This window comes from Coprococcus sp. RTP21204st1_G4_RTP21204_210225, assembly GCF_040915385.1.
In the GTDB taxonomy this organism is placed as follows: Bacteria; Bacillota; Clostridia; order Lachnospirales; family Lachnospiraceae; genus Allocoprococcus; species Allocoprococcus comes.
Window position 1 is genome coordinate 288,358 of record NZ_JBCPDP010000002.1, and the last position, 57,569, is coordinate 345,926.

The following is a 57,569-nucleotide window of genomic DNA, read 5'->3' on the forward strand; positions in this document are numbered from 1 at the left end:
TCCGTATGGCGATGTTATGCCTTGCAATGGCACCAAGGACAAAGAGGTCATGGGCAACCTGAACAACCAGACTTGGGACGAGCTGTGGAACAGCCCGGAAGCAGAGAAAGTTCGTGCAAAGGTTCGTTGCTGCGACCGTGACTGCTGGATGATCGGCAGCGTAAGTCCTGCGATGCACAAGTACATCTGGAAGCCGGCTACCTGGGTTCTTGTTCACAAGTTTAAGGCTCTGTTTACCAAGCATCCGTACAGCATGTATGAGCTGAAGATTTGCCGTGATTACCGCGACGGCAAAGTTACTAAAGAGGATTTGGATAAGTGCAGCACCTGCGATATGAACTGCGTGATCAACAACGGTCTGAGTGAAGCTTCTAAGGAACAGCTGAAGCATAAGACCGGTGAGGAAATCGTGGATGCTGATATCGCAGCACAGCAGATGGAGAATAAATAAGGAAAACAATAACTATGATGATAACAGTTTTAACCCCTACCTTTAATCGGAGGGCGATTACAAAGCCTCTGGGATTCACTGCAAAAGCAAACTGTAAAAGATTTTGAGTGGCTTGTAGTTGATGACGGAAGTACTTGATGGTACGAAAAATCTAATTACTCAGTTACAAGAAAATAGTGATTTTCCAATACGATATATCTATAAGAGTAATGGAGGAAAACACACGGCTTTAAATGTAGGAATACAGACCATTTGCAGCGAACTTACCTTTATAGTTGATTCAGATGACTATGTGACAGATGATGCAGTTGAGTCGATACTGAAGATTCACAAGAAATACAGGTCACAAAACAATATCTGTGGATATGCATTTCTCAGAGCGTTCCCTGATGGTAAAGTCAATGGCAAGAAGTTTGATGTCAATGAAAAAATAGGTTCCTATATCGATGTGCACGTAAACGGTGATGACACTGGCGCAGATAAGGCAGAGGTGTTCAAAACACATTGCTTGAAGGAATTCCCTTTTCCCGAATATCCGAATGAAAAATTCCTTGGGGAAGATCTTGTTTGGGTTAGAATGGCTAGAAAATATGAGATGGTACATATTAATAAAGCCATTTACGTCGGAAATTATCTTGAAGATGGATTAACCAATAATCGGCGTAAGTATAATATTGCTTCGCCAGTTGGGTGTATGCATCGAGCAGAGGAATTCATGGAGTCCGACTTAAAGACAAGATATAGAATCAAGGGTGGACTACAGTATATTGTATATGGGAGATTTGCTGGAGTCAAGATTTGCGACTTGATTCGCAAATCAAGACATAAAGTTCTTGCAACAGCGTGCATACCGGGTGGATTGTTTTTGCATTCACGATGGAGTAAAGCACAGTAATTCGATTGATTAAGTAACTAAATGTCTTCTGTCAGTAGATGATAGGAGATATTTAATGAAAGTACTTGTTATTAATCCGATTATGTACACATCGGAAACAAAAAATATAAAAAGAGCTGCATCAATAAAAGACACAATGATGTATGATTTTTGCTTGGCTTTCCATGAAATGGGTCATTCTGTAACGCTGGTTGGAGGAGAGCCGTTCAAACCGACAAAAAGCGAAACATATCCATTTGAGGTACTGTGGTGGGAGTGTAAGTGCCAAAAAGTCTGCATGTCGCACTGCTTGCCGTTTATGCCAGAGACGTATCAGTATGTAAAACAACATCGTACAGAATACGATTTGATTATTACAAGCGAAGTATTCTCGCTGAATTCGTTGATGGCATATCGAGCAGCACCAGACAAGACAATTATCTGGCATGAACTTGCAAAGCATAATGCCATTATGAAGAAAATTCCTTCAAAGATATGGTATGGAGTTATAGCAAGACTCTTCATGCGAAACGCAAAGGTTGTTGCGCGTTCAGTTGAGGCAAGGAACTTTGTGAAGAAATACTGCATGAACACGGATGTAAATGTAATCGATCATGGTGTCAACCTCGATAAGTTTAAAGCATCTACAGAGAAAGATAACAGTTTTGTGGTTTGTTCGCAACTGATTGAGCGAAAGAAAATCGATGGAATCCTTGAAAAGTTTGCCAAGTATCTGGATCAGTACAATTCCACATGCCAGTTATTCATTATAGGCGAAGGGGAGTTGAAAGAAAAACTTCAGAGGATGGCACAGACTTTGGGAATTGCTCCGAATGTAATTTTCACAGGAAAGATGACACACGATGAACTACTCCCGATTTTGTCTAAGTCAAAGGCGTTGCTCGTTAATACGGTGAAAGACAACAATATGATTTCCATCGTAGAAGCGATTGCTGTTGGAACGCCTATTGTCACAACAGACGTTCCGCTAAATTCTACCTATATCAAAGATTATCAACTTGGCATTGCGAAGAAGCAGTGGGATGAATCCGATTTGAATGATGTGGTTTCTAACAGTGAAATGTATATTGAAAACTGCATGAAATACAGATACAAACTTTCTACAAAACAAAGGGTAGAACAATTTTTGGAGATAGAAAGAGAAAGGCTTGACGATGGAAAAAAGTAAAAAACAATATTTTAATGAAATAAATATAATGCGTGGAATGGCTGTGCTTTGCGTCGTCATTGGACATTCTTTTAATCCGACAGAAACACCGACTATTTTGGGCTTTATAAAAAGTTTTGTTTATTGTTTTCATATGCCAGCTTTTTTCTTTATTAGTGGATTTCTTGAAGGCGAGAAAAGACGTAGCATTAGCGAAAAGAAACAAGCAATTGTAAAAAAAGCTAAGCGGCTGATGGTGCCGTATTTCTTTTTAACAGTTGTCACTGCATTGCTTAAGCTATTATTTGGAGCATTTGCAAGGAATCCACTTAATTATTCTACTCTTGCAGTAGATGTTTTAATTGGAAGAAACAATCCGAATGGTGGTCTTTGGTTTCTGTATGCTTTGTTTGTTATTTCTATTTTTGGAATTTTATTCGATAGCGTGAGTCGTACAGTTTTAGCGGGTGTTATGTTTGTAGTATATGTGTTAAACACAGTTGTCTTCAAACAATCTGGCTATATCGTGGGATTTTTCTTCAGCTATGCATGGATTTATTTTGCAGGAAGTATTGCAAGAAAATACCTTTATGAAAAAATAAAGAATTCCGAACTTCTGATGTCAGTAAAAGGAATAGTGATGATAGCGGTTGTTTCCGCAGGGTATATGATGCTTGCGTTTGTTAGAATCTATAGGTTTCAGTATTGGATTTTGGCAACCGCAGTAACCGTTATTGGTGTATTTCTGCTTTTTGTTATTGCCGTGCAGATTGAACATTACCATTGTGGAGAAAAGTTATGGATGCTGCTAGGTGATTATGGAATGGATATATATATGATTGGGTATTATGTGCAGCAAGCGATTTTTGTTGTATGTGGCAAAATCTTAGGATTTGATTATTTAGTATATGCTTGGATGATGCTGATTTTTGGATTGATTGCTCCAATTTTTCTGTCTAAATATGTCGTTAGAAAAAATCATATGCTTTCAACACTGATTCTTGGGAGGTGAAATGATGAATTATCTTATTTCTGCATATAGCGTGAATCCTTATAAGGGATCTGAGGATAGTATTGGCTGGAATTGGGTTTTACAGTATGAGAAAAACTATAAAAAAGGCGATAGAATAATCCTTCTTACCAAGAAATTCAATGAGAAGGACACGAGAAGAGGTCTCAAAGAATTTAATATACAACATGTTGAATTGGTTATTGTAGATGTTCCTGACGCACTTAACTGGTTCAGAGAAAAGCATTCCGCTTTTCATCATATGTATTATATTTTATGGCAGCATTGGGCATGGCTTTGGGTTAAACATTCAGGAATCCGTTTTGATGTAATCCATCATGTTACTATGAATGATTACAGGATTCCAAGTGAGATGTATAAGGCTAAAGGTGCAAAGGTGATTTGGGGACCAATGGGTGGTGCACAGGTCACACCTAAGTCATTGAAGGTCTATGAAAAAAATCAATTTGCTGCTGCATTTAGAGAATTTGTTAATAAAAGCTGTTCATGGAATCCATTTTATAGAAATGCCATCAAACAGTATAAGGCTATTTACTGTATTAATAAGGAAACACAAATTCAAATAGAAAAAATAGTTGGTAAAAGCGTAGAATTGCTGCCAGAATTGGCTCTGAGAGAAGAGTATAGAAATATAGATTATTATAAACGGAATAATCAAACTTGCAAAATAGTTTTTGTCGGAAGGTTAATCGGAAAAAAAGGAATTGCATTTTTAGTCGATGCTTTAAGTTATATGCCAAATGATCTGTCTTGGGAATTGGATATATATGGAGATGGAGCAGATCGAGAAAGTATTGAAAAGAAAATAGAAAATAGTGCTGTGGCAAATTATATAAACCTATTGGGAAATAGACCTTTGAATCAAATTTCGGAAGCTTATAAGACAGCGGATATTTTTGTTCTTCCTAGCTTGAGAGAAACAAGTGGTAATGTATTACTGGAAGCAATGGCATATGCAGTTCCCATTGTAGCGTTTGATACTAGCTTTAGCTCTATGCTAAAGGAACATGATTGTGGTATTTTTATAGATACAAACCAAAATATAGAAGAAATAAAGCAAGACTTTTGTTGTGCATTAACTAGACTGATTAAAGATGCTGGGTTGAGAGAACGCCTCGGGTTGAATGGAAAGGACTTTGCAAATGCAAACTTGACTTGGGAACAAAAATTCAAACATATATATGCGAGATGAAACCAAGTAATAAAGGAGGGTGCGTATGAAAATATATAAAAGCACAGTTTTTCCATTAATAGTGATATTGTCTTTAATATCTGCTGTATTTTTAGTAGACTATGTTCCGATTTTGCAATACGCAGATGAGCTTGTGACAATTCTACTGTTGCCATATATGGTCTTAGGAACAATTAAAAGATGCGCATACATAGATAAGTGTATTCGAAATATAATTTTTCTTTTTGTATTAATAGGGCTGATCGGAATTGCTAGTACAGTCCTAAATAAAGTGCAGCCAGACAAGTTTGCAGTCTGTTTAGACATACTTACCTTGTCGAAAATTATTGTTTGCCCCATAGGAATGTATTTTTTATTGAATGAACACAATAGTGAAGAGATAATTAGAATATTAACACCTATGGCAAAGTTCTTCCTTTGGAGTGGACTGGCTTGTGCACTTGTTTCGCAATTTTTAAATATTGGAATGACAGAGTATGAGAGAAATGGCATCAAATCGTTTTACTTTATAGTTGGTTTTCAGCACTTGTTTTCAATTTTAGTTCTTTGCGCTTTGTTGATTATTTTGTCGAGAAAATATGATTTGAGGTACATTCTAATTGCAATAGTTCAAATGATACTCACCTTAAAAGGACCGTCAATTATTTGGTCAGTAACGATTCTGTTTATATTATACTATTTTAAAAGGGATCGAGAAAAGATTGGTAAATGGGTGTATGTTGTGCTACTGCTGTTTTGCATTATTTTCGGACAATTTCAGATACAAAACTATTTTCTAAATGACACAGCACCTAGACTTGTTCTTTTAAATTATGGATTAAAAACGGCGTTAGCGTATTTTCCATTGGGTAGTGGTTTTGCGACGTATGGAAGTCCTGTTGCAGCAAGTTACTACTCGCCGTTATATCAGCTCTATGGGTTTAATAATAAGTATGGAATGAGTAAAACTGATACCTCTTTTTTAAATGATAATTATTGGCCCACTATAATTGGACAGTTCGGTTTTTTGGGCTTGATTATAGCACTTATAATATTTGTGAACTTTTTTTATTTTGTAATGAAATCGAATTTAAGGAAAGAATTAAAAGCAGTAACAATTTCTTGTTTGTTATTTATTGCAATTCATTCTTTGGGGTCATCTATTTTTACAACAAATGCGACGCTTATATTATTTATAATTATGGTTGTAATAATCAAAATGTATGATACAGAGGTAGAGGAAGGAAGATAATGTCGAAATATTTATATTTAATAAAAAATATAGGTGTACTAACCTTAAGTAACTTGGGAAGTAAGATCCTGGCTTTCCTATTAATTCCTCTGTATACGAGTGTTTTGTCTACAGAGCAATACGGTGTATTCGATTTAGCTCAAACAACTGTATCGCTTTGTATACCTATCTTGTCTATCAATATCAGCAGTGCAGCTTTGAGGTTTGCGTTGGATAAGGATAAAGATAAAAAGGATGTATTTAGCGTTGGTATTCTGTACATATTATTTGCTATTATCATATTTTCGAGCGCCTTTATCTGCAATAAATATGTAGGCGCTCTAAATATATTTGTCGACTATACTGGAATTATTATTTTAATGTTTTCAAGTAACATCCTTTACGATTACTTGTCTCAGTATTGCAGAGGTATAGAAAAAATAACTGATATTGCGATTGCTGGCATTATAAGTTCTGTAACGTTATTGGGATCAAATATTATATTTCTTCTTCTCATCAAAGCAGGTTTAGAAGGATATATGTTTGCATATTGCTTGTCTAATATAATTCCATCCTTCTATTTGATTTTAAAACTGAAATTATGGAGTTATTGGAGAAAGCCAAATAATAAAAGAAATCTTCAGAAGGAAATGACAGATTACAGTAAACCTCTAGTTGTTGATACGATTTCTTGGTGGATTAATAATGCTTCAGATAGATATATTGTAATGGCATTTTGTGGAGCATCGATAACTGGTATTTATTCTGTTTCATATAAAATACCTTCCGTACTAAATCTTTTTCAAAATATATTTAATCAAGCGTGGTTATTGTCAGCAGTAAAAGAGAATGATGAAACTAAGACTACAGATTTTTATGAAAATGTATATAAAATTTACAATACAGGTATGACTGTTGTTTGTTCAGGGTTACTTGTTTTTAATAAATTGATTGCGAAGATATTGTTTGCAAATGATTTTTATAATGCCTGGAAGTTTGCTCCATTTCTAATGATTTCTGTGGTGTTCGGTGGAATGTGTGGTCTACTGGGGGGGATGTTTGCAGCAGTGAAGCAATCTAGAATTAATGCGATGTCTTCATTTTCAGGGGCATGTATCAATATTATGCTGAATATTCCACTAACATTTTTCTTTAATGCATTGGGCGCTTCATTTGCTACGCTAATGTCTTATTTTACAGTTTGGCTTATTAGACTTTATAAATCCTATAAACTGTTTGAATTTACTGTTGAAATAAAAAAAGACGCTCTCAACTATTTTGTACTATTACTGCAAGCGGTAGTGCAAATTGCTGGGCTAAGCTTGTTGAGAGAGACTTTCATTGAAATTATATTATTTGTATTAGTGTTATATTTTTCTAGGAATAATTTTATGTTACTGTTAAATAAATTGCTTAAAAGGTAAAATGAGGTGTAGGTGTGGACAGTCAAAAAATAAAGAGAGCTCTACAGGAAGGAAATCTGAAATATAGGATAGTTACGGAAATTCTTAATTTATTCGGGTATTCTAACAGAAACATTGCAGGACTTGAAATAAAAAATAAGGTCTATCAATATTTAGATAAGAACTATAGTCGTAAGATAGGTGAATTCTTATATAAAAAAGCGGAAGAATGTGACGCTAGTGGAGATAAATATATTTGGATCTGCTGGTTTCAAGGAATGGAAAATGCTCCGGAATTAGTTAAAAGATGTTATGCGTCGGTTAAACGGAATATGCCGGATAAAGAGATAATTGTCATCACAAAGGAAAACATGGATCAGTATGTTGACTTCCCGGAACATATTCTAAAAAAATGGAAGAGGGGATTAATTACTGATACGAAAATGTCGGATTTTCTTAGGATGGAGTTGCTGATTCGCTACGGCGGTCTTTGGATGGATAGCACCATTTTTCTATCTGGGCCAATTCCTGATTGGGTCTATGAAAAAGATATTTTCATGTATGCTATTGATGATTCTGAGGATATAACTAGAGTTTATAATAATTATTTTATATATTCCAAAAGAGATTATCCGATTCTTAAAACTTTGAGGGACATTAATTATTACTATTGGGAAAAAGAAAATAAAGTAAGAGACTATTTCCAATGGCACTTATTTACAACACTGGTAATTCCGTACTATAAAGATTTGTTTGAAGACATAGTGTTTATGCCAGATGCAATTTCGCACATGCTTGGAAAAGTCTTCTTTAAAAAATATGAAAAGGGCTATTGGGAAACACTGAAAAAAATAACTCCAATCCATAAGTTATCAAATAAATACCTTATTCCAAAAGATTATTCACAAACATATTATGAGATGTTTAAGAAGGGGAAATTATAATGGAAGGGGGGAAAATAAATAATCGTAATTCTAATATAGATATGATTAGAATTGTTGCAATGTTGCTGGTAGTTGCATTACATTGCATGGATTACGGCGGTTTTATAAAATTGAGCGAAGCCAATCTGTTTCTTTCTCTATTTGTGTCACTTAATCATACAATTTCGATTTGTGCTGTTAATTGTTTTGCCTTGATTTCGGGCTACCTATTAACAGATGGTAAAAAGCGTTGGAATAAATTAGCAGGCTTGTGGGTGGAAGTTTGCTTTTATTCCGCTTTCTTTGCAGTGCTGTTCAATATTGTATTCCCCCAAAAAGTTACATTACTATCTGTGTGCAAAAGCTTCTTTCCGATATCAACAAACCAATATTGGTATTTCACGGCTTATGTGGGGCTATTCTTTTTAATGCCTACTCTCAATGCAATTGTTACATCTTGTTCTGAACAGGAATTTAAAAAGGATATATTTAATGTTGTTTTGTTGTTTTCGCTTTATGCTTTTTTTATAAAGGATGATATTTTTTTCTTGAATCGAGGCTTTTCAGTATGGTGGCTTGCGATAGTATATATACTTGGTGCTGGAATCAAGAAATATAGAATGGAAGAAAGATTTAGTAGACAGACGTTACAGCTCCTTTTGATTAGTGATGTATTGATTACATCTGTGCTAAAACTACTGATGCAGAAATATGGGATAAATATATGGGGACGATTGTACTCTTATAATGCACCGAATATCATTTTTATGGCAGTTGTTCTTTTTATGTTGTTTCTGAAAATTGATTTTAAAAATTTTTTGCTTAAGGAAAAGGAACTTAGAATACTTTCATCTGCGACATTTGGTGTTTATTTAATCCATAATAATAACTACTTTAACGACTTGGTATTTAAAAATATATTCATTAATGTTCCGACTGACAATGTAATAATATTTATTTTATGCTTTTATTTTTCTATTGCTTCTGTTTACGCTACGTGTACAGTGATAGAATTACTAAGAATTAGATTTTTCTGTGCTATAAAAGGATGCTTCGTTTTGGCTTCCAAGACAAAGAGCAATTTGCTGGATAATTAAGGCGAATTTATCGTGATTGTTAGCATATAGTGCTCAAACCTAACTTTGGTCAATTTACCGGTATTAAAAATCGGTCGTATCGAGAAATAATCATCAAAAATTAATTGAAATTAGAGTAAAAATGTGAAAACAAGAAAAGAGGAAGAAATTATGAACACAACATTACTTATCATGGCGGCCGGAATCGGTAGCCGATTTGGAACAGGAATAAAACAGTTGGAACCAGTCGATGATGCAAACCATATCATCATGGACTACTCAATCCATGATGCGATTGAGGCTGGCTTCAACCATGTGGTATTTATTATCCGTAAGGATATCGAGAAGGAGTTCAAGGAGGTTATTGGTGATCGAATTGCCGCTATTTGCTCCTTTCACAATGTAACTGTAGATTACGCTTTTCAGGATATCAACGATATTCCGGGAGAAATTCCGGCAGGCCGGACAAAGCCGTGGGGAACCGGTCAGGCTGTGCTTGCAGCGAAGGACGTGATTAAAACTCCGTTTATTGTGATCAATGCAGATGATTACTATGGCAAGGAAGGCTTCAAGGCTGTTCATGAGTATCTGGTGAATGGCGGCAAGTCCTGCATGGCTGGTTTCGTTCTGAAGAACACGCTGTCTGATAATGGCGGTGTGACTCGCGGTATCTGCAAGATGGATGAGGATAACAACTTGACTGAGGTTGTGGAGACCAAGAACATTGTAAAGACTGCAAATGGAGCAGAGGCAGACGGTGTGGTTGTTGATGTGAATTCTCTGGTATCCATGAATATGTGGGGCTTGACTCCTGATTTTCTGGATGTTCTGGAGGAAGGCTTCAAAGAGTTCTTTGAGAAAGAAGTTCCGGGCAATCCGCTGAAAGCAGAGTATCTGATCCCTATCTTCATCGGCGAACTGCTGGAGCAGGGAAAGATGTCAGTGAAGGTTCTGAAAACCAATGATACATGGTATGGTATGACCTACCATGAAGATGTCGCAGCAGTAAAGGGCAGTTTCAAGGAGATGTTGGAGAACGGTGTGTACAAGGCTGACCTGTTCAGTGATCTGTAAACAGCGGTGAAAGAAACGATTGATTTACTCGGAAAGATCCTCACAAACATCCTGACTGCTCTCTATGAGCCATTTGGATTTTCACTCCTGCTTTCCTTCCTTGCCATGTTTTTCTACCTGTATGCGTATGAACCTTCCGCAGCAGGTAAAGGATGGAAGAGTGCCATAGTGACATGGTATCAGAAATTCAAAGAGAGTGTATTCTTTCGGAAGCTGTTTCTATTGGCGTTCGTGACTTCACTTATTCTATTCCGAACTCTGTTAAATCGCGATTTGTGGATGAATCCATTATCCAAAGTCATGGGCGGTTGGGGGATCTGGGAGACCGTGAATGGTGAACAGCAACTGACCACCGAGTGCATCGAGAACGTAATTATGATGGTGCCATTTTCAGCAGTAGTTGCGTGGACATTCGGGGAGAAGATAGAAAACGGCTGGAAGAAGATACTGTGGCAAAGCGGTAAGATAGCATTTGTCTTTTCTGTAAGTATTGAGACGCTACAATTATTGCTTCGCTTGGGTACATTCCAGCTATCAGACATCTTCTATAACACAGTCGGCGGAGCGTTAGGCGGCGTGTGTTACTGTGGAATCATGAAGGTAAGAAAGCGTCTGTAAAACTGAATGAAATTGTGATATACAGGGAGCGGAAACTCCCTGTGCTGCTCGAATGAATCACACACCTCTTTGTGGTGAGCAGCAGGCAACGATCTTATGATCGGCGAAGATGTGAAAGGGAAAATTTGGGAGGTGCAAGCAATGTGTCAAAATGATAGCACCTATAGGGGAACGGCCGAAAGACAGGATTTCTATTTTAAATCCCCACTCGCAAAGCTTGAAGAAAATGAAGATGAGTATTCGAGATGTTGGGTATACCTGTCTGATAATTTCAAGAATAAATTAAGGAGTTTCTTGGAGCACTTGAATGATGATCAGGGTTTTAAGTTGCCACAGGAGGACGAATTAACGTCGTATGACAATCCGGAATATCTTTGGCTGGCATATGAACTTGAACATATACGGCACGCTTATAATTCGGCTATGGTTAATCCGTACACTGGGGAATTATTAGCGGGATGTAAAAAAATTCCTTATGTCCAATTACGCTTAAAGTTAGAGGCCTTTTCAATAGAAAGCCTTTATCCCAAGACGACAGTAAATAGTTATGATAGGCAGTTTAACTCCAAATATGTGATTGAATTTGACGTGGCATTCTTAAAGGCCTTTATGAATTTTATAGTTACTGTGTTTGATGACAATCCTCAAACATATATTGAATTGGACGGGTATAAGTACATCACACATCAGTATAGAGCACCTATATACCGTATGCCTCCATTTAAACAGAAATTTGACACGAGACATGATATTCCTGGCATGATTTTTAGTGAGGCAATCCAAATGCTCTTATATCATGAATTGGCACACATTGGGGGTGGGCATTTGGATTTAAAGGTGGCAGATCCAGAATATGGAAACAATCCAGATGTTCAGATTACAGAGGAAGATGAGGCTGATAATCAGGCTATTTGTTGGTTACTAGGTATTCGTTTCCTAGAATCACCTTCGAATATTTTAGAGATAGGTGCTGATGATTTAAAAGAAGAACTTGCAATGTCTATTTTTGCGGTTTATTTACTATATACTTGGAACTATTCCGGAATGGAACGAATGTGGAATAAAAATACAATTTCAGATTATGGACATAAATCGCATTTGCCTTATCAGCTAAGAGCATATAGAATGCTATCAGTGGCTTTGAGTCGCTTACAAAATCTTGGCATATGGTGTGAAGATGACCAAGTTTGTTCGGCTGATGGGGAAAAAATAAAAAAGGAATTTTTTGAAGAAGTAAAAAAATTGGCATTTCAAATGATAAATTCCTTTGAAACTTCTTTGTCAATGTTTTTTGCTAAGACGGAAAATATTTACGAGCTTGCACAAAGTGAAAGACTGCAGGAACTTTATGAGATGGTGATAAAGGAACAAGATGAATTGATTCCAGAAATTTCAAAAGAAAAAGTTCCGTGGCTTCTTGGATATACACCAGAAGGACAAGCCGAAATGAAGAGAGTCCATGATTTATGGAAGGATGTAAGAGAACATCTGGAAAAAAACGGGACATACTGCAGACTTAGAAAATTTGAGGAATGGGTTCCATTAGGATGATATTCCCCTCACTCAAAGACACTGTAATACTTAAACCAAAAAGGGAAGAGGTTATCACCACGCCCGGAACGAAAGGCAGCAAAAACCGTCCCAAAACCAATATCACCAAAGACTACGCATCCCAGATCGCGGAGAAAAAGACTGCTCTGAAGAAGGCCGAAAAAGAAGTGGCAACGCTGGAAGCGAAGAAGGCAAAGGCAGATGCGAAGACCGCTGAGGAGGCTAAGAAGACCGAGGCAGAGGCTGTGCTGAAGAAGTTGCTGGCAAGTGGCATGAGCGCGGACGAGATTCTGGAAAAGCTGAAATAAACAAGTAAACCAATAACAAAAATAAATGCTGTGTGGACAAACTGAACTCCAGGAGTGCGCACGGTATTTTTTGAAGGCTGCCGTATAGTTTATAACGAAAATAAAAGAAGAACAAAATTTAAAGAAATGGAGCGTGAGAAAATGAACTTATCTAAAATACATCATATTGCAATTATCGTATCTGACTACGAAGCTGCTAAGGATTTCTATGTGAACAAACTGGGATTCTCTGTTATCAGAGAGAACTATCGCCCGGAGCGCAAAGACTGGAAGCTGGATCTTCGTGTCAATGAATACACAGAGCTGGAGATTTTCGCTGAGGAAAACCCGCCGAAGCGTGTGAACCGCCCGGAAGCATGTGGGCTGCGTCATCTTGCTTTCTGTGTAGAGAGTGTGGAGCAGACGGTGAATGAGCTGGCAGAGGTAGGTATTGAATGTGAGCCGATTCGTGTTGACGATTATACCGGCAAGAAGATGACTTTCTTCCATGATCCGGATGGTCTGCCGCTGGAGCTGCACGAATAAGCATGGGAAAGAAAAGAGAGTATAAATCTCGGAAGTCCGGTGGAGGCCGAAAGAAGCTGAAGCCAGAGTACGATGCCGGGAAAAATCTGAAAGAGCAGATGGAAAGTGCTGTGGCACTTTATGATTCTGAGATGTCCTTGCAGGCCATCGGCGAAGAACTGGGATTAAATCCAATCAAAGTAAGAAAGCTGCTCATCACGGCCGGTGTGTATGAATCTGAAGTGGCGGAGAAGGTGCAAGCTACCTTTCAAGAATACCGTGAAACACAAGACTACAAAACCTCCATACTCTCAACTGCAAACACCCTGAAACTTTCCAAAGCCTCCGTCACCTCGTACCTGCCATATCGGAAAGGTGTGTACTTCACAAGCACAGCAGAAAAAGGGAAGATCAGTGTCGGAGCAGAGCGGCAGCGGAGATATAGAGCAATGAAGCGGTGGAGGGATGAGCCAACAGAAGAAAACTTCTGGGGTGTGGTTCTGGCCTATACTGGAGTAAAATTTAAGACCTACTCCGGGTTGCCATTCTCTTACGAAATTAAAAAGGGCAGGAACGGCGAGTACACAAAAGAATTGTGGATCGACCGCCGGGAGAACAGTAAAAGCCTGGCATGGAGTTCAGTACTGCTGGCACTGAAGAACATTAAAGAAGAAGTAGTAGAGAGACCCAAAGCTCTGGGCGATATTCGAGGCGTGACCTACATATACGGAATGTTCTATCGGTTCGGGCTAATCGATGTGCCGGATGAAGTGAAGGAGAAGATGGGTCGTCCAAAAGACCGCAAAAAACAGGTTGCTATGTACAGAAGTGTGCAGTAATATGTGCCATAACTGAGGATGTGAATTTCAGTTGGGAAGGATGGCAGCCTTCCTATTGAGCTGAGTGAAATCGGCCAGTGGTGGGGGACAGACCCGAAGAAGAAAAAGCAGATACAGATTGATATCGTCGGAACTCCTGTTGAGGGCAAAGACTATATCATCGGTTCATGCAAATACCGGAATGAGAAAATCGGTGTGGATGAACTCGATTTGATTCGGGATTATGCCTCAGTTTTTGGAAAGGGCAACAACTATCACTACTATATCTTCTCGAAAGGCGGATTCACAGATGGACTTCTTCAGGCACAAGAGCGAGGTGAAGTTCGGCTGATAACGTTGGAAGACCTTTACAAGTAAAAATTCTAATCAACCCTGCTGATGAAAGCTGGCAGGGTATTTTTATATCCATTTTTAGTCTGTCTGCTCGGTGCAGATGGGCTTTTCTTATGCCTGCGAGGAGGTGGTTACGCAAATAGCATCCAGAATCCAGGGCATTCTCTGGACTTAAATCCAATCAAAATAAGAAAACTGCTCATCACGACAGGTGTGTACTTCCTAAGTACAGCAGCCAAATTATTCTGCTGTTCAAGCAAAGGTAAACGAACTTTTACATTAGTAACCTGATAGAAACAAAAGAGTGACAAACACATCAGAAAGCCTTACAATATAGGAAACACAGTTATCTTGGAACTATCAAAACGGTAATTTGGATTATAAATTACAGTATAATTAAAGATTATGGAGAATAATAAACAGCTATGTCGATTAAAGAACGAGAGGAGCTTTTATTTCAAAAATTAAGAGAAAAAGATCCAGACATTGTAGTCGATGGAGTGATCTGTGAGCAGGAATTTTTAAATGCCAGATATAAGATCGTATATATCTTAAAAGAAGTAAATGGCGGAAAAAGCTGGGACCTGCGGGATTTTGTTTATGAGGGTGGAAGACCACAGACATGGGATAATATTGCACGCTGGACGGAAGGAATTCTGTCCTGGGAAAAAGAATTTCCGTGGTCTGAGATGGAGACGGACAATGAACAGAGACGCTTGAGGGAGTTGAAGAAAATAGCAGCGGTCAATTTGAAGAAAACTTCTGGTGGACATACTTCAAATAATGGTGAAATTTACAGAGCAGCAGTTGATCATCATGACATTATCAAGGAGCAGATTGATTTGTATAAAGCAGACTTTATTATTTGCTGTGGTACGGAGTATGCTTTTATGGATGCATGTTATAAGGACAGAGAGGTTGACTGGAAAATGACTTCAAGGGGAATCTGGTATTTCAGAGATGACAAATCTGTTGTCATCTCATTTTCGCATCCGGAAGCAAGAGTGAAAGATGCGTATTTGTTTTATGCACTGACGGATGCGGTGAAGGAAATCATGCGTTGTGAAAAGTTTGAAGAACAACTATAGGGATTATAGTTATAAAGATCATAAGGAAAAAAGTTTTGCAAAACCACAGGTAAAGACAGAATATGATGCATTACAGCCAGAATATGACATCATACGAGCAATGATTGATGCTCGTTTAAGTCAAAATATAACACAGAAAGAACTGGCAGCGAGAACGGGGATTACACAGGCAGATATAAGTAGAATTGAAAATGGAACAAGAAATCCAAGTTTAAGTATGATGAAACGTTTGGCACAGGGATTAGGAATGCAACTGAAGTTAGAATTTATGACAATGCATGTGAAAAAGTAGAAAGAGTTATATGAAAAGTGGCAAGGATGAGATATCAAAAAAGACGTTACAAACTCTGCTTTCTGTAAGAAAATCATAGCAGAATTTTGTGGCGTCTTTTTGAATAGATACATCTCATGTTACGGTTTAATTAATAAAGCATAAATACATTTAAAAACAATAAATTGTTACAGATTTATAGATATAAGAAGAGTATAACATTTAGAAAGAAGAGTATGCAAGATTATTAAAATAATATCTTGTAAGAAATAAAAAATAGATGTATCATTATTATAAACTATATAAAGCATAAATACTGAATGATTATAAGGAGGTGTAAAATTGCAAAAGCAAATAACAGTATTTGAAATCAGACTAAAAGTATTTCTTCTAAAAGACATTCCACTATCCAAAATGCTAACAGCAGAAGCATATTTTATAGATTCTGTTCTAACTAAAGATCAGGAGTGGCTAACTTACCATGAAACGAATCAATACAAGTTATATTGTATGAATGGTTTATTCCCGCTGGAGAGGGATGGAATTTATAAGAAAGAACAGATCTACACGATCACGATCCGAACAGTAGAAGCAGAGCTTGCCAGATATTTTGCAAAAGAATTAAGCAATCATTCTTCGAATCAAATGAAAGGACTTATTGCGGAGCGTAGAATTGTTCCAAGGAAGATGATCAGTGAAATTTACACTCTGACACCAGTGATACAAAAGTGGGAGCAGGGGTACTGGAAAGTCCAGGCTTCGGTGGAAGAATATGAACGGCGGATTTTTGAAAATGCAATTAAAAAATATAAACAGTTCATTGGAAATGAGGAGATAGATGAAGAGTTTCAACTGTATACAGGGATTACTTTTTTGAACCGAAAACCGGTACCAGTGGAATATAAAGGAATCAGGTTGCTGGGTGATAAGCTGAATCTGAAAATTACAGATAATAAGCAGGCACAAGAACTAGCGTATTTTTTAACTGGTGTGGGAATCGGAGAGATTAATTCCAGAGGAATGGGATTTTGTAATTACCGATGGCTATAAAAAGGTGGTGATAAGATGCTGAAAGATTGCCTGGAGATATTTGAAGCAGAGCTTGAACGGACGAAAAAGCGTTTTGGGGATTCGGACAGATTAATTTTGGATGAATATATTTTGGCAGATGGAGATTATCTTGTGGTGGAAAAGAACGGTGAGATCAGACAGTGTTCAGTCAGGATGGATAAGAAAACCAGAACTGTTGAGAGAATCCCAGTGGATGATAAGCTATATGAAAGAATCTGTTTTTATGATTATCATAGCAGATTGGTGAGTATGGATAAGCCGCAGGATACAAAGAAAGTGATCCATTCTAACAGTTATCTGGCGTTCTGGGTGAAATGGGACAGCTTTGATAATGGAAAATTGAATGAAGAAGCAATTGATCGGTATTTTGATATTTTAAAAGATCCAAGAGAAAAGTACAAAAAATCACAAGACCGGAAGATGTATGATTATATTGCCAAAAAGATTGGAGAAGTAGACCAGAAAAAGCTGGAAAAAAACCGTGAATGGATCAAAGGACATATTTTTGGATTGGATGAATTGGATCTAAACCGTAAAAATTATCTGAAGATATTTTTCGCAGAAGAACCAAAATTATATGTTCAGGAAGAACAGAGATATGTAATGACCAAAATTTTTAACAAAAATGATTATAATGTAGAGATTGATGGTCAGATTTATGGGCTTTCAAATGACAATTTAGGATTGAATTCCAAGAAGCCATATCTTGAAAAGAAGACACGAAAAATGACGATTCCGTATCTGATTACGCCGGAAGAGGCAATCGGGCAGAGAAAGTTTTTTGATTACTTGATGAACAAGGCAAATGCAGGTGAGACGGATATTTTTTTTGATTATGATGAAAAGAAGATTATAAGTAAAAAAAGAGACCAGATGGTCGAGGGTGATTTTTCGGGATATTTTCTAAAAATTCAAAAAGGAAAAGAACTGGAGATTCATCATCAGGATACCATTGTGGATTATAAATATTTTCTGAAAAAGAAATTTTTGTATCGAAATGTGATAGGTGCAGAAGATAGGGAAGGCAAATACAAAGAGTATGTAAATCGTCAGGGATTACAGGAGATTGTAAATGAAGTGTTCTATTCAAAATGGCTGACAGGTAATTATTTTACACCAGAGGACGAAATGAGCATCAATGGTGAATTGAAGCGAATTCTGATATGGTCAAGGGAAGCGGTTTTTGCATGGCTATATAAAGGCAGAGAAGTTGGAATGGATAGAATTCTTCATACAGTAGCAAGGAACGTGATCAAAGAATCCATCAAAAATGGATATATGGGAAAAGTTGTACAGCAGTTTAATTTGATGTGTTCGTTTGATGAGTATTTTGGAGGATGTAATATGGCAGACAGATACAGTGAAATTAGAGAGAAATTAAGAGATAAGATCAATTGTCGGGGAGAACAGATAATTGAAAGCGATGAGGAATATTTCTATGCAGTAGGGCAGCTTGTCAGATATTATATTTCGCTGAGTAAAGCAAAAGAAAAGACACATTCGCTTGCAAATCCATTTTTTAATGCAACAAGTAATGAGGTGCTGCAAACCAGATTAAAACAATATTTTATGAAGTACAATCATGAGATCGCGACAAGAAGCAGCCGATTTAATTATATGTACGGAATGGTTCTGGGATATGAATTAGAAGGGAAAATAAGACAGGAACCAATTATTGCAGGGTATCTGAGCAACAGTCTGTTTTATGAATCTTCGAAAAAAGAAATGGAGGAAACGTAGTATGGAAAAAAGAATTTATGGTGTATTGGGAATTTCTTCGATTATGGCAAACTGGAATGCGGATTTTACGGGCTATCCGAAAAGTATGTCCGATGGAACAGTTTATGGAAGTGATAAAGCATTGAAGTATCCAATGAAAAAAATGTGGGATGATGAAGGAAAGAAGGTCCTTTACATTAAATCTATGAAATTCGGAGAAAATAATACGCTTATTCCAAAATCAATCAAAGAACGTTATGAAGATATTTTCCATGTGGATAAGTTAGAAGATGCCAAGGATGGGAAAGAAGTACTGACGAATCTTTTGTCTGCTGTCGATGTGAAGAATTTTGGCGCGACTTTTGCAGAACCGAAGGCGAAAGTGAATGTATCAATAACAGGAGCCGTTCAGTTTGGACAGGGATTTAACAAATATGAGGGGACAACTGCAGAGGAACAGCAGATTCTTTCCCCGTTTAGAGACGCAAAAGATGAGGAGAAAAAGGAAGAAGCGAAGAATTCAACTCTTGGCACAAAAATTACAAGCAACGAAGCACACTATTTTTATCCATTCGTGATCAATCCGATGACATACAAGGAATGGATAAAACTTGGTGTAACAGAAGGCTATACAGAAGAAGATTATCAAAATTTCAAAAGAACAGCGCTTGTAGCGACTACTTCTTATGCAACAAATGCGAAAGAAGGATGTGAAAATGAATTTGCTATTTTTGTAGAGACAGATCCAGATTTATATCTTCCAAATTTATCAGAATACATCACTTTCAAAAAAGAGGAAGAAATAAATGTGATTGATATCAGTGACTGCACAGAAATCTTAAGTGCTATGAAGGATAGAATAAAAAATGTTGAAGTGTATTATAACCCGTATACGACCAAGTTAGTGTCTGCAATTGAAGAGGCAAAAATTTATAATATAGTTACACAAAAAGAGGTGTAATGTATGAATGCTGTAAAATTTACACTGAGTGGCAAAAATGCCTTTTTTAAAAAACCGGAAGTAAATACTTACTACTATTTTACATTTGGGCAGATTCATAAAGTTGCGCTTCTAGGAATGTTTGGTGCAATCTTAGGTTATGATGGCTATGCACAGAAGAAGTGGACAAAGATAAAAAAGGGACAGAGTATTGTCAAAGAGTATCCGGAATTTTATGAGAAACTGAATAAGCTTCATATTTCAATCATTCCACAAAATGAACGGGGATATATTCCGAAAAAGGTACAGCTTTTTAACAATTCCGTAGGTTATGCATCGGGGGAGCAGGGAGGGAATCTGATTGTTAAAGAACAGTGGCTTGAAAATCCGAAATGGGATATTTATGTGCTGATTGATTGTGATAAGGCAGAGAAGCTTGCAGATAGTCTGAAACAGAAACGATGTGTATATATGCCATATCTTGGGAAAAATGATCATCCTGCAGACATAAAAAATGTGCAGATTGTTGAATTGGAAGAAACAACTTGTCAAGAACAGGAAATCTCCGGAATGTTCCCAAAACGAAAGGGAGAGCTGTGTCTGTTAGACGATGAGGATGATCTGGAAGTTTTCAAATATGAAGAGAATCTTCCAATCGCCTTAAATGGTTATACGAATTTGTATGAGTATGAAAAATTTTGTTACACAAATATGCCGGTGACAATAACGGAAGAAATCGTGTATAAAGAAGCAAACAGAAGATTGATTTTTTACTAAAACAGAAGGCCCTGCATAGTTTGCGGGGCTTTTCTTGTAAGAGGAATAGAAAATGGATATTGAAAAATTAATGTTGCCGATTGCTGAATTTACAGAGTATGGAGAAGTATGTTTCGCACATCTTTCAGAGAATGGCGAAAGAAAAGAAACACTGCGAGAACATACGGAACTCTGTCAGAAATATTGGAAAGAGATTGTGAAAAGGAAAAAAATTGATGATATTTTTCAGGAGTTTGAGAATGTTTACCTGGAGGAACTAAGTAAAGAATCAAGAAATCTATTTGAACTTATGACAGTAAATATTGTCAGTGTTCACGATCTTGGAAAAATTAATCCAAATTTTCAGAGTGATAAAATGCATCATAAGTGGCACGAAGAGGTAAAGCCGGATCCAAATATTGGCAGCAGACATTCGATTCTATCATCTGTATTTTATTTGGATTATTTTCTTGGAAAAATCAATGAAATGTGGGGATCAAAGCAGCTGATTAAAAAATCCGAGGCAGAAATTTTAAAAGATTTTGCATATATTTATTCTTATATTATTTCACGACATCATGGAGAATTAAAAGAATTTGAAACATATATGGCAAGTCTGACAGGGAAACAGATGGAAGGAGAGAATCTGGGGAAAAGGGCAAAATCTTGGTATATGATGTGGAAAGAGAATATTTTGCATGAGAGTGGGATATCTAAGATGCGGAAAGACTGGAAAAAGATGTTTGGGCGGATGCAGAAAGAAGATGTAAAGAAAACAGTCTATTTATACGGATTAACGAAGCTTTTGTATTCTCTTCTGGTGGTAGCCGATTATTATGCGACAACGGAATTCATGAATGGTGCCAGGATGCTGGATTTTGGAGAGATCGTCGATTATGAGGATATGATTGATATCTATGAAAGTGGGGATGTGCAGAAGAAAATCCGTGAATATGAAAAAGAGACATATCCGATGGAGAAGGAAAAACTTGAAAAAATTGATGAAATCAATATTCTGAGAACGGAGATGTTTCTGGATGCAGAACGGGTTCTGAAGCAAAATTCAGATCAGACATTCTATTATCTTGAAGCTCCGACTGGAAGTGGAAAAAGTAATACAGCGATGAATCTGGGATTTCGGCTTATCAGGGAAAATGAAAAATTAAATAAAATATTTTATATTTATCCGTTCAATACGCTGGTAGAGCAAAATATGGAATCTATCGGAAAGATTTTTGGTGAAAATGAAAGGGTGATGTCACAGGTAGCAGTTGTAAATTCACTCGTCCCAATGAAAGACAGAGACGAAGGAAATGACTGGAATCGGATTTTACTGGACAGACAGTTCCTGAATTATCCGATTGTTTTGTCAACCCATGTCATGCTTTTCAGAACAATGTTTGGACATGCGAAGGAGGATGTATTTGGATTTCACCAGTTGAGTCATTCGGTGATTATTTTAGATGAGATACAGAGTTATAAAAATGAATTATGGGGTGAAATTATTACATTTTTAAAAGGTTTTGCGGAACTTATGCAGATGAAAATTATTATTATGTCTGCAACGTTGCCGAATCTCGATATACTGACAGATAATCATTGCCAAACAATACGTCTGATTGAAAACAGAGAAAAATATTTTAATCATCCGAAATTTGCCAGAAGAGTTGTGGCGGATTACAGTCTGTTGGAACAGAAAATGACGATGGAATATCTGACGGATGAGATTGTAAAAAAAGCTGGGAAAAATAAAAAAGTTTTGATTGAATTTATCAGAAAGAGAAGTGCCGAAGAATGTTATCGAATCTTATGTGAAAAAAGTGAAATACCGGTATTTTTAATGACAGGTGACAGCAGCATTCTGGATCGAAAGAGAATGATTCGGAAAATAGAAGCATTAGATTCAGTTATACTGGTTGCAACGCAGGTAGTTGAAGCGGGTGTAGATATAGACATGGATATCGGCTATAAAGATATTTCCAGACTGGACAGTGAAGAACAGTTTATGGGAAGAATCAACCGGTCGGGAAGAAAGTCAGGCATTGTCTATTTCTTTGATTTGGATAATGCTGAGAAAATATACAGTGGGGACAAAAGAATTGAGAAGGATAAAACATTGGTGAATAAAGAAATGAGGGAGCTCCTGACTGCGAAAAACTTTCCTGCCTATTATGAAAATGGAATTCTTCCGCTGGTACTGGCGGAAAAAAAGAAATGTAATGATGAAAATATAGAAGATTTTTTCCAGAAAACAGTAGGAAATCTTGATATGCCGAAGGTGGATAAGCGGATGCAGTTAATCAATGATAACAGATTGATGAAATCTGTTTATCTGGGAAGGATTATCCAAGAAGAAAATGGAGAAGAAATTGATGGAAGGCTTGTGTGGGATGAATATAAACAGCTGATTGAAGAAACAGAGATGGAATATTCTGAGCGCAAAGTGAAGCTGCATAACGTTCGAAGTAAAATGAATGCATTCATTTATCAGTTCAGCTGCAAGGCAGAATTTATGGAGGATGAACAGATTGGTGAGCTTTATTATATTGAAAATGGAGAAGTGTATTTCGATGAAAACGATATTTTAAGGCGCGAGCTGTTTGAAGAGGGGAAGGACTTGTTTATTTAGGAAATGAGGTGAGCCTGTGAGAATAAATGGAACATTGATTAATTACTATTTTCACTGCAAAAGGCAGTGCTATCTGCATGGAAATCGTTTGAATCTGGAAGATAACAGTGAGCAGGTGAAGATTGGAAAAGCGATTCATGAGGAAAGAGCAGAAAATAGTACGAACTCAGAAATTGTAATTGAAAATATCTGTCTGGATAAGCTGACAAAAGAATATCTGGTTGAAGTGAAAAAGTCCGATGCTGATCCGGAATCAGCAAAATGGCAACTTTTATATTACCTAAGTGTTTTGAAGAAAAAAGGAATTCTGCGTAAAGGAAAGCTAGAATTTGTGGAGAAGAATAAGAAAGATAAAAGGATTATTTATCTGGAACTTACTGATGAAGTGGAAAAGCAGCTATTCGATTATATTCAGGAGATTGAAGCACTAATCGCAGAAGAGAAACCGCCAGAATGTATTCATAAAAATACATGCAAAAAATGTGCTTATTATGAATACTGCTATATTTAAAATTGGGAGGATGTAAATGGGAAGTACAAGATATATCATGTCCATTGGAGAACTGACCAGAAAGGATAATTCGCTTTGCTTTCGGAAAAATGGAAGGAATGTATATATTCCAGTGGAAAACACAAAAGAAATTTATTGCTTTAACGAAGTGGGTATTAACACAAAGTTGTTGGACTTTCTGTCACAGAATCATATTATCATTCACTTTTTCAATTATTATGGTGGATACAGTGGGACTTATTACCCAAAAGATCATTATCTGAGTGGAAAATTACTTGTAAAGCAAGCAGTGAAATATCAGAATGACAGAATGGATATAGCAAGGGCGATTGTAAAAGGAATTGGAGTAAATATTTATGAAGTCCTTTATCACTACTATAAACATGGGAAAAAGGAAGTAAAAAATACAATAGACTGGATAAAGAAATCATTTTTTCCACAGGTAGTACAAGCTGAAGATGTAAAAGAGTTGATGGTATATGAAGGAGAAGTATGGATGAGGTTTTATGGCGACTTTGTATATTTTCTTCCGGAAGATTTTGTTATGAATAAGCGAGTGAAAAGACCGCCGGATAACCCAATTAATGCGCTGATTTCTTTTGGAAATACACTGTTATATACGAAGACAATTGCTGCAATTTATCAGACACATCTGGATCAAAGGATCAGTTTTCTTCACGAACCATCAGAAGGAAGATTTTCTTTAAGCCTGGATCTCAGTGAAGTGTTTAAGCCGGTAATTGTATTTAAAACGATATTTGATTTGGTAAACAATCGCAGATTACAGGTAGAAAAACACTTTGATAAGCAGGTAAACTATTGTGTTTTAAATGAGGAAGGCAGAAAAATATTTATTGAGTCATTTGAAGAACGTCTGGAAAGTGTATTTATGCATCCCAAATTAAAACGAAAAGTTTCATATCGCACGGCATTGAAGCTGGATTGCTATAAGCTGATTAAAAATATACTGGAAGAGAAAGAATTTGTTCCATTTTCATTGAAAGAAGGGATGTAATGAAAAAGAAGAAAGAATTGAATTATAATTATGCATTTTTGTTTTATGATGTGAATGAAAAACGAGTTCAGAAAGTGTTTAAGATCTGTAAAAAGTATCTTTCACATTTTCAAAAGTCTGTATTTAGAGGAGAGATGACGCCATCAAAGTTTATACAATTGCGGAAGGATTTGAACCAGGTAATAGACAAGGATGAAGATTTTATTTGCATTATCAAGTTGATGAATGACAATGTGTTTGGAGAAGAAGTTTTGGGAAATGGAGGGGAGGTAACAGGAGAAAGTTTAATGATATAATTATAGGATTTTTACCAGGCGGAAAAAGAATGAAAAATCCAGGAAAGCTTGAAAAATTAAGAGATTTATGGGATGATAAGTAGGGCGGTCCAGGATAAGGGTGTTGGCTGGTAAAAAATGGAGAAATATAGAAAATATAAGGGGAAAAAGGGGAGGGGAGAAACTAAAAACGCGGAAATGCGAGGGATAAACAATAACATGAGATGTTTTGAAATGTGGTTTGATCTATACTGTAAGACCAACCTAAAATGATAAACAATAACATGAGATGTTTTGAAATATGATAATGAACTATTGTGGTTATTAAATGAAATCAGATAAACAATAACATGAGATGTTTTGAAATATGAGAAAAAGCCACGCTTTCGCATGACTTTTCCCGATAAACAATAACATGAGATGTTTTGAAATATATTAATCATGTTTTTTTCTCCTGATCTGTCTAAAAGATAAACAATAACATGAGATGTTTTGAAATTCAAGTACAACTGCTACGGCTGATAGGAAGAACCACAGATAAACAATAACATGAGATGTTTTGAAATTTTCTGGAATAGTAGAAGGTTTTAACAGCGTTGTAGGATAAACAATAACATGAGATGTTTTGAAATAATACAAACTATAATCACATACAGCATATCACCATGGATAAACAATAACATGAGATGTTTTGAAATCTTATCAATGCGGAAATTCTGAACAAGAGCAATTTAGATAAACAATAACATGAGATGTTTTGAAATGTAGAGAACAACCGCATAAAAGACCTGGAAGAGTGGATAAACAATAACATGAGATGTTTTGAAATTGTCCTTGAGCGAATCCTCTGTGTAGGCGATCGTCGATAAACAATAACATGAGATGTTTTGAAATCCAAATGAAGTAGTTTTCTTTGGGACGCAATTGCCGATAAACAATAACATGAGATGTTTTGAAATGTTGAAGAAAGTAGGAACTGTAGGACAAGAAAGCAAAGATAAACAATAACATGAGATGTTTTGAAATACAAATTTACCGCTGAAGATTCTTCCTCTAAATCGCGATAAACAATAACATGAGATGTTTTGAAATATACAGATTGCAAGACGGAAAAATCATTAAGCGGCAGATAAACAATAACATGAGATGTTTTGAAATCATAAGACTCGTTCTGCATATTTCCCAGAATTCCAGGATAAACAATAACATGAGATGTTTTGAAATGGTCTTTCTGAATCTGTTCTGGATCGATTCCGTCGATAAACAATAACATGAGATGTTTTGAAATTCTGTCAGATAGATATAAGCATAGATCCGGTAATTGATAAACAATAACATGAGATGTTTTGAAATGCATATCCATGTCCATTCCAGCCACGTGATAAGCTGATAAACAATAACATGAGATGTTTTGAAATAAAAAAATTGCACTTGCAGGTTTGAAGAGAAAAGAGATAAATAATAACCTTTTGTGGAGCAATACACAGTTTACATTTTAGAATCTGTGGAAAATATAACGAAGAAAAATGGAGAATAGATGAAAAAAGTAAGATGGATTATTTTCGGAATGTTAGTAGCTTTGCTTGCAGGATGTTCTGGAAAGAAAACAGCAGAAACTTCTGCGGATGCAAAAAATGCGGAAAGTACAGATGAGAAAAATACGCTTGATTTTGTAGATGCACACGGAGAGCGTTATACGGTGAAAATCAATGAAGCAGTTGCGAAGAATCCGTATGATAAAGCACTTTTTGTAAAAAATGAAAATAAGATCAGCTATGAGGATAAGAAATATACTTCAAGGCTGGGCGTAGATGTATCTGTTTTTCAGGGAGATATTGACTGGGAGCAGGTGAAAGCAGCAGGCTATGAGTTCGCAATTTTGCGGATCGGATATCGTGGCTATGGTGAAGAAGGTACGTTAAATGCAGACGAGAAGTTTGAACAGAATATGGAAAATGCCCGAAAAGCTGGAATAGATGTGGGCGTTTATTTTTTCTCGCAGGCGGTAAATGAAGAAGAGGCAAAGGAAGAGGCTGATTTTGTTCTGGAACATTTGAAAGGGCAGGAGCTTCAGATGCCGGTTGTGTACGATCCAGAGCATATTCTGGAAGACGAAGCACGGACGGATGGTGTAACGGGAGAACAATTTACCCAAAATGCGAAGGTATTTTGTAAAGAAATAGAAGAAGCGGGATATGATGCCATGATTTACAGCAATATGCTGTGGGAAGCGTATGAACTGGATCTGGAAAAGCTGTTGGATTATCCGGTCTGGTATGCAGATTATGAAGAACTTCCGCAGACGCCGTATAGGTTCAGTATGTGGCAGTATTCCAGTACAGGAAGTGTGTCGGGGATTGAAGGAAATGTGGATCTGAATATCCAACTGCTTAAAAAATAAAAAATTTATAGTTGTAATCTTGTGGTCGGCGAAAAAATATAGTATAATCGGAAAAAGAACATATGTTCTCTCAAAAAATGTTAGGAGGTGCAGCGAATGCCGGAGCAGACACGCAGTTATGTAGCAATTGATCTGAAATCTTTCTATGCTTCGGTGGAGTGCAAGGAACGGAATTTGGATCCGCTTACGACGAATCTGGTTGTAGCCGATCCGGAGAGGACAACGAAGACGATCTGTCTTGCGGTTTCTCCTGCACTGAAAGCATATGGGATTCCGGGAAGGGCAAGACTTTTTGAGGTTGTCCGGAAGGTGAAGGAGATTAACGACGAGCGAAAGCGGAAAAATGGAGGACATGAATTTACCGGGCAATCCTGTGACACCGGGGAATTAAAGGCAGACCGAAGCTTTGCACTGGATTATATCACGGCGGTTCCGAGGATGGCACTCTATATGAAGTACAGCACCCGGATTTATGACATTTACCTGAAGTATGTTGCACCGGAAGACATACATGTCTATTCAATCGATGAGGTTTTTATGGATGTTACCGATTATCTGCATACTTACCGGCTGACACCGGAAGAACTTGCAGGAAAGATAATGCGGGAAATCTATGAGCAGACCGGGATTACGGCGACAGCTGGAATTGGTACGAATCTGTATCTGGCGAAGATTGCGATGGATATCATGGCAAAGCATAGCGAACCGGATGAGAATGGTTTCCGGTTTGCAAGTCTGGATGAGATGAGTTATCGCAGATCTTTGTGGAACCACAGACCGCTTACGGATTTTTGGCGTGTGGGAAGAGGCTATGCGAAAAAGCTGGAACAATGTGGATTGTATACCATGGGAGATATTGCCAGATGTTCGGTTGGAAAAGAGAATGAATTTTATAACGAAGAGCTTTTGTATAAAATGTTCGGTGTGAATGCAGAACTTCTGATCGATCATGCCTGGGGGTGGGAACCGTGTACGATTGCAGATGTAAAAGCGTATCAGCCGGAGCATAACAGTGTTGGTGCAGGACAGGTACTACATTGCCCGTATGATGCCCAAAAGGCGAAAATTGTGGTTAAAGAGATGCTGGACCTTTTGACACTTGATCTTGTAGAAAAGCATCTGGTTACGGATCAGATCGTGCTGACTGTCGGATATGATATCGAGAATCTGAGAAATGGAAAAGGTTATACAGGGGAGGTGACAGTGGACCGGTATGGAAGAAAGATTCCAAAGCATGCACATGGAACAGCGAATCTACGAGAGTATACAGCTTCTGCGAGAATGATAACCGATGCAGTGATGGAACTGTATGACCGGATTTTGAATCCGCATTTGATGGTGCGGCGGATTTCGATGGCGGCGAATCACGTATTGGATGAAAAGAAAGCGGTAGATAAGACAGAATTTCGGCAACTGGATTTGTTTACTGATTTTACCGGAGGTAATGAAAAGAAGAAGCAGGATGAGAAGCTTGAACGGGAGAAGAAGATGCAGGAGGCAGTACTTTCGATTAAGAAGAAGTATGGGAAGAATGCAATTCTGAAGGGACTTAATTTTCAGGAAGGAGCCACTACCAAAGCGCGGAATGAGCAGATCGGAGGGCATAAGGCATGACAGGATACGAGGATATCATTCATTTACCGCATCATGTATCGGTCAGACATCCGCAGATGTCAAGGCAGGACAGAGCGGCGCAGTTTGCCCCGTTTGCAGCGCTGACCGGACATAAAGATGCAATCAGGGAGACCGAAAGACTGACCGAGCGGAAACGCAGACTCAGTGAGGATTGCAGACAGATACTGGATCTGTATTTACGGGAAGTATGCCAGAGTCAGGAACCACGGGAAGTGGATTTTGAATATTTTGTACCGGATCAGAAAAAGGAAGGTGGCTCCTACCAGAAAAAGTCCGGATGTATCCGGAGGATTGACACCTATCTGAATGAAATCGTACTGCAGAGCGGGGACCGGATTCCGCTTGATGAAATCGTAGACATTGATGGACTGATTGCCACGGCTGACGAAGTGTGATAGAATAAATTTTATAATTTCATGGACAAATGCCCATAAATTCAGAAAAGATACAGAAAACCAGGCAGGGAGAATATAGAAAATGAAACCAGTTTACGAAAGATTTATCGAGAATCCGGATTTTACAAAATCAGAATTTGTCGAATTGATAAAATGCGCAGAAGATCCGGAGGCAGTCCGGAGACTGAAAGAGGAAGCAGTCCGTATCCGGGAGATTTATTACGGGAAAAAGGTATTTACTAGAGGGCTGATCGAATATACCAATTATTGTAAGAATGACTGCTATTACTGCGGAATCCGCAAGAGTAATACGAATGCAAAGCGCTACCGTCTGACAGAGGATGAGATCATGGCATGCTGTGAGAATGGGTATGAGCTTGGATTCCGGACGTTTGTGCTACAGGGCGGAGAAGATGCTTATTATACGGATGACCGGATGGTGGCGATTATTAAAAAAATCAAGGAGGCATATCCGGAATGTGCACTGACTTTGTCTATCGGAGAGAAGTCTTATGAGAGTTATAAAAGATTCCGGGAAGCCGGAGCGGATCGTTACCTGCTTCGTCATGAGACAGCGAATGAGGAGCATTATCGGAAGCTACATCCGGAGAAGATGAGCCTTACCGTTCGTAAGAATTGTCTGTATGATTTGAAGAAGCTTGGTTATCAGGTGGGGGCTGGCATGATGGTTGGTTCACCTTATCAGACGACAGAAGATCTGGCAGAAGACCTGGTATTCTTGAAAGAATTGCAGCCGGAGATGGTGGGAATCGGACCGTTTATCCCACATCATGATACGCAGTTTGCAAAAGAACCGGCAGGAAGTGTGGAGATGACACTGTTTTTGCTCGCTGTGATCCGGATCCTGCTGCCGAAGGTACTTCTTCCGGCAACGACAGCACTTGGTACGATGGATCCGCTTGGAAGAGAGAAAGGGCTGCAGGCAGGAGCCAATGTCGTGATGCCGAACCTTTCTCCAGTGAAGAACCGGAAGCAGTATGAGCTTTATGACAACAAGATCTGTACCGGTGAAGAGGCAGCAGAATGTCGCGGATGTATGGGGAGACGAGTAGCAAGTGTTGGATATGAGCTGGTGACAGAGCGTGGGGATGCAGTGTAGAAACGAACGGATTTTCTGTGAAAAATCACTAAAATCCTGTTTCTGATTTTAAACAGATATTACAAAGAAGAAAATTTATTTTGAAAAATTAAAAGGAATTCGGAGAAAGAAAACATTTTTCGATACATTTCGGTGGATTTCGCAAGCTGTCAAACTGGTATTTTCAGTAGCAAAAGAATCTCCCTTTTTACCACTAGGAAAGTACACCGCAGATATGCTACTATATAGAAGTCGACAATACTTATACGCGTAAGAACAGGAGGAACTTGATTTAGCCGTTTCTAATAAAAGACCGCAAGCCTTTCTTGTAACATGCGGTATCAGAAATAGAATATTTTATTTTGAAGCATATGGAAATTGTATATAGATAACCATATATACAAACCGGACACCGGGGAATGGAACCGTAAAAGGTTTCGTTCCCCGGTGTTTTGTGTTGGAGAATGAAAGGTATCGTTTGAATTTATGGGTGAATTTTTGTTTCAGGCTTCTGTTTCAGGCTTCTGAATTTTATCCCTACCGAAATTTTCAGTTTTATGGTATGATGAAAAAGTATGTAATCATTGCAGAAAAAGTCGTTTATGATAAAAATATGAGGATTACATGAAAGAGGAAGCTAGCCTGGAAAAGGTCTTGTTTCCGATTCCAGATTTTGGGAGGAATAAAGTTTGAGTAAGAAAAATGAATATCAGGGACATCTGATCCGTGAGGTTTACCCGGATTCAATTGCCGAGGCGATGGAGATCGAGCCGGGAGATGTCCTTCTACGAATAAACAACCAGAAAATAGAGGACGTTTTTGATTATCGTTACATGATCAAGGATGAGTATGTAGAAGTGCTGATCCGCAAGCCGGACGGGGAAGAATGGCTTCTGGAGATCGAGAAAGAGTATGATGATGACCTTGGCGTAGAATTTGAAAATGGTCTGATGAGCGACTACCGTTCTTGCAGCAACAAGTGTATTTTCTGTTTTATCGACCAGATGCCGCCGGGAATGCGTGAGACCTTGTATTTTAAAGATGATGATTCCCGTCTGTCTTTCCTGCAGGGCAATTATATTACCCTGACGAATATGAAGCAGAAAGATGTGGACCGTATTATCGAGATGCAGCTTGCGCCGATCAATATTTCTGTGCAGACAACGAACCCGGAGCTGCGCTGCAAGATGCTCCACAATCGTTTCGCCGGAGAAAAGCTGAAATTCCTGGATGATCTGTATGCCGGACATGTGGAGATGAATGGGCAGATCGTACTGTGCAAGGGAGTTAATGATAAGGATGAGCTGAAGCGTTCTATCGAAGATCTGATGAAGTATCTGCCGTTTATGCGGAGTGTGTCAGTGGTTCCGGCAGGACTTTCCAAATACAGGGAGGGACTTTATCCACTGGAGCTTTTTGATAAAGAAGAAGCGGAAGAGGTCATTGATCTGATCGAGAGCTATCAGAAGAAGGCGTATGACGAGTTTGGACTTCATTTTATCCATGCAAGTGACGAGTGGTATATCCTTGCAGAGCGGGATTTCCCAGAGGAAGGACGTTATGACGGATATATCCAGCTGGAAAATGGTGTTGGCATGATGCGGCTTCTACGGGATGAATTTTACCATGCCTTTGAAGAGCTTCAGGAAAGTGAAGAATATCCAAAGTTAAAAGAAGGGATCGCACGGACATTTACCATTGCGACTGCAAAGCTTGCGTATCCGACAATTCAGGAATTTGCAGACAGGATCATGGAAGCATTTCCAAAAGTAAAGATCACGGTTGCCTGCATCCGTAATGATTTCTTTGGTGAGACGATCACCGTATCCGGTCTGATTACCGGACAGGATCTGGTGGCACAGTTAAAAGAGAGAAAAGAAGCAGGAGAGGATCTGGGAGATACTCTGCAGATTCCAATCAATATGCTGCGAAGCGGAGAAGAGGTCTTTCTGGATGATCTGACGGTGCAGGACGTGGAAGCGGCACTTGGCATGACGGTGAAGGCAGTGGAGTCCGGTGGTAAGGATTTTCTTGACGCGGCACTGAATTTGGATTATCATACAGAACGAAACAATGAGAATTTTGTATACATCAAAGCATACGATAGGGAGGATGAGTAACTTGAAATTTTCAAAACAGATGTCAGAATCAATTAAACTTGGTGTGATCCTTGCGATTGCCGGTGGATTTATGGATGCCTATTCCTATATGTGCAGAGGAAAAGTATTTGCCAATGCACAAACTGGAAATATTCTGCTTCTTGGAATCAATATTTCAGAGAGAAACTGGCATATGGCACTCCACTATCTGGTTCCGGTGCTGGCATTTGCCATTGGAATCGCCCTTGCGGATCTGGTGAAAATACGGACGAAAGATCTGACACTTCTGCACTGGAGACAGATTTCGGTATTCTGTGAGGCAGTGATCCTGCTGAGTGTCAGCTTTATCCCACAGGATTTTAATCTGGTGGCGAATGCACTCACGTCCCTTGCGTGTGGGATTCAGGTGGAAAGCTTCCGCAAAATCCATGGAAACGGAATTGCAACCACCATGTGCATCGGAAACTTACGAAGTGCGACCCAGCATATGTGCAGTTATGCGAACACGAAGGATAAAGAGTATATCAAGAAAGGACTTTTGTACTATGGAATCATCTTCTTCTTTGTGATCGGTGCAGTTATCGGAAATGCCTGTGTGGAAATGTTTGCTGAAAAGGCACTTCTGATCGCTTCTGCAATTCTGGCAGTTGCTTTTGTGATGATGTTTGTTGATGGAGAAAAAGAACAATGCAAATAAAGCAGATCGCGTATATAAGATCTGATTTTGTGGAGAAATTCGGGATTCCGCGACAGAGTAATCTTGCGGATACCCGGGCAGAAATCCATTTTCTGCCGGAATATCAGAATGCGGATGCACTGCGGGAAATCGAGGCGTATGATTATCTGTGGCTGATCTGGGAATTTTCGGAATCTATCCGGGATACCTGGAGCCCGACGGTACGTCCACCGCGGCTTGGTGGTAACAGACGGGTGGGAGTTTTTGCCACCCGTTCTCCATTTCGCCCGAATCCGATCGGACTTTCTTCCGTAAAGCTTATTGGGGTGGAATTCCGGGAAAAAGAAGGCCCGGTGCTGATCGTGGAAGGTGCGGATCTTCTGGATATGACGCCAATCTACGATATCAAGCCCTACCTTCCATACGTGGATAGCCACCCGGAGGCAAAAGGCGGTTTCGCGGAAGAAAAGAAAGATTATAAATTGGATGTGAATTTCCCGGAAATGTATTTGGAACAGATTCCGGCTGAAAAAAGAGCAGCACTGATTCAGATCCTGGAGCAGGATCCGAGACCTTCTTATCAAAAGGATCCAGTCCGGATTTACGGCATGTCTTACGCGGGAATGGAAATTCATTTCCGGGTAGACAAAGAAACACTTTATGTGACGGAGGTAGAAAGGTCATGAAAATCTATCTGGCGCCAATGGAGGGCATTACAGGTGAGGTATACCGCAAGGCATATCACACCTTTTTTGAACCAATGGATAAATATTTTACACCATTTTTAAATCCAAACCCGAAAGGCAAATTCAGCAGACAGGAATGGAATGAGATCCTTCCGGAGAATAATGAGGGCATGTATACCGTTCCGCAGATCCTGACCAACCGCGCCGAGGATTTCATCCGCCTGGCCCGGCAGTTGAAAGAATTCGGATATGAAGAAGTCAATCTGAACCTTGGCTGCCCATCCAAAACAGTCGTCAACCGGAAAAGGGGATCCGGTTTTTTGTTTTATCCCGATGAACTGAATCATTTCCTTGCCGAAGTTTTCGATCAACTCGATATGAAAATCTCTATCAAAACAAGAAGCGGTAAATATGATCAGGAAGAGTTCGAAGAGCTTCTGGATATCTATAACCAATATCCTCTGGAAGAACTGATCCTTCATCCAAGAGTCCAGCAGGATTACTACAAAAACAACCCCGACTGGACCACTTTTGCCTACGCCTGCCGGAACAGCAAAAATCCTCTGGTCTATAATGGAGACATTTTTTGTGCGGAAGACTACAAAATTTTCCAGGAGAAATTTCCCGAAGCAGAATGCATCATGCTCGGAAGAGGAATTCTGATGAACCCATTTCTTCCGGCAGTTATAAAAGGGAAATCTACATTTGACACCAAGAAGATTGCTACATTCTGCGATCATCTTCTTGATGCCTATATCGAAAAATCTCCAGAAGAAAAAAACGCAGTAGTCAAAATGAAAGAACTCTGGTGGTATCTTGGCAAAAACTTTAAAAACAGCGAAGAATATCTGACGCAAATCCGCAAAAGCCAGACCATCCGGGAATACCGGATGGCGGTTGAATGTTTATTGAAAGAGTGCCCATATGAATAAAGCGTATCTTCAAGAAACACCTTCCACCTGGAACAACGGTCAAGCGCCCCTCCCCCGGTTTTGTCAATTTCTCGTACTGTGGAAAAAGAGTAAATTTTAGTCGAGTGTCTAAGTCCCAAAAAGAATCCTGTCCCATTCCGATGATTGTGTAATGGAATGGGGCAGGATTCTTTTTGGGACGCATCTTGCGACAAAATCCCCCTATTTTCTAGTAAAATTGCATAAAACCACAGGCGTTAGCTTTGACTAAGATTCACAAAAATCTGAAAAACATTAGAATTTAAACTAATTTTCTGATAAAATAAAGAAGTAGAGATTCGGCAAGTTTAAGAAAGAAGGAAGAAAATGTACGAAGTAGGAGATTTGATTGTTTATGGCCGGACAGGAATTTGTGAAGTGACTGAAATTACGACGCTGAAAATGGATGGAGTGCCGAAGGACAAACTGTATTATATTCTGAGACCGGTACGTGAAAAGCGTGGAAAAGTATTTACACCGGTAGACAATGAAAAAATTGTCATGCGAAGAGTCATTTCCAAAGAAGAAGCAGAAGAATTGATCCGTGAGATTCCACAGATCGAAGGACTCTGGATTGGAAGCGAGAAGCAGAGAGAGGAAAAGTACAAGGAATGCATGAAAAGCTGCAAATGTGCAGAATGGGTGCGGATCATTAAGACCCTTTATCAGCGGAAGATGTCCCGCCTGAAGCAGGGAAAGAAGATCACGGCGACTGACGAGCGCTATCTGAGGATGGCAGAAGGCAACCTGTATTCGGAGCTTTCCATAGCACTTGGAATTCCGGAGAGCGGAATGGAAGCCTATATCACGAATCAAATAAATGAGACAGAGGAAACAGAGGAACCGGTACTTTGCTGATGCAAGGAACCGGTTCTTCCGGGTATAATGGATGTGAAAAAAATGGTGGTAGCAGCGAAAAAGGGTGATTTTACAGAACATTTGCCACTTCCTGTTTTTTGTGAAAAATGGGTTCTTCAAATAGAGAGCATTCTATGCTATACTGTTCTAGATAAGACAAAAAATGAGGTGTAATCATGGATAAAGAATTAGAACTTGTGGAGCATAAAGCTTCAATCCTGATAGATGCGTTACCATATATCAGAGACTTTAATCAGAAGACAGTAGTTATCGAGTACGGATGTGCCGAGTGGCTCAGCGGAGTGGAAGAGCAGAGACTGATGCAGGATATCGTTCTTTTAAAGAGCGTTGGTATGCGTCCGATCGTGGTACATGATACCCGTATGGGACTGGACAAATTCCGTGAAAATAAGCGGATTGCCAAGCTTCTTGAACTCTGTGGAGTTAAGGCAATCGGTATCTGCGGCGTGGATACAGAGACGATTGGTCTGATGCTGGACAATGATTATATTCCGGTCATCGTGCCAAATGATATCGACAACGAAAGCGAATATATTGATCCAAGAGAGACTGCACTTGAGATTGCAGAGAAGATGCAGGCGGACAAGCTGGTTTATCTGTCAAAATATCCTGGAATCTACAAAGACGAAGAGAGAAAAGATATTTATTATAAGATTACCGTCCCGGAAGTAGAAAAACTGCGCAAAGAACGTAATTTCCCGAAAGAATTTGACGAGATCATCGGCTATGGTCTTCAGGCATCAAAAAATGGTGTCAACCGTGTACATATTCTGGACGGAAGAATTCGTCACGTTCTTCTGATCGAATTCTTCAGTGTAAACGGAGCCGGAACGATCTTCATTGAAACAGAAGCAAAATTATATCTTCACGAACTTGGCAAATAGGAGACGGCTCGATGAAGAAAATGACAGGAAAGAATACACTGATGCTCTTTTTGACCGCATTTATCTGGGGAACAGCTTTTGTAGCACAGAGCGTGGGGATGGATTATATCGGGCCCTTTACATTTACCTGTGTACGCTCTTTGATCGGTGGGATTTTTCTGATTCCATGTATCTGTTTTCTGGACAAATGGCGTGCGAAAAATGACGGAGCAGAAAGACAGAAAAAAGCAGATAGGAAAGAAGAAAAAAAGAATGTCATCCTGGGTGGAATCTGTTGTGGACTGGCACTTTGTGTGGCAAGTAACCTGCAGCAGATCGGAATACAGTACACAACGGTAGGAAAAGCCGGATTTATTACAGCACTTTATATCGTGCTTGTGCCGATCTTTGGAATTTTTCTGAAAAAGAAAGCCGGAGTGAGAATCTGGATAAGCGTGGCAATTTCTGTCGCAGGCTTGTATTTGCTGTGTATTACCGATAAGCTGGTACTTGCAAAAGGAGACATTCTGGTACTGCTATGTGCGGTTGTATTTACCATCCACATTCTGGTGATCGATTATTTTTCACCAAAAGCAGACGGTGTGCGGATCGCCTGCACCCAGTTCTTTATAACCGGAGTTTTGTCGGCAATTCCAATGTTTTTATTTGAAACACCACGGCTGTCAGATATTTTCGCAGCAGCAGTACCGGTACTTTATGCCGGAGTTCTCTCAAGTGGTGTAGCCTATACCCTCCAGATCGTGGCACAAAAAGATGCCGATCCAACCGTGGCATCCCTGATCCTCAGTCTGGAGTCCGTATTCTCTGTCCTCGGAGGCTGGGTGATATTAGGTCAGAAACTAAGTATCCGAGAAATAGCAGGATGCATTCTGATGTTCAGCGCCATCATCCTCGCTCAACTGCCAGGAAATAAAGAAGCATAGCTCTTCAATTGTTGAAATTGCGGAAAGCATACAACATTGTGGTGTCAAAGCAAAACCGCTCAGTGTGCCAAAGCTACCGCTTTCCGTTCATTACATTGAACAAATGCCAAAACATATAAATCGGGGAAAACCAGCAGAATGTACAAATGATCTTGTTTCAATTCCAATTGTTGTGCAATGGAGAGAAGACTCAAAAATCATTGAAGCCATTGCTGAAAATGATTTTCGCTTTCAGAGGCTTCTCGGAATGGTTTGCACAACGGAAGTGAAATAAAATCATTTGTACATTCTGCGTCAATCCCTCAATCCATAAAATTTTTGCGCTGCCCACCCTCAATGTAATAAACTTAGAACTTCCATTTTAAACCTAGGTATGCTATACTAAACCCAGGTATGCGAAAGTATCTTAAAAACCAAGAGACAGGAGCAAAGACAGATGAAAAGAGTTCTTTTAAAATTAAGCGGAGAAGCACTTGCAGGAGACAAAAAGACAGGTTTTGATGAGGCAACATGCATTGGCGTTGCAAAGCAGGTAAAGCAGATCGTAGATCAGGGAATCCAGGTTGCAATCGTAACCGGAGGCGGTAATTTCTGGAGAGGAAGAACCAGTGAGACAATCGACCGTACCAAAGCTGACCAGATTGGAATGCTTGCAACGGTGATGAACTGCATCTATGTATCCGATATTTTCAGACATGTAGGCATGAAGACAGAGGTTTTCACTCCATTTGTCTGTGGAGCATTCACTTCCCTGTTTTCAAAAGATGCAGCAGTGGAAACACTGAACGAAGGAAAAGTAATCTTTTTCGCAGGTGGCACAGGACATCCGTATTTTTCAACAGATACAGGAGCTGTTCTCCGTGCAATTGAGATTGAAGCAGATGCAATGCTTCTTGCAAAAGCAATTGACGGAATCTATGACAGCGATCCGAAGGTGAATCCGGAAGCGAAGAAGTATGATGAGATTTCTATTCAGGAAATCATCGATAAGAAGCTTATGGCAGTAGATCTGACCGCATCGATCATGTGCCTTGAGAATAAGATGCCGATGCTGGTATTCGGACTGAACGAAGAGAACAGTATCGTAGAGACAATGAGCGGTAATTTCAACGGAACAAAGGTGACTGTATAAGCAGCACCCATTAAGGGAGGATAACATATGAACGAAAAATTAAAAATATACGATGAAAAGATGCAGAAAACCATCCATGCACTGGATACAGAGCTTGCTTCTATCCGTGCAGGACGTGCAAACCCGAATATTCTGAACAAATTAACGGTAGAATATTATGGAACACCGACACCAATCCAGCAGGTAGCGAACATTTCTGTTCCGGAAGCACGTATGATCCAGATTCAGCCATGGGAAAAGAAGATCATCAAAGATATTGAGAAAGCAATCCTGATGTCTGATATCGGAATCAATCCAACAAACGATGGTACTGTTATCCGTCTGGTATTCCCGGAACTGACAGAGGAACGAAGAAAAGAACTGGTGAAAGATGTTAAGAAAAAAGGAGAAGCATCCAAGGTTGCAGTCCGTAACATCCGCCGTGATGGAAATGATGCATTCAAGAAGCTGAAAGGCACAGACGTTTCAGAGGATGAAATTCAGGATCTTGAAGATCAGATCCAGAAGCTGACTGACAAATACATCAAGGAAGTTGATGCAGCAGTCGATGCAAAGTCAAAAGAAGTTATGACAGTATAAGAAGGAAAGATAAGGGGCGGCGAGATGTTTGGCGCCTCTTTTCCTTTTTTATATCAGTAAATTTAGTATCAATCAAGAGAGGGTTAAAAGATGAATGTACCGCAGCATATAGCCATTATCCTTGACGGTAACGGACGATGGGCGAAAGCAAAGGGAATGCCGAGAAACTACGGGCATGCGCAGGGCAGCAAGAATGTGGAAAAGATCTGTGAGGCTGCTTATAAGATGGGTGTCAAATATCTGACGGTCTATGCGTTTTCCACAGAGAACTGGAGTCGACCGAAGAGTGAAGTGGATGCACTGATGAAGCTTCTTCGTAACTATATGAAAACCTGTCTGAAGACGGCGGAAAAGAACCGGATGCGTGTCCGTGTGATCGGAGATAAGACAGGTCTGGATGAAGATATCCGTACCAGAATTAAGGAACTGGAAGAGGCATCAAAAAATAATGACGGACTGAATTTCCAGATTGCGATCAATTATGGAAGCAGAGATGAGATGATCCGTGCCATGCGAAAAATGACAAAAGACTGTGCAGATGGCAGATTTGCACCGGAAGAGATTACAGAAGAACTGTTTGAAGGATATCTGGATACACATGGGATTCCGGATCCGGATCTTCTGATCCGTACCAGCGGAGAACTCAGACTTTCCAATTATTTGTTATGGCAGCTTGCTTATGCAGAATTTTATTTTACAGATGTTCCGTGGCCGGATTTTTCAAAAGAAGAATTAGAAAAAGCAATTGAGCAATATAATAGCAGAGACAGAAGATACGGCGGAATCAAGGAGGACGAAGAAAATGTTTAAGACAAGATTACTCAGCGGAATTGTACTGGTTATCATTGCATTTGCAACGATCTTCCTTGGTGGGGATGTATTGTTTGCAACACTTCTGATCATCAGTCTGATCGGAGTTTCCGAGCTTTACAAGGTTGTAAAGATTGAGAAAGCACCACTCGGAATCGTAGGTTATATAGGTGTAGTTGCATATTATTTTCTGATCCGTGCACAGAAAAAAGAAGATCTGATGATGTTTGCAATCATTTTGCTGATCCTTGTAATGGCAGTTTATGTATTTGCCTTTCCGAAATATGTGTCTGAACAGGTAATGACTGCGTACTTTGGCGTATTTTATGTGGCGATTATGTTATCCTATATTTATCAGACACGTCTGTTGAAAGACGGACTTTTCCTCGTGGGACTTGTATTTTTATGTTCCTGGGGATGTGATACCTGTGCGTACTGTGTGGGTGTACTGATCGGAAAGCATAAGATGGCACCGAAGCTCAGCCCGAAGAAATCCATAGAGGGCGGAATCGGTGGACTTGCAGGCGCAGCACTTCTCGGCGCGCTTTACGCTCTTGCAATCAATAAATGGGGTGGTGCTTCGGCAGGAGTCGGCGAATATGCGCTGATCTGTTTTGTTGGTGGAATCATTTCCATGATCGGGGATCTTGCAGCATCTGCGATCAAGAGAAATCATGAGATCAAGGATTACGGAAAACTGATTCCGGGACACGGTGGAATCCTGGACCGTTTCGACAGTGTGATCTTCACGGCTCCGGTGATTTATTATCTGGCAGTTGCACTGATGTAATCTGACAGGAGGTTTCAAATGAAAAAAATAGCAATATTAGGTTCAACAGGTTCGATCGGAACCCAGACACTTGAGGTGATCCGTGAGAACAAAGATATCGAAGTGACAGGGCTTGCGGCAGGGACAAATGTGGATCTTCTGGAAAAACAGATCCGGGAATTCCAGCCAAAACTTGTGGCAATGTGGACAGAAGAGAAGGCAAAGGAACTGAAAAGCCGGATCCAGGATCTGGATGTAAAGGTTGTTTCCGGAATGGATGGACTTCTGGGGATTGCCACGATGGAGGAAAGTGAGATCCTTGTAACGGCGATCGTGGGTATGATCGGTATCCGTCCGACAATTGCAGCGATCAAAGCCGGAAAGGATATTGCCCTTGCAAATAAAGAGACACTGGTTACGGCAGGGCATATCATTATGCCGCTTGCAAAGGAATGTGGTGTGAAGATCCTTCCGGTGGACAGTGAACACAGTGCCATTTTCCAGTCTCTGCAGGGAAGCCATGGAAAGAATGAATTGAAGAAGATCCTGCTTACGGCATCCGGTGGCCCGTTCCGTGGAAAGAAGCAGGAGGATCTTCTGAATATCCGTGTGGAAGATGCTTTAAAGCATCCGAACTGGGCGATGGGACGTAAGATTACGATCGATTCTTCGACCATGGTCAATAAAGGACTGGAAGTGATGGAAGCCAGATGGCTTTTTAATGTGGATATTGATGATGTGCAGGTGGTTGTACAGCCGCAGAGTGTGATCCATTCTATGGTAGAGTATGTGGACGGAGCCGTGATCGCACAGCTTGGTACTCCGGATATGAAGCTGCCGATCCAGTATGCACTTTATTATCCGGAAAGAAGATTTCTTCCGGGAGAACGTGTGGATTTCTGGAGTATCGGACACCTTGATTTTGAAAAGCCGGATATGGATACCTTCTACGGGCTTGCACTTGCTTACGAGGCAGGGCGATGCGGTGGAACACTTCCAACGGTATTTAACGCAGCAAATGAACTTGCAGTCAGCCAGTTTCTGAACCGGGAGATTAAATATCTGGAAATTACAGAGATTATCGAAGACTGCATGAAAGCACATAAGACAATTGCGAATCCGACTGTGGAACAGATTCTGGACACAGAGCAGGAAACGTATGACAGAATCAGAAGCAGGAGGTAGCAAATGGGAATCGTACTGGCGATTTTACTTTTTGGATTCATCGTATTTTTCCATGAACTGGGACATTTTCTTCTGGCGAGGATTAATGGAATCAATGTGTATGAATTCTGGATCGGAATGGGGCCGACACTGGCACACAAAAAGATCGGAAATACAGACTACTGTCTGAAAATACTGCCGATCGGCGGTGCGTGTGTGATGGGGGAAGATGAGAAAGAGGATCTGTCAGAGGGAAGCTTCAACAGCAAATCGCCGTGGCGCAGGATCTCGGTCATTGCCGCAGGTCCGGTATTTAACTTTATTCTTGCCTTTATTGGTGCATTCATTATTATCTGCTTTGTCGGTGTAGACAAACCGGTCATAGGAACGGTAAATGCAGGAACGCCTGCAGCTGAGGCAGGGCTTCAGGCAGGGGATGAGATTGTAAAGATCAATGATAAGAGCATCCACATTTTCAAGGATATTTCTACTTACAATCAGTTTCATCAGGGACAGACGATGAAGATTGTATACAAAAGAAATGGCGAAAAAAATACGGTTTCTGTTACCCCGGAGAAGAATGACAGTGGATATTATCTGATTGGAATTACGAGCAGCAATTATGTTAAGACCAATGTATTTGAGACTGCCGCATACAGTGCGTATAATGTTAAATACTGGATCAATCTGACGATTGACAGTTTGAAACAGCTTGTGACAGGACGGATCGGAGTGGATCAGTTATCTGGACCGGTGGGCATTGTGAGCGCGGTGGATACCACGTATAAGGAAAGCAAATCTGGTGGAGCATTGTTGATTTTCCTGAATCTTCTGCAGATGACGATCCTGCTTTCAGCGAACCTTGGAGTGATGAATTTACTTCCGCTTCCGGCACTGGATGGAGGTCGTCTGGTATTTCTGATCGTGGAAGTGATCCGCGGAAAGCGGGTGCCTCCGGAAAAAGAAGGGTATGTACATCTGGCAGGAATGGCACTTTTTCTTTGCCTGATGGTATTTGTGATGTATAATGATATCCGGAGAATCTTCTTTTAGGGATATTGGAAAATTTTACGAAGCACTTCGATTGGCTACAATTGAGGTGCTTTGTGTTAGGTGCATCAGTGGATGCATATTTTGATGGAAATTATTTTACAGAAAGAAGGATGGAAAAATGCGTGAGCAGCTTACAGAAAGTGATGTAAAGAAAATTGAAGAGGAAATCCAGCATCGCAAGCATGTGATCCGTAAGGAAGCCATTGAAGCGGTCAAGGAAGCGCGTGCGCAGGGAGACTTAAGTGAGAACTTTGAATACCATGCAGCAAAAAAATATAAGAACCAGAATGAAAGCCGGATTCGGTATCTGGAAAGAATGCTGAAAAATGCGGAGATTGTATCCGATACTTCCGAAGAAGGTGTTGCCGGAATCAATAACCGTGTGACCGTATATTTTCCGGAGGATGACGAGGAAGAAACCTATAAGCTGGTTACTTCGATTCGTGGGAATTCAATTCATAATTATATCAGTACCGAATCTCCGATCGGAAAGGCAATCTTCGGGCATAAAGCAGGAGAGACTGTGAAGGTGAAGGTTAGCGATGATTATTCGTATGAGCTTGTGATACGGAAGATTGAAGATACGACGGATGATGAAGAGGATAAGATCCGGGCGTTTTAGTTTGAAGGTGGGAGCAGAGTATGTGAGCAAGGAAGCAGAAATTTTCCAAAAGCAATGTCAATGAGAAGAATAAAAACGGATCATGAGATTCCAGGCTCCATACAAAATCCCAGCCCCTGATATAGTCGCAAGGATATAGACCAGAATTGCAGAATTATTTCCGTAGAGTTCACCAATTTTCACAAAGAAAATCTGTTCCATCCGGTAATCTAGATTAATGTAGAAAAGATTAATTTCACCAAAGGGATCCAGAATGTGGTTCAGATATTCGGCAATGAGGACAAACAGAATATAAAGCAAAGTGATACGGGGAAAAGAAGGCAGCAGACGGCGTGAAGAAGCGTCAGTCGGCTGTCTTTTAATATTTTTTGAACAGGAAAGAGGAGTCATTGGTACAGATTTCTGTACCAGAAGTATACCGGACAGGATTCCTGTGACAATTAGTAAAATATGCCAGAGATAGGAGTGAACTGTCAGGATCAGAAGCGGATAATGCATTCCACTGGTATCGAAAAAAACGGCAATTCCACCGAGAAGATTATAGGTGGAAAGGAAGCCGAGGATGGTATTTCTGGCAGGTTCTGTGTGAAAAAATGGGTAGAGAACCAGCAGATACATCGGGAGGCTGCAGAGCTGGAATGGAAAGTACCACAGGTTGTAGTGCCCATTATTCATGACGAAGGTCAGGAGTAATTGTTTCAGGATTTCGCTGGTAAGCAGAAAAATGCCGATGAAGAATAAAACTTTTTCTATACAGTGTAGTGAAAATTTTTTTATCATATGGGCTCCTCAAAATTTTGTTTTATAGGTGTAGTATACGCTGCAATAAAGTTTGTTACAAGATTTTATGGGGAATTTGACCAGTTATTCATAGAAAAGTCCTGAAAAAATATAGAAAAATACCATGATAAAACATAGTTAGAATTGACTGACCTATAGGCGTGGAGATATAATTAAAAATAATGATGCAGACGGAGTGGAAGATTCCTATCTGAATGCTGAATGGAGATAATTTTATACAAGAGACTTTGACGGCAAGGTAGATCCGAGCGGGAAACAGTTGGTGATATACGAAGATGTATAGTGGGACTCGTCTACCGTTTTGGGAGGCGGGTTTTTTGTGTATACGATAAATTGCCTGCTTGGTTATAGAAAGGAAAAAGGATTATGTTAAAGGTTGCAATTTATGGAAAGGGCGGTATTGGAAAGTCTACGATTACGTCCAACCTGGCGGCAGCATTTGCGGCGATGGGAAAGAAAGTAATCCAGATTGGATGTGATCCGAAGGCAGATTCTACGATCAATCTGCTTGGCGGCGAGCCGCTCAGACCGGTGATGAATTATATGAGAGAAGAGGATGAAGAACCGGAGGAGCTTTCAGATATTGCAAAAGAAGGCTATGGTGGTGTGCTCTGCATTGAAACAGGTGGACCGACACCGGGACTTGGATGCGCGGGGCGCGGGATTATTGCCACATTCCAGCTGTTAGAAGATTTGCAGTTATTTGAAACATATAAGCCGGATGTTGTACTTTATGACGTTCTTGGTGATGTGGTATGCGGTGGATTTGCAGCACCGATCCGGGAAGGGTACGCCGAAAAGGTTCTGATCGTAACTTCCGGAGAAAAGATGGCACTTTATGCAGCAAATAATATTTCAAGTGCGGTGAGGAATTTTGAGGACAGAAGCTATGCCAGAGTTTTCGGTATTGTACTGAACCACAGGAATGTGGAAAATGAGACGGAAAAAGTACAGGCATTTTCCGAAAAAAGCGGGATCCCGATCGTCGGGGAAATCCCGAGAAGTGATGAGATCATCCGCTATGAGGATCAGGGAATGACGGTGATCGAAGGGGACAAAGATTCCGCGATCAGTAAGAGATTTTTTGATCTGGCAGAGTTATTACTGAAGAGTGAGGAATAGAAGGTATGGCAAAAGAAGCATATTATTGTACCGTAAAAGAATTAAATAAACTGGGAAGAGATGCGATTCCGGTACAGCTCCGGTCGAATACACACCTGATCTACAGCTCACCGGCAACGCTTGCATTTAACTCACCGGGAGCAGAAGGATTCGGAGTAAAAAGAGCGGGACTTGCTGTGCCGGATTCGATCATGCTGATCGTGGCACCGGGCTGCTGTGGACGAAATACTTCGCTTATCAGTTCCATGAGGGAATATGATAACCGTTTTTTCTATCTGATGATGGACGAGACCGATATTGTAACGGGACGTCATTTGAAAAAGATTCCGAAGGCAGTAGAAGAAATCTGCAATTGCTGTGAAAAGAGACCGTCTGTTGTGATGATCTGTATTACCTGTGTAGATGCTCTTCTTGGGACGGACATGGAGCGTGTGTGCAGAAAAGCGGAAGAAAGAGCCGGACTTCCGGTTCGGCCATGCTACATGTACGCGCTGACAAGAGAAGGAAGAAAGCCGCCGATGGTGCATGTACGTCAGTCTTTATATTCCCTTCTGGAGCCAAAGAAGAAAAAAGGAAATGTGGTGAACCTGCTTGGATTTTTCTCGCCGCTGATCGATGAGTGTGAGCTGTATGATCTTTTGCACAGCGCAGGGGTTAAGACCATCCATGAAATCTCCAGATGCAAGGACTATGAGGAATATCAGACCATGTCTGAGGCAAATTTTAATCTGGTACTTCACCCGGAAGCCAGATTTGCAGCAGAGGATTTTCATAACCGTCTGCAGATTCCGTTTATTGAACTCAGGAGACTCTACCAGACAGACAAGATCGCCAGCCAATATCAGGCATTTGGGAAAGTGCTTGGGGTGACATTTTCTGATGAAGTTTATCGTGAAAAAGCGGAAGAAACCGTGGCGAAATTCAAAGAGAAACGGCCGGATGCAAGCTTTGCGATCGGGGAATGCATGAACGGAGATCCATTTGAAATGGCACTTGCGATGATCAAATATGGATTTAAGGTGCCGGAAATCTATGGAACACTGACAGCAGAGAACTTTATTTACCTGAACCAGTTATCCCAGCTCAGCCCGGAGACGAAGGTATTTTCCAATATGGAACCGACCATGCTGTACTACGATCCGGAAAAGAGCGGCGTGAATATGACCATTGGAAAGGATGCGGGATACTATCATCCGGATCAGCCGAATGTGATCTGGAATCAGGACAGACAGCCTTATGGTTATGCAGGTGTGACACGGTTGTTTGAAACCCTTTTGGAGGTGTAGTATGAGAGGACTTAGAAAATATCTGACACCATTTGCACCGGATCAGTCGGGCGCAGTGTCTGTGTTATATGAACTTGGCGGAATCATCGTCATCTGCGACGCGGGAGGATGCACAGGAAATGTCTGCGGTTTTGATGAGCCGAGATGGTTTGAACGGAAAAGTGCAGTATTCAGCGCAGGACTTCGTGATATGGATGCAATCCTTGGAAGAGACGACCGTCTGGTCGCAAAGCTGGTCGATGCAGCTGATAAGATTGATGCGAATTTTGCAGCGATTGTCGGCACTCCGGTTCCGGCTGTGATCGGAACGGATTACCAGGCACTGAAAAGAATGTGTGAAAAAAAGACCGACCTTCCGATTCTTGCCATTGATACCGACGGAATGGAGCTTTACGATAAAGGGGAAGAAAAAGCGTATCTTGCATTATTTACTGCATTTGCAAAGGAAAAATATGAGGTATGCAAAGAAAAAGTCGGTATCCTTGGAATGACGCCACAAGATGTAAGCGATCTGAAAGCAGCAGATAAAGTAAGAGAGGAACTGAAAAAAGAAGGAAAAGAAGCCATTTGTTATGGAATGGGCGATGGGCTTGAGGCAGTAGAAAGGGCATCGGAAGTTGGCAAAAATATTGTTGTATCTGCGGCAGCACTGGAAGTAGCCAAATATTTGGAAAAGACCTTTGGTACGCCGTATGAGATCGGTTATCCGGCAGCAGGTGAGTTGGTTCCGAATCTGGACTATCAGGGAAAGAAGATCCTTGTGGTACACCAGCAGGTGATGGCGGAAGCAATCCGGCAGGAAATTCTTAAAAGAGAGAATTCGGCAGAGGTGCAGACAGCAACCTGGTTTATGAGGAAAAAAGAGCTTGCCTGTCCGCAGGATGTGTCGTTGCGTGAGGAAGATGATTATATCGATCTTGTGAAAAATGGTGGATTTGATATCATTTTCGCAGATGCATGTATGGAAAAAATGGTTCCGGATTTTCAGGGAATCTTCGTAAATACAAGACATTTTGCAGTGTCAGGGAGACTGTGTGAATAGATGAAAAATGAAGTGACAAAACAGATCCGCGTCTATGGGATCGTGCAAGGCGTAGGATTTCGTCCGACTGTAAGCAGGCATGCGGCTACACATCAGATCCGGGGCAGCGTGTCCAATAAAGGTCCGTATGTGGAAATCTTTGCGCAGGGACCGGAAGAGGCAGTGGATGGATTTATCTCGGATATTGAGAATAAGCCGCCGAAGCGGGCAGCAATTTTGAAAATGAATATTGAGCCGGTAGAAGAAGCAGAAGACTTTACGGAGTTTGCGATCATTGAAAGTGAAAAGACGAAAGGTGAGATTTTTGTCTCACCGGATATTGCAATTTGTGATGAATGCAAGGAAGAAATGTTTGATCCGAAGAACCGTAGATATCTGCATCCATTTATCAACTGTACCTGCTGTGGACCAAGACTTACGATCCTGGATGCCCTTCCGTATGACCGGGAGCGCACCAGCATGAAAGAATTTCCGATGTGTCCGGATTGCGCAAAAGAATATTATGATCCGGCAACCCGGAGATACGATGCACAGCCAGTCTGTTGTAACGAGTGTGGTCCGGAGGTCTACCTGATCGGCAGAGAAGAACGCGGAAGAGACGCAATCATTTACACCAGACGAACCATTGCAGAAGGCGGAATTGTGGCGATTAAGGGGATTGGAGGTTTCCACCTGTGCTGCGATGCGACTAATGAAGAGGCGGTGAAGCGCCTCAGAGAACTGAAAAAACGTCCGGCGAAACCATTTGCAGTTATGGCAAAAGATCTGGAATCTGTGAAAAGAGAATGCCTGGTCAGTGAAGAACAGGAAAAAATTCTGACCGGACATCAAAAACCAATCCTGCTTTTGGACAAAAAAGAAGATGGTGAAGAAACACTTTGCGAAAGTATTGCACCTGGTAATCCAAAGGTTGGAGTAATGTTGCCGTATGCACCGGTACAGCTTCTGCTCTTTACCTATGATGATGGAATCCGGATGCCGTCTTTTTTGGTTATGACCAGTGGAAATACATCCGGTGCACCGATCTGCAGGGAGGACAAAGAAGCGATTCAGGAACTTTCCCGTCTGTGCGACTGTATGCTTTCCCACAACCGGAAAATCCGGATCCGTGCCGATGATTCGGTGATGGATTTTTATAAAAATGAGCCATATATGATCCGCAGATCCAGAGGCTATGCGCCACTTCCGACCATGGTTCAGATGTCGTGGAAAGGGCAGGTACTTGCCACTGGAGGAGAACTGAAAAATACATTCTGTATCGGTGTGGACGGCAGATTTTACCCATCCCCTTATGTGGGAGATCTGGAAGATCTGCGCACCGTGGAAGCTTTAAAAGAAACGATCGGCAGAATGGAAACACTTCTGGAGGTAGAACCAAAGGTTGTGGCATGCGATCTGCATCCGAAATACAATGCGACAGTTGTTGCGGAAGAACTTGGACTTCCGGTTCTGAAGATACAGCACCATTTTGCACATATTCTGTCCTGTATGGCAGAAAATGACTGCGAAGATCCGGTGATCGGCGTTTCCTTTGACGGAACCGGCTATGGAACGGATGGGACCATCTGGGGTGGAGAAATTCTTCGTTGTGATTACAATGGATTTGAAAGACTTGGCAGCATTAAGCCATTCTGGCAGGTAGGTGGAGATCTTTCTGCAAAAGAAGGCTGGCGAATTGCCGGTTCTCTTCTCTATGAAGAATTGCAGGATAAAGAAAAAACGGTCGAATGGATGAAGAAACTGGAGCTTTGCACCGAACCGGAGGCAAAAGTACTGGTGACAATGACCGGACGACACCTGAATGCTGTTCGATCTACCAGTGCCGGCCGTCTCTTTGATGGAGTCAGTGCTATCCTCGGAATCCGGAAAAAATCCACTTTCGAGGGAGAAGCATCTACGGCATTAGAGTTTGCAGCAGAAGCTTACGAAAAAACAATGCAGCATCCATACGAACCCATCATGCTTAAGCCATTTACAGAAACGGCAGAAGACCGCCTGATTCTAAATACCGGCGAATTAGCCAAAAACCTCGCAAAAAAACGTCTTGCCGGGGAAGATACCGGACAACTTGCATACGAGTTCCACCAGGTACTTGCAAGACAGATCATATCCGCAGCCCTTACAGCAAGTCATCAGACCGGAATCCGGAAAGTTGCCCTAAGCGGCGGAGTTTTCCAGAACCGCTTACTACTACGGCTGGTAGAAGAAGGTCTGGTTAAGCAAGGTCTCATCACCCTGCACCATCACCTCATTCCACCAAATGACGGAGGATTGTCACTTGGTCAGGCAGCCTACGCAATGGCATATTTACAAAAGCATGAGATAAAATAAAACCAGACATAAAAATATTTTAAACAGAGTTAATCTAAAAACTATTACAAATTACAATAAAAGAGGAAAAGGACCACCAGGAACAAACAAATCAGGAATTGACAACAAGGCACTGCCTTGTCAATTCCCCCTTTGTCAACACGTTAAATTTTAGGAAGCGCCAGCAGGGAGAGAAAACAATTGGGACCGGCTGCATTTGCAGGAGCCCGAGCGTTCTCTTGGAAACTGCAGTGTTGCGTTATTTACAGAAATCCATCTGTTTGAGCGAAGCGAGTTATGGATTTCTGTAAATGCTCTTAGCAACACGAAGCCTTCCTAGAGAACACCGGACTCCGAAACCGCAGCCGGTCCCAATTGTTTTCTCTCCCTGCGTCCCTTCCCCAAAAAAGGAGGAATTACCCACATGTGTGTTGGATTATCAGCAAAAGTTGTAAAAATCAGTAACGGAACCGCCGTCGTTGACGCAGACGGTGCAAAAAGAGAGGTTTCATCCAAGCTCCTGGAGAATCTGGAACCAGGTGATTACGTCATGGTCCACGCCGGAGTTGCGATCGCAAAGATCACCGATGAAGATGAAAGCGAGACCGATCAGCTTATGGAGGAACTGCTGTAATGGAAGAACAAAAGAAACGAACAGCCAGAGAGATCATAGAAAATTATGACGGACCGGCAGTGCGGATCATGGAAGTATGCGGAACCCATACCCATGAAATTTTCCGTCTGGGGATCCGAAAACTTTTACCAAAGCAGGTAGAACTGATCTCAGGACCGGGATGCCCGGTCTGCGTAACACCGGTCAGCTTCATTGATGAAGCAATTTATCTGGCGTTGGAGAAGCAGGTGACGATCTGTACATTTGGTGATCTGGTCCGCGTACCGGGAAGTCAGATGAGCCTTGCCGGAGCAAGAGAAAAAGGAGCAAAGATCCATATCGTTTATTCACCGGCAGATGCGGAAAAATATGCGAAAGATCATCCGGAAGAACAGGTGACATTTTTATCCGTTGGGTTTGAGACAACGACACCTGCAGGATGCCTTTCGGTTAAACAGGCAAAGGAAGATGGAATTTCCAATTATTCTCTTCTGGTTGCCAATAAGACGATGCCGGGAGCCTACGAGGCACTCAAAGGCAGTGCGGATGTATTTTTATATCCGGGACACGTCAATGCAATCACGGGGACTGAACTTTGTGAGGAACTGGTAAAAGAAGGAGTCAGCGGTGTGGTAGCAGGATTTACGGCAAAAGAACTGCTCACAGCACTTGCAGTCGCACTGGTACGCTTCCAGGAAGGAAAGCCGTTCTTCGTAAACTGCTATCCGAGAGTTGTCACCAGAGAAGGAAGCCGTGAGGCACAGAGGCTGGTGAATGAACTGATGGAAGGATGCGACAGCGAGTGGAGAGGTCTTGGAATCATTCCGGGATCCGGTATGCAGCTGAGAGAAGAATGGGAAGCATACGATGCCAGAAAGAAATACAATATGCCAAAGATCGAAGGAAAAGCAAATCCGGCATGCCGCTGCGGAGATGTACTGCAGGGAAAATGCAAACCGTCCGACTGCAAGGTGTTTGGCAAGGTATGTACACCGCAGCACCCGGTAGGAGCCTGCATGGTATCCGGCGAAGGCGCATGCTCGGCTTACTATATGTATGATACCAGGGGATAAAGATCAGAACAATCCGGTATCAGGGAAACGAAGGAACGGAACACCGGAACAATCCGGTATCATATATACGGAAACGATTAGGAGAGAAGGAAGTTAAAAATGGAAAATAAAATGGACAACCAGACAGTAACTATGGCACACGGAGCCGGCGGAAAGCAGACTTCAGAGTTGATCGATAAAGTATTTGCAGCACATTTTGCCAATCCGGACCTGACTGCGGATGATGCGGCAGTTCTTACACCACCAGTCGGAAAGATGGCAGTATCTACGGATGGATTTATTGTATCTCCGGCATTCTTCCCAGGAGGAAATATCGGAAAGCTTTCCATCTGCGGAACAGTTAATGACCTTGCATGTATGGGAGCAAAACCACTTTATCTGACTTGTGCATTTGTAATTGAAGAAGGATTTCCGATGGAAAAACTGGAAGAGATTGCAGCAGCAATGGAGAAAACGGCAAAAGAAGCCGGTGTCCGTATTGTATCCGGAGATACCAAGGTAGCAGGAAAGGGACAGGTAGACGGTGTATTTATCACAACAACCGGAATGGGACAGATCGAGGACGGCGTAAAAGTCGGAGGAGAACTGGCACAGCCGGGAGACGCGATCATTGTGACCGGAGATGTGGGACGCCATGGTTGTACGATCCTTCTTGCAAGAGAAGACTTCGGAATCGAAGCGGATGTGACCAGTGACTGTGCACCACTATGGCATACTGTAGAAGAAGTGATAAATGCAACACATGATCTGCATGTCATCCGTGATGCGACAAGAGGTGGAGTTGGAACAGTACTTTATGAGATTGCGGGACAAAGTAATGTTGGAATCCGTCTGAATGCTGAAAAAGTTCCGGTTGCACCGGAAGTGAAGGGAGTCTGCGGAATGCTTGGACTGGAGCCACTTTACCTTGCATGTGAAGGAAGAATGGTCATTATGGCACCAAAAGCAGAGGCAGAAAAGATTGTAGAAGTACTGCACAAATGTCCGTATTCACAGAATGCGGCAATTATCGGAGAAGTAACTGCAGAGCAGCCGGGGAAAGTAGTCATGACTACAGAAATCGGAACGCAGGCACTTCTTCCACAGCCGGGCGGAGAATTGCTGCCACGTATCTGCTAAACAATCTGAAATGCGGAATCGGTGACATTTCAAAAAGAAAGGAGACTTTTCATGGACACCAGAGTAGCAGTCATTTCAATTATTGTGGAGAATCCTGCCGCGATTGAGGAACTGAACCATTACCTGCATGAAGCAGGAGAGTATATCATTGGAAGAATGGGAATTCCGTACCGGGAGAAGGGAATTAATATCATCAGCATCGCCATTGATGCACCGCAAGATATGATCAGTGCTTTGTCAGGGAAGATCGGGCGTCTGAATGGGGTATCCACAAAAACGGCGTACTCGAACGTCATTACGAAAGCGGAGGAAAAAGCGGAATGAAAAAGATAGCAGTGTACGGAAAAGGCGGGATCGGAAAATCCACAACTGTATCCAATCTTGCGGTGGCACTTGCCGAAAAAGGATACAAGGTCATGCAGATCGGCTGTGATCCGAAGGCGGATTCGACCATCCAGCTCCGACACGGAAAGGAGATTCCAACCGTACTGGAAATGTTCCAACAGAAGAAACAGAATCTAAAACTGGAAGATATGGTTACGGTTGGCTATGCAGGTGTGGTCTGTGTAGAAGCAGGTGGACCGACACCGGGACTTGGATGTGCAGGACGCGGGATTATCACCGCCCTTGAGAAGCTGGAAGAAACCGGTGCTTATGAGACCTACCAGCCGGATATCGTGTTATATGATGTACTTGGTGATGTAGTCTGCGGTGGCTTTTCCATGCCAATGCGAAAAGGCTATGCGGATCAGGTATTCATCATCACATCCGGTGAAAATATGGCGATCCATGCCGGGGCCAATATTGCAATGGCAGTAGAGAATTTCAGGAACCGGGGATATGCTTCCCTTGGCGGTATTATTTTAAATAAAAGAGAGGTTCCGAGAGAGGAAGAAAAGGTGCGGGAGCTTGCAGGGGATTTTCACACGCAGATCATTGGACAGCTTGACCGGAGCGAACTTGTGATGGAAGCAGAAGAAGCCGGTAAGGTTCTGCTGGAATACGCACCGGATTCTCAGATGGCAGAGGAATACCGGAAGCTGGCAGATCAGATCCTTGCAGTGTGCGGAGAGGAGAGACCATGTTAAAACGGGTAGGACATCCGGTGGATGAAAAAGGCGCGGCAGTAGCCATCAAGGATGCCACATTTCCGGTTCCATTTGCACCGGGGCTTGAATTTAACTCGCCGGTTCACGGCAACTGGAACATCGTACATACCGGAATGCTGATGCCGGAGGCAAGACAGATCTATGTCTGTGCAGATAACTGCATGCGAGGTGTGGTGCTGACAGCGGCGGAAATGAATGCGGCTGACCGGTTTTCCTTTGTGATCGTAAAAGAAGAGAATCTGTTAAATGGAAATCTGGAGGACATCACCATCGAAGGCGTGACGGATGTGCTGAATAAGTTGGAAGAAAAACCGAAAGCAGTTCTTTTATTTACCGTCTGTCTGCATCATTTTCTGGGATGCGATCTGGAACGGGTGTATCAGGAACTGGAAGAGAGGTTCCCAAAGATTACATTTATCCGCTGTTATATGGATCCGATCATGCAGAAGCATGGACCGACACCGGATCAGAAGCTGAGAAAAGCGATTTATGAGCCACTTCCAAAGCGAAAAGCAGATGAAAAAGCTGTGAGTTTTCTCGGCAGTGATTTCGTACTGGAAAAAAATGCAGATCTGAAACGAATCGTCCGGGCACATCAGGGAATCTTCCGGGAACTGCCGGGATGTAAAAGCTGGGAAGACTATCTGGCACTTTCCGAAGGGAAACTTTTTATATCTTCTTATCCACCATCTAAGTATGGTGCGGAAGCGCTTTCAGAGCGTCTGAAACGACCATACCTGTATCTGCCGGGCAGCTTTGATTATGAAGAGATCACAGCACAGCTGGAAAATTTTTGCCAGACAATGGGCTATGGAAAGCTGGAGGAAACGATTTCAGTAGAAGGGGAAATTGATGCCTGTGAAAAGGCACTGGAAAAGGCGCATGAGGTGATCGGAGACACTGCGGTTGCCATTGATTATCTGTACCATCCACGTCCACTGGGACTTGCAAAGCTTCTGCTTACTCATGGCTTCCGGGTAATACGGATCTATCTGGATTCCATCAGTCCGGAAGAAAAAGCAGAATTTGAGTGGCTGAAGGAGCATGCACCGGATCTGCAGTTGATTGCAACGATCCAGGTGAAAATGCGTGTGCTTCCGAGAACATCGGATGAAAAAATACTGGCGATCGGACAGAAGGCGGCATGGTTTACAGGAAGTCCGTATTTTGTCAATATGGTACAGGGCGGCGGCCTTTACGGATTTGACGGGATCCGCAGGACGGCAGAGCTTATGGCCGAAGCATTTACCGAAGAAAAAGACACGGAAGATCTGGTTGTGCGAAAAGGATGGGGGTGTGAAAGCTGTATATGAGACAATCTTATCGAATCATACCAATTTATACATCGGATGTATCCGGTGTGTGTTCTGCACTTTATGAGCTTGGCGGCATGACAGTTATGCACGACCCGTCCGGATGCAATTCGACCTACAACACTCACGATGAGATCCGCTGGTACGATCAGGACAGTCTGATCTATATTTCCGGTCTGACAGAAATTGATGCGATCATGGGAAATGATGAAAAATTTCTGGATGATATCAAAGAGGCAGCAAGGGAGCTGCATCCGAAATTTATTGCCCTTGCAGGATCCCCAATTCCGTATATGAATGGAACCGATTTTCCGGCACTGGCACAGGTACTGGAAGAAGAAACCGGGATTCCTGCATTTGCAGTACCTACGAACGGAATGCATGATTATGTGTATGGGGCAGGAATTGCATTAGAGGAGATCGCGAAAAGATTTACCGGGGAAAAGACAGGACGGATTCAGGCACGCACCGTCAATCTGCTTGGTGTGACACCACTGGACTTTGGACCGGTATCTCATGTAGAGGTGCTGAAAGAGAACCTGAAAGCCTGTGGATGGAAGGTGCTGTCTATCTGGGCAATGGGAGATGAACTGGATGCATTTTTGCAGGCAGGAGAAGCAGAGGTGAATCTGGTGGTATCTTCGGTCGGGCTTCGTGCGGCGAAAGTACTGGAAGAAAAGTTCGGAACCCCGTATGTGGTTGGAACGCCGATTGGTTCTTATACAGAGCGGATTGCGAAAGCACTGGAAGAAAAAGAGCAGATACCATATCGAAAGGATCGGATGCAGGGTGAAATTGAAGAAATCATGGAGCAGAAGGGAAACAGAAATCCGGCATCGGGAGAAGAAATAAAGAAGCCTGAAGCGGCAGGCAGACAAAAGAAAGTGACTCTGATCGGAGAACCGGTGACCATGGAATCTCTGGCAGCAGGGATCGAACAGAAATATGGCTGTCCGGTGGAAGTTCTCTGCCCGCTGGAAAAAACAGAAGGTCTGCTTTGCAGACAGGACAGATGGATCTGTGGGGAAGAAGAGATGGAAGAAGCATTGAAAGATGCAGAAATCATTGTAGCGGATCCATTGTATCAGCCAATCTGTCCGAAGCATTGTATGTTTTATGAACTGCCGCATATTGCATTTTCCGGAAGAATTTATCTGAAAAGGCTTCCGGTGCTGGGACAACTGATTTAGATGCGGTAAAAATGGATCAAATTCTCACAAAAGAGATTGATCCATTTTTTGTTTCCGTTTTTTCTATAACAGGAAATTGCATTTCCTGTTATTAAAAGGTCTCCGGCAGGTTTCAAAATATTGTCATGATCAATTTTGTGACAGAAAAATTAAATAAAGCATTAAAAACAGTATCTTTTTTGCGAAAGAACTGATATAATTTATAACAAATCATTTAATTATGAGAGGATGTTTGTGGTTTTAGAAATCATATTATGGATAATAAGGTTCTTTTTCGGAGCTGGCATCTTCAGCTTCTTACATATTGTCATTGATAAATTAACATACGGGAAAAGCGCAATATGTGCAAAGAGCAAGAGGATTGCAAGATATTTCTTAGTGGAATTAACAGGTGGAGTATCCATGACCGGTTGTGCGATTGTATATGGTTGCGGGAAAATGGGTGTGATTTCTCTAAGAGGCGCAGTTTTTTTTATATATTTGGGAATACTGTTTGTGATTGCCTTGGTTGACTGGCATATACAGATGATTTATGATCGATTTCATATTATGATCTTGATACTTGCGGTTTTGGACTTTATGCTTTATCCGGAGATGGGAATTGCTACAAGACTGACCGGTATGGGAATCATATCAGTGCCGATGCTGGTGCTGGCACTTGCAATTCCAGGGGCTTTCGGAGGCGGAGATATCAAGCTGATGTCGGTAAGCGGATTGCTTATTGGTGGCGCGTCAATGATATGTGCAATGTGTATTGGGATTATAACAGGAGGTGCTTATGTGACACTGATGCTGGTACGAAAGAGGCTGAATAAAACAGATCAGTTTGCGTTTGGACCATTTCTTGCGTTTGGACTTGCAACTGCAATTTTTCTGGGAGATAAGATGGCAGTGTGGTATCTGCAGTTTGGGGCGGTATAGGCAGAAAATGATATGCTACCCTCATATAGGACAATGAAATATAAAAGTCCTATATGGGGGTATTTTCATGTTCAGAAAGAGTAAG

The 57,569-nt window shown here is 41.0% G+C and carries 58 protein-coding genes and 1 CRISPR repeat array (1 of these 59 running past the window's edge); of the genes, 57 read left to right on the forward strand and 1 reads right to left on the reverse strand.

Features of this window, described 5'->3' with window-relative positions; genetic code table 11:
• The 45 genes from AB5213_RS03080 to greA form a co-directional block, all read left to right on the forward strand.
• A protein-coding gene (locus AB5213_RS03080) for a radical SAM/SPASM domain-containing protein (protein WP_368276300.1) crosses the window boundary here: on the forward strand, positions 1-451 show its end. 740 nt of this gene lie to the left of the window's left edge; the window shows 451 of its 1,191 coding nt (coding positions 741-1,191); the start codon falls outside the window, past its left edge; the stop codon is at positions 449-451.
• A gap of 121 nt (positions 452-572) precedes the next feature.
• Positions 573-1,346 (forward strand): glycosyltransferase, encoded by a 774-nt coding sequence (locus AB5213_RS03085; RefSeq protein ID WP_368276330.1) that lies wholly within the window; start codon positions 573-575, stop codon positions 1,344-1,346.
• Between the two features lie 298 nt (positions 1,347-1,644).
• The gene (locus AB5213_RS03090; RefSeq protein WP_368276301.1) at positions 1,645-2,514 is read left to right on the forward strand and encodes a glycosyltransferase; all 870 of its coding nucleotides are present in this window, start codon (positions 1,645-1,647) and stop codon (positions 2,512-2,514) included.
• Positions 2,501-3,505: an acyltransferase family protein gene (locus AB5213_RS03095; protein WP_368276302.1), complete on the forward strand. Its 1,005-nt coding sequence runs from the start codon at positions 2,501-2,503 to the stop codon at positions 3,503-3,505. Before AB5213_RS03090 ends, AB5213_RS03095 begins: the two co-directional genes overlap by 14 nt.
• A 1-nt stretch (position 3,506) precedes the next feature.
• Positions 3,507-4,715, forward strand: coding sequence for a glycosyltransferase family 4 protein (locus AB5213_RS03100; protein WP_368276303.1), 1,209 nt, complete (start codon positions 3,507-3,509; stop codon positions 4,713-4,715).
• 25 nt (positions 4,716-4,740) lie between these two features.
• Entirely contained in the window at positions 4,741-5,946 is a 1,206-nt protein-coding gene (locus tag AB5213_RS03105; RefSeq protein WP_368276304.1) for a hypothetical protein, read from the forward strand.
• Positions 5,946-7,349: an oligosaccharide flippase family protein gene (locus AB5213_RS03110; RefSeq protein ID WP_368276305.1), complete on the forward strand. Its 1,404-nt coding sequence runs from the start codon at positions 5,946-5,948 to the stop codon at positions 7,347-7,349. Before AB5213_RS03105 ends, AB5213_RS03110 begins: the two co-directional genes overlap by 1 nt.
• A gap of 14 nt (positions 7,350-7,363) precedes the next feature.
• The gene (locus tag AB5213_RS03115; RefSeq protein ID WP_368276306.1) at positions 7,364-8,272 is read left to right on the forward strand and encodes a capsular polysaccharide synthesis protein; all 909 of its coding nucleotides are present in this window, start codon (positions 7,364-7,366) and stop codon (positions 8,270-8,272) included.
• Positions 8,272-9,348 (forward strand): acyltransferase, encoded by a 1,077-nt coding sequence (locus AB5213_RS03120; protein WP_368276307.1) that lies wholly within the window; start codon positions 8,272-8,274, stop codon positions 9,346-9,348. Before AB5213_RS03115 ends, AB5213_RS03120 begins: the two co-directional genes overlap by 1 nt.
• 150 nt (positions 9,349-9,498) lie before the next feature.
• Positions 9,499-10,401 (forward strand): sugar phosphate nucleotidyltransferase, encoded by a 903-nt coding sequence (locus tag AB5213_RS03125; protein ID WP_368276308.1) that lies wholly within the window; start codon positions 9,499-9,501, stop codon positions 10,399-10,401.
• A 6-nt stretch (positions 10,402-10,407) separates the two neighbouring features.
• The gene (locus AB5213_RS03130) at positions 10,408-11,019 is read left to right on the forward strand and encodes a VanZ family protein (protein ID WP_368276309.1); all 612 of its coding nucleotides are present in this window, start codon (positions 10,408-10,410) and stop codon (positions 11,017-11,019) included.
• Between the two features lie 96 nt (positions 11,020-11,115).
• Positions 11,116-12,570 carry a hypothetical protein gene (locus AB5213_RS03135; protein WP_368276310.1) on the forward strand — a complete coding sequence of 485 codons (1,455 nt, stop codon included), beginning with the start codon at positions 11,116-11,118 and terminating at the stop codon, positions 12,568-12,570.
• Entirely contained in the window at positions 12,552-12,878 is a 327-nt protein-coding gene (locus AB5213_RS03140) for a hypothetical protein (RefSeq protein ID WP_368276311.1), read from the forward strand. Before AB5213_RS03135 ends, AB5213_RS03140 begins: the two co-directional genes overlap by 19 nt.
• A gap of 141 nt (positions 12,879-13,019) precedes the next feature.
• The gene (locus tag AB5213_RS03145) at positions 13,020-13,403 is read left to right on the forward strand and encodes a VOC family protein (RefSeq protein ID WP_195479403.1); all 384 of its coding nucleotides are present in this window, start codon (positions 13,020-13,022) and stop codon (positions 13,401-13,403) included.
• Between the two features lie 2 nt (positions 13,404-13,405).
• Positions 13,406-14,221 (forward strand): hypothetical protein, encoded by an 816-nt coding sequence (locus AB5213_RS03150; protein ID WP_368276312.1) that lies wholly within the window; start codon positions 13,406-13,408, stop codon positions 14,219-14,221.
• A 24-nt stretch (positions 14,222-14,245) separates the two neighbouring features.
• Complete coding sequence (locus AB5213_RS03155; RefSeq protein WP_334298911.1) at positions 14,246-14,578, forward strand: DUF234 domain-containing protein; 333 nt, start codon at positions 14,246-14,248, stop codon at positions 14,576-14,578.
• 401 nt (positions 14,579-14,979) lie between these two features.
• Positions 14,980-15,642 carry a hypothetical protein gene (locus AB5213_RS03160; protein WP_368276313.1) on the forward strand — a complete coding sequence of 221 codons (663 nt, stop codon included), beginning with the start codon at positions 14,980-14,982 and terminating at the stop codon, positions 15,640-15,642.
• Positions 15,626-15,934, forward strand: coding sequence for a helix-turn-helix domain-containing protein (locus AB5213_RS03165; RefSeq protein ID WP_368276331.1), 309 nt, complete (start codon positions 15,626-15,628; stop codon positions 15,932-15,934). Before AB5213_RS03160 ends, AB5213_RS03165 begins: the two co-directional genes overlap by 17 nt.
• A gap of 393 nt (positions 15,935-16,327) precedes the next feature.
• Positions 16,328-16,963, forward strand: a complete 636-nt coding sequence (gene cas6, locus AB5213_RS03170; protein ID WP_179973397.1) for a CRISPR-associated endoribonuclease Cas6 — start codon at positions 16,328-16,330, stop codon at positions 16,961-16,963.
• Positions 16,964-16,978: 15 nt separating this feature from the next.
• A complete protein-coding gene (locus tag AB5213_RS03175) occupies positions 16,979-18,724 on the forward strand; it encodes a CRISPR-associated protein (RefSeq protein WP_368276314.1) in 1,746 nt (581 codons plus the stop codon).
• A 1-nt stretch (position 18,725) separates the two neighbouring features.
• Positions 18,726-19,664 carry a type I CRISPR-associated protein Cas7 gene (locus AB5213_RS03180; RefSeq protein WP_117556626.1) on the forward strand — a complete coding sequence of 313 codons (939 nt, stop codon included), beginning with the start codon at positions 18,726-18,728 and terminating at the stop codon, positions 19,662-19,664.
• 3 nt (positions 19,665-19,667) lie between these two features.
• Positions 19,668-20,420 carry a type I-B CRISPR-associated protein Cas5b gene (gene cas5b / locus AB5213_RS03185; protein ID WP_349123480.1) on the forward strand — a complete coding sequence of 251 codons (753 nt, stop codon included), beginning with the start codon at positions 19,668-19,670 and terminating at the stop codon, positions 20,418-20,420.
• A gap of 52 nt (positions 20,421-20,472) precedes the next feature.
• Entirely contained in the window at positions 20,473-23,028 is a 2,556-nt protein-coding gene (gene cas3 / locus AB5213_RS03190; protein WP_368276315.1) for a CRISPR-associated helicase Cas3', read from the forward strand.
• A gap of 16 nt (positions 23,029-23,044) precedes the next feature.
• Positions 23,045-23,539 (forward strand): CRISPR-associated protein Cas4, encoded by a 495-nt coding sequence (gene cas4 / locus AB5213_RS03195; protein ID WP_055248233.1) that lies wholly within the window; start codon positions 23,045-23,047, stop codon positions 23,537-23,539.
• 16 nt (positions 23,540-23,555) lie between these two features.
• On the forward strand, positions 23,556-24,554 hold the full coding sequence (cas1b, locus tag AB5213_RS03200) for a type I-B CRISPR-associated endonuclease Cas1b (RefSeq protein WP_368276316.1): 999 nt from the start codon (positions 23,556-23,558) through the stop codon (positions 24,552-24,554).
• The gene (cas2, locus tag AB5213_RS03205) at positions 24,554-24,850 is read left to right on the forward strand and encodes a CRISPR-associated endonuclease Cas2 (protein ID WP_055248238.1); all 297 of its coding nucleotides are present in this window, start codon (positions 24,554-24,556) and stop codon (positions 24,848-24,850) included. The genes cas1b and cas2 overlap by 1 nt, the downstream gene beginning before the upstream one ends.
• 185 nt (positions 24,851-25,035) lie before the next feature.
• A CRISPR array of direct repeats spans positions 25,036-26,247; the repeat unit is 30 nt; unit sequence GATAAACAATAACATGAGATGTTTTGAAAT.
• A gap of 119 nt (positions 26,248-26,366) precedes the next feature.
• Positions 26,367-27,230, forward strand: a complete 864-nt coding sequence (locus tag AB5213_RS03210; protein ID WP_368276317.1) for a glycoside hydrolase family 25 protein — start codon at positions 26,367-26,369, stop codon at positions 27,228-27,230.
• Between the two features lie 96 nt (positions 27,231-27,326).
• A complete protein-coding gene (locus AB5213_RS03215) occupies positions 27,327-28,844 on the forward strand; it encodes a DNA methylase (protein ID WP_368276318.1) in 1,518 nt (505 codons plus the stop codon).
• Complete coding sequence (locus AB5213_RS03220) at positions 28,841-29,260, forward strand: hypothetical protein (RefSeq protein ID WP_368276319.1); 420 nt, start codon at positions 28,841-28,843, stop codon at positions 29,258-29,260. The genes AB5213_RS03215 and AB5213_RS03220 overlap by 4 nt, the downstream gene beginning before the upstream one ends.
• A gap of 82 nt (positions 29,261-29,342) precedes the next feature.
• Entirely contained in the window at positions 29,343-30,380 is a 1,038-nt protein-coding gene (gene hydE, locus AB5213_RS03225) for a [FeFe] hydrogenase H-cluster radical SAM maturase HydE (RefSeq protein ID WP_055248247.1), read from the forward strand.
• A gap of 668 nt (positions 30,381-31,048) precedes the next feature.
• The gene (locus AB5213_RS03230) at positions 31,049-32,479 is read left to right on the forward strand and encodes a DUF512 domain-containing protein (protein ID WP_368276320.1); all 1,431 of its coding nucleotides are present in this window, start codon (positions 31,049-31,051) and stop codon (positions 32,477-32,479) included.
• A 1-nt stretch (position 32,480) separates the two neighbouring features.
• The gene (locus AB5213_RS03235; protein ID WP_022220568.1) at positions 32,481-33,155 is read left to right on the forward strand and encodes a YoaK family protein; all 675 of its coding nucleotides are present in this window, start codon (positions 32,481-32,483) and stop codon (positions 33,153-33,155) included.
• Positions 33,146-33,820 carry a tRNA (N6-threonylcarbamoyladenosine(37)-N6)-methyltransferase TrmO gene (gene tsaA / locus AB5213_RS03240; protein WP_175306051.1) on the forward strand — a complete coding sequence of 225 codons (675 nt, stop codon included), beginning with the start codon at positions 33,146-33,148 and terminating at the stop codon, positions 33,818-33,820. The genes AB5213_RS03235 and tsaA overlap by 10 nt, the downstream gene beginning before the upstream one ends.
• The gene (locus AB5213_RS03245) at positions 33,817-34,752 is read left to right on the forward strand and encodes a tRNA dihydrouridine synthase (RefSeq protein WP_368276321.1); all 936 of its coding nucleotides are present in this window, start codon (positions 33,817-33,819) and stop codon (positions 34,750-34,752) included. Before tsaA ends, AB5213_RS03245 begins: the two co-directional genes overlap by 4 nt.
• Before the next feature lie 345 nt (positions 34,753-35,097).
• Complete coding sequence (locus AB5213_RS03250) at positions 35,098-35,628, forward strand: CarD family transcriptional regulator (protein ID WP_055248256.1); 531 nt, start codon at positions 35,098-35,100, stop codon at positions 35,626-35,628.
• 176 nt (positions 35,629-35,804) lie between these two features.
• On the forward strand, positions 35,805-36,533 hold the full coding sequence (locus tag AB5213_RS03255; RefSeq protein ID WP_195250031.1) for an acetylglutamate kinase: 729 nt from the start codon (positions 35,805-35,807) through the stop codon (positions 36,531-36,533).
• Between the two features lie 11 nt (positions 36,534-36,544).
• Positions 36,545-37,456 carry a DMT family transporter gene (locus AB5213_RS03260; protein ID WP_215633670.1) on the forward strand — a complete coding sequence of 304 codons (912 nt, stop codon included), beginning with the start codon at positions 36,545-36,547 and terminating at the stop codon, positions 37,454-37,456.
• 64 nt (positions 37,457-37,520) lie between these two features.
• Complete coding sequence (locus tag AB5213_RS03265) at positions 37,521-37,730, forward strand: hypothetical protein (RefSeq protein WP_368276322.1); 210 nt, start codon at positions 37,521-37,523, stop codon at positions 37,728-37,730.
• Between the two features lie 162 nt (positions 37,731-37,892).
• Positions 37,893-38,588: a UMP kinase gene (gene pyrH, locus AB5213_RS03270; protein ID WP_215633669.1), complete on the forward strand. Its 696-nt coding sequence runs from the start codon at positions 37,893-37,895 to the stop codon at positions 38,586-38,588.
• A gap of 27 nt (positions 38,589-38,615) precedes the next feature.
• Complete coding sequence (gene frr / locus AB5213_RS03275; RefSeq protein ID WP_008372365.1) at positions 38,616-39,167, forward strand: ribosome recycling factor; 552 nt, start codon at positions 38,616-38,618, stop codon at positions 39,165-39,167.
• Positions 39,168-39,257: 90 nt separating this feature from the next.
• Positions 39,258-39,977 (forward strand): isoprenyl transferase, encoded by a 720-nt coding sequence (locus tag AB5213_RS03280; protein WP_055158498.1) that lies wholly within the window; start codon positions 39,258-39,260, stop codon positions 39,975-39,977.
• Entirely contained in the window at positions 39,970-40,767 is a 798-nt protein-coding gene (locus tag AB5213_RS03285; protein WP_008372362.1) for a phosphatidate cytidylyltransferase, read from the forward strand. Before AB5213_RS03280 ends, AB5213_RS03285 begins: the two co-directional genes overlap by 8 nt.
• An 18-nt stretch (positions 40,768-40,785) precedes the next feature.
• The gene (gene dxr, locus AB5213_RS03290) at positions 40,786-41,931 is read left to right on the forward strand and encodes a 1-deoxy-D-xylulose-5-phosphate reductoisomerase (RefSeq protein WP_368276323.1); all 1,146 of its coding nucleotides are present in this window, start codon (positions 40,786-40,788) and stop codon (positions 41,929-41,931) included.
• Between the two features lie 3 nt (positions 41,932-41,934).
• Positions 41,935-42,963 (forward strand): RIP metalloprotease RseP, encoded by a 1,029-nt coding sequence (gene rseP / locus AB5213_RS03295; RefSeq protein WP_008372360.1) that lies wholly within the window; start codon positions 41,935-41,937, stop codon positions 42,961-42,963.
• A gap of 118 nt (positions 42,964-43,081) precedes the next feature.
• Entirely contained in the window at positions 43,082-43,585 is a 504-nt protein-coding gene (gene greA / locus AB5213_RS03300; RefSeq protein ID WP_008372359.1) for a transcription elongation factor GreA, read from the forward strand.
• A gap of 57 nt (positions 43,586-43,642) precedes the next feature.
• Here the strand turns inward: greA and AB5213_RS03305 are convergent, their stop codons facing one another.
• Positions 43,643-44,365 (reverse strand): hypothetical protein, encoded by a 723-nt coding sequence (locus AB5213_RS03305; RefSeq protein WP_346997245.1) that lies wholly within the window; start codon positions 44,363-44,365, stop codon positions 43,643-43,645.
• A 387-nt stretch (positions 44,366-44,752) separates the two neighbouring features.
• Between AB5213_RS03305 and AB5213_RS03310 the strand changes: the two genes are divergently transcribed.
• The 12 genes from AB5213_RS03310 (at position 44,753) to AB5213_RS03365 (ending at position 57,484) form a co-directional block, all read left to right on the forward strand.
• On the forward strand, positions 44,753-45,508 hold the full coding sequence (locus AB5213_RS03310; protein ID WP_022220578.1) for a P-loop NTPase: 756 nt from the start codon (positions 44,753-44,755) through the stop codon (positions 45,506-45,508).
• A gap of 5 nt (positions 45,509-45,513) precedes the next feature.
• Positions 45,514-46,794, forward strand: coding sequence for a nitrogenase component 1 (locus AB5213_RS03315; protein ID WP_368276324.1), 1,281 nt, complete (start codon positions 45,514-45,516; stop codon positions 46,792-46,794).
• A 1-nt stretch (position 46,795) separates the two neighbouring features.
• Positions 46,796-47,836 (forward strand): nitrogenase component 1, encoded by a 1,041-nt coding sequence (locus tag AB5213_RS03320; protein ID WP_055156577.1) that lies wholly within the window; start codon positions 46,796-46,798, stop codon positions 47,834-47,836.
• A complete protein-coding gene (gene hypF, locus AB5213_RS03325; protein ID WP_195479025.1) occupies positions 47,837-50,167 on the forward strand; it encodes a carbamoyltransferase HypF in 2,331 nt (776 codons plus the stop codon). It abuts the gene before it with no gap.
• Between the two features lie 403 nt (positions 50,168-50,570).
• Positions 50,571-50,780 carry a HypC/HybG/HupF family hydrogenase formation chaperone gene (locus AB5213_RS03330; RefSeq protein ID WP_368276325.1) on the forward strand — a complete coding sequence of 70 codons (210 nt, stop codon included), beginning with the start codon at positions 50,571-50,573 and terminating at the stop codon, positions 50,778-50,780.
• Entirely contained in the window at positions 50,780-51,832 is a 1,053-nt protein-coding gene (gene hypD, locus AB5213_RS03335) for a hydrogenase formation protein HypD (RefSeq protein ID WP_022220583.1), read from the forward strand. The genes AB5213_RS03330 and hypD overlap by 1 nt, the downstream gene beginning before the upstream one ends.
• 99 nt (positions 51,833-51,931) lie before the next feature.
• Positions 51,932-52,951: a hydrogenase expression/formation protein HypE gene (gene hypE, locus AB5213_RS03340; protein ID WP_008372341.1), complete on the forward strand. Its 1,020-nt coding sequence runs from the start codon at positions 51,932-51,934 to the stop codon at positions 52,949-52,951.
• A 51-nt stretch (positions 52,952-53,002) separates the two neighbouring features.
• Positions 53,003-53,275 (forward strand): TM1266 family iron-only hydrogenase system putative regulator, encoded by a 273-nt coding sequence (locus tag AB5213_RS03345; RefSeq protein ID WP_008372338.1) that lies wholly within the window; start codon positions 53,003-53,005, stop codon positions 53,273-53,275.
• Positions 53,272-54,039, forward strand: a complete 768-nt coding sequence (locus AB5213_RS03350; RefSeq protein ID WP_008372336.1) for a P-loop NTPase — start codon at positions 53,272-53,274, stop codon at positions 54,037-54,039. The genes AB5213_RS03345 and AB5213_RS03350 overlap by 4 nt, the downstream gene beginning before the upstream one ends.
• The gene (locus AB5213_RS03355) at positions 54,033-55,373 is read left to right on the forward strand and encodes a nitrogenase component 1 (RefSeq protein WP_175305717.1); all 1,341 of its coding nucleotides are present in this window, start codon (positions 54,033-54,035) and stop codon (positions 55,371-55,373) included. Before AB5213_RS03350 ends, AB5213_RS03355 begins: the two co-directional genes overlap by 7 nt.
• Positions 55,370-56,563, forward strand: coding sequence for a nitrogenase component 1 (locus tag AB5213_RS03360; protein ID WP_215685936.1), 1,194 nt, complete (start codon positions 55,370-55,372; stop codon positions 56,561-56,563). Before AB5213_RS03355 ends, AB5213_RS03360 begins: the two co-directional genes overlap by 4 nt.
• Before the next feature lie 438 nt (positions 56,564-57,001).
• The gene (locus AB5213_RS03365) at positions 57,002-57,484 is read left to right on the forward strand and encodes an A24 family peptidase (protein WP_264472223.1); all 483 of its coding nucleotides are present in this window, start codon (positions 57,002-57,004) and stop codon (positions 57,482-57,484) included.
• The last annotated feature ends 85 nt before the right edge of the window (positions 57,485-57,569 follow it).

Bases quoted from the DNA above. Each gene is read 5' to 3' on its own strand.
- AB5213_RS03105 (WP_368276304.1), top strand. From the start codon at position 4,741: ATGAAAATATATAAAAGCACAGTTTTTCCATTAATAGTGATATTGTCT.
- AB5213_RS03150 (WP_368276312.1), top strand. From the start codon at position 13,406: ATGGGAAAGAAAAGAGAGTATAAATCTCGGAAGTCCGGTGGAGGCCGA.
- AB5213_RS03125 (WP_368276308.1), top strand. From the start codon at position 9,499: ATGAACACAACATTACTTATCATGGCGGCCGGAATCGGTAGCCGATTT.
- hypE (WP_008372341.1), top strand. From the start codon at position 51,932: ATGGAAAATAAAATGGACAACCAGACAGTAACTATGGCACACGGAGCC.
- cas6 (WP_179973397.1), top strand. From the start codon at position 16,328: ATGCTAACAGCAGAAGCATATTTTATAGATTCTGTTCTAACTAAAGAT.
- cas3 (WP_368276315.1), top strand. From the start codon at position 20,473: ATGGATATTGAAAAATTAATGTTGCCGATTGCTGAATTTACAGAGTAT.
- AB5213_RS03250 (WP_055248256.1), top strand. From the start codon at position 35,098: ATGTACGAAGTAGGAGATTTGATTGTTTATGGCCGGACAGGAATTTGT.
- hypF (WP_195479025.1), top strand. From the start codon at position 47,837: ATGAAAAATGAAGTGACAAAACAGATCCGCGTCTATGGGATCGTGCAA.
- AB5213_RS03085 (WP_368276330.1), top strand. From the start codon at position 573: ATGACGGAAGTACTTGATGGTACGAAAAATCTAATTACTCAGTTACAA.
- AB5213_RS03110 (WP_368276305.1), top strand. From the start codon at position 5,946: ATGTCGAAATATTTATATTTAATAAAAAATATAGGTGTACTAACCTTA.
- AB5213_RS03280 (WP_055158498.1), top strand. From the start codon at position 39,258: ATGAATGTACCGCAGCATATAGCCATTATCCTTGACGGTAACGGACGA.
- AB5213_RS03175 (WP_368276314.1), top strand. From the start codon at position 16,979: ATGCTGAAAGATTGCCTGGAGATATTTGAAGCAGAGCTTGAACGGACG.
- AB5213_RS03090 (WP_368276301.1), top strand. From the start codon at position 1,645: ATGCCAGAGACGTATCAGTATGTAAAACAACATCGTACAGAATACGAT.
- AB5213_RS03330 (WP_368276325.1), top strand. From the start codon at position 50,571: ATGTGTGTTGGATTATCAGCAAAAGTTGTAAAAATCAGTAACGGAACC.
- AB5213_RS03255 (WP_195250031.1), top strand. From the start codon at position 35,805: ATGGATAAAGAATTAGAACTTGTGGAGCATAAAGCTTCAATCCTGATA.
- greA (WP_008372359.1), top strand. From the start codon at position 43,082: ATGCGTGAGCAGCTTACAGAAAGTGATGTAAAGAAAATTGAAGAGGAA.
- pyrH (WP_215633669.1), top strand. From the start codon at position 37,893: ATGAAAAGAGTTCTTTTAAAATTAAGCGGAGAAGCACTTGCAGGAGAC.
- AB5213_RS03320 (WP_055156577.1), top strand. From the start codon at position 46,796: ATGAGAGGACTTAGAAAATATCTGACACCATTTGCACCGGATCAGTCG.
- AB5213_RS03245 (WP_368276321.1), top strand. From the start codon at position 33,817: ATGAAAATCTATCTGGCGCCAATGGAGGGCATTACAGGTGAGGTATAC.
- AB5213_RS03120 (WP_368276307.1), top strand. From the start codon at position 8,272: ATGGAAGGGGGGAAAATAAATAATCGTAATTCTAATATAGATATGATT.
- AB5213_RS03350 (WP_008372336.1), top strand. From the start codon at position 53,272: ATGAAAAAGATAGCAGTGTACGGAAAAGGCGGGATCGGAAAATCCACA.
- AB5213_RS03135 (WP_368276310.1), top strand. From the start codon at position 11,116: ATGATCGGCGAAGATGTGAAAGGGAAAATTTGGGAGGTGCAAGCAATG.
- AB5213_RS03100 (WP_368276303.1), top strand. From the start codon at position 3,507: ATGATGAATTATCTTATTTCTGCATATAGCGTGAATCCTTATAAGGGA.
- AB5213_RS03315 (WP_368276324.1), top strand. From the start codon at position 45,514: ATGGCAAAAGAAGCATATTATTGTACCGTAAAAGAATTAAATAAACTG.
- AB5213_RS03095 (WP_368276302.1), top strand. From the start codon at position 2,501: ATGGAAAAAAGTAAAAAACAATATTTTAATGAAATAAATATAATGCGT.
- rseP (WP_008372360.1), top strand. From the start codon at position 41,935: ATGGGAATCGTACTGGCGATTTTACTTTTTGGATTCATCGTATTTTTC.
- AB5213_RS03360 (WP_215685936.1), top strand. From the start codon at position 55,370: ATGAGACAATCTTATCGAATCATACCAATTTATACATCGGATGTATCC.
- hydE (WP_055248247.1), top strand. From the start codon at position 29,343: ATGAAACCAGTTTACGAAAGATTTATCGAGAATCCGGATTTTACAAAA.
- AB5213_RS03140 (WP_368276311.1), top strand. From the start codon at position 12,552: ATGGGTTCCATTAGGATGATATTCCCCTCACTCAAAGACACTGTAATA.
- AB5213_RS03180 (WP_117556626.1), top strand. From the start codon at position 18,726: ATGGAAAAAAGAATTTATGGTGTATTGGGAATTTCTTCGATTATGGCA.
- cas1b (WP_368276316.1), top strand. From the start codon at position 23,556: ATGGGAAGTACAAGATATATCATGTCCATTGGAGAACTGACCAGAAAG.
- hypD (WP_022220583.1), top strand. From the start codon at position 50,780: ATGGAAGAACAAAAGAAACGAACAGCCAGAGAGATCATAGAAAATTAT.
- AB5213_RS03220 (WP_368276319.1), top strand. From the start codon at position 28,841: ATGACAGGATACGAGGATATCATTCATTTACCGCATCATGTATCGGTC.
- AB5213_RS03215 (WP_368276318.1), top strand. From the start codon at position 27,327: ATGCCGGAGCAGACACGCAGTTATGTAGCAATTGATCTGAAATCTTTC.
- cas2 (WP_055248238.1), top strand. From the start codon at position 24,554: ATGAAAAAGAAGAAAGAATTGAATTATAATTATGCATTTTTGTTTTAT.
- AB5213_RS03260 (WP_215633670.1), top strand. From the start codon at position 36,545: ATGAAGAAAATGACAGGAAAGAATACACTGATGCTCTTTTTGACCGCA.
- AB5213_RS03305 (WP_346997245.1), bottom strand. From the start codon at position 44,365: ATGATAAAAAAATTTTCACTACACTGTATAGAAAAAGTTTTATTCTTC.
- AB5213_RS03310 (WP_022220578.1), top strand. From the start codon at position 44,753: ATGTTAAAGGTTGCAATTTATGGAAAGGGCGGTATTGGAAAGTCTACG.
- AB5213_RS03160 (WP_368276313.1), top strand. From the start codon at position 14,980: ATGTCGATTAAAGAACGAGAGGAGCTTTTATTTCAAAAATTAAGAGAA.
- AB5213_RS03210 (WP_368276317.1), top strand. From the start codon at position 26,367: ATGAAAAAAGTAAGATGGATTATTTTCGGAATGTTAGTAGCTTTGCTT.
- AB5213_RS03285 (WP_008372362.1), top strand. From the start codon at position 39,970: ATGTTTAAGACAAGATTACTCAGCGGAATTGTACTGGTTATCATTGCA.
- AB5213_RS03365 (WP_264472223.1), top strand. From the start codon at position 57,002: ATGGGTGTGATTTCTCTAAGAGGCGCAGTTTTTTTTATATATTTGGGA.
- frr (WP_008372365.1), top strand. From the start codon at position 38,616: ATGAACGAAAAATTAAAAATATACGATGAAAAGATGCAGAAAACCATC.
- AB5213_RS03145 (WP_195479403.1), top strand. From the start codon at position 13,020: ATGAACTTATCTAAAATACATCATATTGCAATTATCGTATCTGACTAC.
- dxr (WP_368276323.1), top strand. From the start codon at position 40,786: ATGAAAAAAATAGCAATATTAGGTTCAACAGGTTCGATCGGAACCCAG.
- AB5213_RS03355 (WP_175305717.1), top strand. From the start codon at position 54,033: ATGTTAAAACGGGTAGGACATCCGGTGGATGAAAAAGGCGCGGCAGTA.
- AB5213_RS03345 (WP_008372338.1), top strand. From the start codon at position 53,003: ATGGACACCAGAGTAGCAGTCATTTCAATTATTGTGGAGAATCCTGCC.
- cas5b (WP_349123480.1), top strand. From the start codon at position 19,668: ATGAATGCTGTAAAATTTACACTGAGTGGCAAAAATGCCTTTTTTAAA.
- tsaA (WP_175306051.1), top strand. From the start codon at position 33,146: ATGCAAATAAAGCAGATCGCGTATATAAGATCTGATTTTGTGGAGAAA.